Origin of the sequence: Pseudomonas sp. RAC1, assembly GCF_030658255.1 — a bacterium.
Taxonomy (GTDB): domain Bacteria; phylum Pseudomonadota; class Gammaproteobacteria; order Pseudomonadales; family Pseudomonadaceae; genus Aquipseudomonas; species Aquipseudomonas boreofloridensis.
Genome location: NZ_JAUTXS020000024.1, coordinates 1 through 53197 on the forward strand (window position 1 = coordinate 1; position 53197 = coordinate 53197).

The 53197-nt window shown below is 62.4% G+C and carries 63 protein-coding genes, 2 pseudogenes and 1 riboswitch; of the genes and pseudogenes, 27 read left to right on the top strand and 38 right to left on the bottom strand.

What is annotated here, in order from left to right:
* The 10 genes and pseudogenes from Q7C30_RS06335 to Q7C30_RS06380 all read left to right on the top strand — a co-directional run.
* Positions 1–451: DUF1983 domain-containing protein (locus tag Q7C30_RS06335; RefSeq protein ID WP_317871020.1), on the top strand; the 451-nt coding region annotated here is incomplete at its 5' end.
* Between the two features lie 2 nt (positions 452–453).
* On the top strand, positions 454–849 hold the full coding sequence (locus tag Q7C30_RS06340; RefSeq protein WP_029614772.1) for a hypothetical protein: 396 nt from the start codon (positions 454–456) through the stop codon (positions 847–849).
* Complete coding sequence (locus tag Q7C30_RS06345) at positions 849–1577, top strand: hypothetical protein (protein ID WP_317871021.1); 729 nt, start codon at positions 849–851, stop codon at positions 1575–1577. The genes Q7C30_RS06340 and Q7C30_RS06345 overlap by 1 nt, the downstream gene beginning before the upstream one ends.
* Before the next feature lie 13 nt (positions 1578–1590).
* Positions 1591–1890: pseudogene (locus Q7C30_RS06350) on the top strand (phage tail protein); the annotation flags it as partial.
* A 473-nt stretch (positions 1891–2363) separates the two neighbouring features.
* Positions 2364–2906, top strand: a complete 543-nt coding sequence (locus tag Q7C30_RS06355) for a tail fiber assembly protein (RefSeq protein ID WP_317871022.1) — start codon at positions 2364–2366, stop codon at positions 2904–2906.
* 334 nt (positions 2907–3240) lie between these two features.
* On the top strand, positions 3241–3867 hold the full coding sequence (locus Q7C30_RS06360; protein WP_317871023.1) for a glycoside hydrolase family 19 protein: 627 nt from the start codon (positions 3241–3243) through the stop codon (positions 3865–3867).
* Positions 3864–4364: pseudogene (locus tag Q7C30_RS06365) on the top strand (DUF2514 domain-containing protein). Before Q7C30_RS06360 ends, Q7C30_RS06365 begins: the two are co-directional and overlap by 4 nt.
* Positions 4365–4412: 48 nt before the next feature.
* A complete protein-coding gene (locus Q7C30_RS06370; protein WP_317871099.1) occupies positions 4413–4886 on the top strand; it encodes a hypothetical protein in 474 nt (157 codons plus the stop codon).
* Positions 4887–5136: 250 nt separating this feature from the next.
* The gene (locus tag Q7C30_RS06375) at positions 5137–5937 is read left to right on the top strand and encodes a class I SAM-dependent methyltransferase (protein WP_317871024.1); all 801 of its coding nucleotides are present in this window, start codon (positions 5137–5139) and stop codon (positions 5935–5937) included.
* A gap of 19 nt (positions 5938–5956) precedes the next feature.
* Positions 5957–6160: a hypothetical protein gene (locus Q7C30_RS06380; protein WP_317871025.1), complete on the top strand. Its 204-nt coding sequence runs from the start codon at positions 5957–5959 to the stop codon at positions 6158–6160.
* A 25-nt stretch (positions 6161–6185) separates the two neighbouring features.
* Here Q7C30_RS06380 and Q7C30_RS06385 read toward each other — a convergent pair whose 3' ends face one another.
* Entirely contained in the window at positions 6186–6905 is a 720-nt protein-coding gene (locus tag Q7C30_RS06385) for an SOS response-associated peptidase family protein (RefSeq protein WP_317871026.1), read from the bottom strand.
* Positions 6906–6993: 88 nt separating this feature from the next.
* Between Q7C30_RS06385 and Q7C30_RS06390 the strand changes: the two genes are divergently transcribed.
* From Q7C30_RS06390 to Q7C30_RS06400, 3 genes are read left to right on the top strand one after another with little or no spacing between them, the layout of a single operon-like run.
* The gene (locus Q7C30_RS06390; protein WP_029614130.1) at positions 6994–7422 is read left to right on the top strand and encodes a S24 family peptidase; all 429 of its coding nucleotides are present in this window, start codon (positions 6994–6996) and stop codon (positions 7420–7422) included.
* Positions 7412–8683 (top strand): translesion error-prone DNA polymerase V subunit UmuC, encoded by a 1272-nt coding sequence (umuC, locus tag Q7C30_RS06395; protein ID WP_317871027.1) that lies wholly within the window; start codon positions 7412–7414, stop codon positions 8681–8683. The genes Q7C30_RS06390 and umuC overlap by 11 nt, the downstream gene beginning before the upstream one ends.
* Positions 8680–8994, top strand: coding sequence for a hypothetical protein (locus Q7C30_RS06400; protein ID WP_317871028.1), 315 nt, complete (start codon positions 8680–8682; stop codon positions 8992–8994). Before umuC ends, Q7C30_RS06400 begins: the two co-directional genes overlap by 4 nt.
* 145 nt (positions 8995–9139) lie before the next feature.
* Here Q7C30_RS06400 and Q7C30_RS06405 read toward each other — a convergent pair whose 3' ends face one another.
* The 5 genes from Q7C30_RS06405 to Q7C30_RS06425 form a co-directional block, all read right to left on the bottom strand.
* The gene (locus tag Q7C30_RS06405) at positions 9140–9586 is read right to left on the bottom strand and encodes a hypothetical protein (protein ID WP_317871029.1); all 447 of its coding nucleotides are present in this window, start codon (positions 9584–9586) and stop codon (positions 9140–9142) included.
* A gap of 355 nt (positions 9587–9941) precedes the next feature.
* Complete coding sequence (locus tag Q7C30_RS06410) at positions 9942–10301, bottom strand: integrase (protein ID WP_304484901.1); 360 nt, start codon at positions 10299–10301, stop codon at positions 9942–9944.
* Between the two features lie 30 nt (positions 10302–10331).
* A complete protein-coding gene (locus Q7C30_RS06415; protein WP_317871030.1) occupies positions 10332–11099 on the bottom strand; it encodes an SDR family oxidoreductase in 768 nt (255 codons plus the stop codon).
* Positions 11100–11157: 58 nt separating this feature from the next.
* Positions 11158–11832: a polysaccharide lyase family 7 protein gene (locus tag Q7C30_RS06420; protein ID WP_317871031.1), complete on the bottom strand. Its 675-nt coding sequence runs from the start codon at positions 11830–11832 to the stop codon at positions 11158–11160.
* Between the two features lie 63 nt (positions 11833–11895).
* Positions 11896–12228 carry a hypothetical protein gene (locus tag Q7C30_RS06425; RefSeq protein ID WP_317871032.1) on the bottom strand — a complete coding sequence of 111 codons (333 nt, stop codon included), beginning with the start codon at positions 12226–12228 and terminating at the stop codon, positions 11896–11898.
* Positions 12229–12448: 220 nt separating this feature from the next.
* Between Q7C30_RS06425 and Q7C30_RS06430 the strand changes: the two genes are divergently transcribed.
* Positions 12449–12706 (top strand): hypothetical protein, encoded by a 258-nt coding sequence (locus tag Q7C30_RS06430; protein WP_295487031.1) that lies wholly within the window; start codon positions 12449–12451, stop codon positions 12704–12706.
* An 8-nt stretch (positions 12707–12714) separates the two neighbouring features.
* On the opposite strand, the gene Q7C30_RS06435 is transcribed toward Q7C30_RS06430, so the two are convergent.
* Positions 12715–13848, bottom strand: a complete 1134-nt coding sequence (locus Q7C30_RS06435) for an HWE histidine kinase domain-containing protein (protein ID WP_317871033.1) — start codon at positions 13846–13848, stop codon at positions 12715–12717.
* Positions 13849–14215: 367 nt separating this feature from the next.
* On the opposite strand from Q7C30_RS06435, the gene Q7C30_RS06440 reads away from it, so the two are divergent.
* Entirely contained in the window at positions 14216–14713 is a 498-nt protein-coding gene (locus Q7C30_RS06440; RefSeq protein ID WP_317871034.1) for a methylated-DNA--[protein]-cysteine S-methyltransferase, read from the top strand.
* Between the two features lie 4 nt (positions 14714–14717).
* Here the strand turns inward: Q7C30_RS06440 and Q7C30_RS06445 are convergent, their stop codons facing one another.
* On the bottom strand, positions 14718–14963 hold the full coding sequence (locus Q7C30_RS06445) for a hypothetical protein (RefSeq protein WP_317871035.1): 246 nt from the start codon (positions 14961–14963) through the stop codon (positions 14718–14720).
* 173 nt (positions 14964–15136) lie between these two features.
* On the opposite strand from Q7C30_RS06445, the gene Q7C30_RS06450 reads away from it, so the two are divergent.
* The 3 genes from Q7C30_RS06450 (at position 15137) to Q7C30_RS06460 (ending at position 17252) form a co-directional block, all read left to right on the top strand.
* The gene (locus Q7C30_RS06450) at positions 15137–15826 is read left to right on the top strand and encodes a metallophosphoesterase (RefSeq protein ID WP_317871036.1); all 690 of its coding nucleotides are present in this window, start codon (positions 15137–15139) and stop codon (positions 15824–15826) included.
* A 207-nt stretch (positions 15827–16033) separates the two neighbouring features.
* Positions 16034–17038 carry a DNA-binding protein gene (locus Q7C30_RS06455; RefSeq protein WP_317871037.1) on the top strand — a complete coding sequence of 335 codons (1005 nt, stop codon included), beginning with the start codon at positions 16034–16036 and terminating at the stop codon, positions 17036–17038.
* A gap of 37 nt (positions 17039–17075) precedes the next feature.
* A complete protein-coding gene (locus Q7C30_RS06460; RefSeq protein ID WP_162889529.1) occupies positions 17076–17252 on the top strand; it encodes a DUF6021 family protein in 177 nt (58 codons plus the stop codon).
* 48 nt (positions 17253–17300) lie between these two features.
* On the opposite strand, the gene Q7C30_RS06465 is transcribed toward Q7C30_RS06460, so the two are convergent.
* Complete coding sequence (locus tag Q7C30_RS06465) at positions 17301–17552, bottom strand: hypothetical protein (protein ID WP_029612627.1); 252 nt, start codon at positions 17550–17552, stop codon at positions 17301–17303.
* Between the two features lie 26 nt (positions 17553–17578).
* Entirely contained in the window at positions 17579–18079 is a 501-nt protein-coding gene (locus tag Q7C30_RS06470) for a DUF4142 domain-containing protein (RefSeq protein ID WP_317871038.1), read from the bottom strand.
* 302 nt (positions 18080–18381) lie between these two features.
* On the opposite strand from Q7C30_RS06470, the gene Q7C30_RS06475 reads away from it, so the two are divergent.
* Both Q7C30_RS06475 and dksA read left to right on the top strand, forming a co-directional pair.
* Positions 18382–19719, top strand: a complete 1338-nt coding sequence (locus tag Q7C30_RS06475; protein ID WP_317871039.1) for a dihydroorotase — start codon at positions 18382–18384, stop codon at positions 19717–19719.
* Between the two features lie 25 nt (positions 19720–19744).
* A complete protein-coding gene (dksA, locus tag Q7C30_RS06480; protein ID WP_295487014.1) occupies positions 19745–20152 on the top strand; it encodes an RNA polymerase-binding protein DksA in 408 nt (135 codons plus the stop codon).
* A 6-nt stretch (positions 20153–20158) separates the two neighbouring features.
* Here the strand turns inward: dksA and Q7C30_RS06485 are convergent, their stop codons facing one another.
* Complete coding sequence (locus Q7C30_RS06485) at positions 20159–20872, bottom strand: MgtC/SapB family protein (protein WP_317871040.1); 714 nt, start codon at positions 20870–20872, stop codon at positions 20159–20161.
* Positions 20873–21293: 421 nt separating this feature from the next.
* Between Q7C30_RS06485 and Q7C30_RS06490 the strand changes: the two genes are divergently transcribed.
* From Q7C30_RS06490 to Q7C30_RS06505, 4 genes are all read left to right on the top strand, one after another.
* Entirely contained in the window at positions 21294–21758 is a 465-nt protein-coding gene (locus Q7C30_RS06490; protein ID WP_116888284.1) for a sterol desaturase family protein, read from the top strand.
* 93 nt (positions 21759–21851) lie between these two features.
* Positions 21852–22730: a Dyp-type peroxidase gene (locus Q7C30_RS06495; protein WP_039577751.1), complete on the top strand. Its 879-nt coding sequence runs from the start codon at positions 21852–21854 to the stop codon at positions 22728–22730.
* A gap of 211 nt (positions 22731–22941) precedes the next feature.
* Positions 22942–23112 carry a KGG domain-containing protein gene (locus tag Q7C30_RS06500; protein WP_317871041.1) on the top strand — a complete coding sequence of 57 codons (171 nt, stop codon included), beginning with the start codon at positions 22942–22944 and terminating at the stop codon, positions 23110–23112.
* 101 nt (positions 23113–23213) lie between these two features.
* Positions 23214–24062 (top strand): Ku protein, encoded by an 849-nt coding sequence (locus tag Q7C30_RS06505; RefSeq protein WP_317871042.1) that lies wholly within the window; start codon positions 23214–23216, stop codon positions 24060–24062.
* 45 nt (positions 24063–24107) lie between these two features.
* On the opposite strand, the gene Q7C30_RS06510 is transcribed toward Q7C30_RS06505, so the two are convergent.
* Entirely contained in the window at positions 24108–26108 is a 2001-nt protein-coding gene (locus tag Q7C30_RS06510; protein WP_317871043.1) for a U32 family peptidase, read from the bottom strand.
* 124 nt (positions 26109–26232) lie between these two features.
* Positions 26233–26613, bottom strand: a complete 381-nt coding sequence (locus Q7C30_RS06515; protein WP_029612638.1) for a RidA family protein — start codon at positions 26611–26613, stop codon at positions 26233–26235.
* Positions 26614–26759: 146 nt separating this feature from the next.
* Here Q7C30_RS06515 and Q7C30_RS06520 point away from each other — a divergent pair, with 146 nt between their 5' ends.
* Together Q7C30_RS06520 and Q7C30_RS06525 are read left to right on the top strand one after the other, a co-directional pair.
* On the top strand, positions 26760–27470 hold the full coding sequence (locus Q7C30_RS06520) for a tRNA (adenine(22)-N(1))-methyltransferase TrmK (RefSeq protein WP_317871044.1): 711 nt from the start codon (positions 26760–26762) through the stop codon (positions 27468–27470).
* A 74-nt stretch (positions 27471–27544) separates the two neighbouring features.
* Complete coding sequence (locus tag Q7C30_RS06525; protein ID WP_029612641.1) at positions 27545–28477, top strand: LysR family transcriptional regulator; 933 nt, start codon at positions 27545–27547, stop codon at positions 28475–28477.
* Positions 28478–28496: 19 nt separating this feature from the next.
* Here the strand turns inward: Q7C30_RS06525 and Q7C30_RS06530 are convergent, their stop codons facing one another.
* The 22 genes from Q7C30_RS06530 to cobO all read right to left on the bottom strand — a co-directional run bounded on the left by Q7C30_RS06530 (position 28497) and on the right by cobO (position 49936).
* Positions 28497–28808 (bottom strand): hypothetical protein, encoded by a 312-nt coding sequence (locus Q7C30_RS06530; protein ID WP_029612643.1) that lies wholly within the window; start codon positions 28806–28808, stop codon positions 28497–28499.
* A gap of 104 nt (positions 28809–28912) precedes the next feature.
* On the bottom strand, positions 28913–30217 hold the full coding sequence (locus tag Q7C30_RS06535; protein WP_317871045.1) for an MFS transporter: 1305 nt from the start codon (positions 30215–30217) through the stop codon (positions 28913–28915).
* A gap of 323 nt (positions 30218–30540) precedes the next feature.
* Positions 30541–30759, bottom strand: a complete 219-nt coding sequence (locus Q7C30_RS06540; RefSeq protein ID WP_317871046.1) for a hypothetical protein — start codon at positions 30757–30759, stop codon at positions 30541–30543.
* A 375-nt stretch (positions 30760–31134) separates the two neighbouring features.
* Positions 31135–31917: a hypothetical protein gene (locus tag Q7C30_RS06545; protein WP_317871047.1), complete on the bottom strand. Its 783-nt coding sequence runs from the start codon at positions 31915–31917 to the stop codon at positions 31135–31137.
* A 107-nt stretch (positions 31918–32024) separates the two neighbouring features.
* Positions 32025–32873 carry a DUF1989 domain-containing protein gene (locus Q7C30_RS06550; RefSeq protein ID WP_317871048.1) on the bottom strand — a complete coding sequence of 283 codons (849 nt, stop codon included), beginning with the start codon at positions 32871–32873 and terminating at the stop codon, positions 32025–32027.
* 16 nt (positions 32874–32889) lie between these two features.
* A complete protein-coding gene (locus Q7C30_RS06555; RefSeq protein ID WP_029615162.1) occupies positions 32890–33567 on the bottom strand; it encodes a GntR family transcriptional regulator in 678 nt (225 codons plus the stop codon).
* A complete protein-coding gene (locus Q7C30_RS06560; RefSeq protein WP_317871049.1) occupies positions 33564–35069 on the bottom strand; it encodes an amino acid ABC transporter permease/ATP-binding protein in 1506 nt (501 codons plus the stop codon). The genes Q7C30_RS06555 and Q7C30_RS06560 overlap by 4 nt, the downstream gene beginning before the upstream one ends.
* A 15-nt stretch (positions 35070–35084) precedes the next feature.
* Complete coding sequence (locus Q7C30_RS06565; RefSeq protein ID WP_317871050.1) at positions 35085–35915, bottom strand: ABC transporter substrate-binding protein; 831 nt, start codon at positions 35913–35915, stop codon at positions 35085–35087.
* A gap of 211 nt (positions 35916–36126) precedes the next feature.
* Positions 36127–37284, bottom strand: a complete 1158-nt coding sequence (gene cprA, locus Q7C30_RS06570) for a cationic peptide resistance protein CprA (protein ID WP_317871051.1) — start codon at positions 37282–37284, stop codon at positions 36127–36129.
* 512 nt (positions 37285–37796) lie between these two features.
* Positions 37797–38345 (bottom strand): glutathione peroxidase, encoded by a 549-nt coding sequence (locus tag Q7C30_RS06575; RefSeq protein WP_317871052.1) that lies wholly within the window; start codon positions 38343–38345, stop codon positions 37797–37799.
* A gap of 166 nt (positions 38346–38511) precedes the next feature.
* Positions 38512–39714, bottom strand: coding sequence for an MFS transporter (locus tag Q7C30_RS06580; RefSeq protein WP_317871053.1), 1203 nt, complete (start codon positions 39712–39714; stop codon positions 38512–38514).
* A gap of 159 nt (positions 39715–39873) precedes the next feature.
* A complete protein-coding gene (locus Q7C30_RS06585; protein ID WP_317871054.1) occupies positions 39874–41061 on the bottom strand; it encodes a cellulase family glycosylhydrolase in 1188 nt (395 codons plus the stop codon).
* Between the two features lie 105 nt (positions 41062–41166).
* Positions 41167–41901: an adenosylcobinamide-GDP ribazoletransferase gene (locus Q7C30_RS06590; protein WP_317871055.1), complete on the bottom strand. Its 735-nt coding sequence runs from the start codon at positions 41899–41901 to the stop codon at positions 41167–41169.
* Positions 41901–42470: an alpha-ribazole phosphatase family protein gene (gene cobC, locus Q7C30_RS06595; protein ID WP_317871056.1), complete on the bottom strand. Its 570-nt coding sequence runs from the start codon at positions 42468–42470 to the stop codon at positions 41901–41903. The genes Q7C30_RS06590 and cobC overlap by 1 nt, the downstream gene beginning before the upstream one ends.
* Positions 42467–43522, bottom strand: coding sequence for a nicotinate-nucleotide--dimethylbenzimidazole phosphoribosyltransferase (cobT, locus tag Q7C30_RS06600; protein WP_317871057.1), 1056 nt, complete (start codon positions 43520–43522; stop codon positions 42467–42469). The genes cobC and cobT overlap by 4 nt, the downstream gene beginning before the upstream one ends.
* Complete coding sequence (gene cobU / locus Q7C30_RS06605; RefSeq protein WP_029611855.1) at positions 43519–44040, bottom strand: bifunctional adenosylcobinamide kinase/adenosylcobinamide-phosphate guanylyltransferase; 522 nt, start codon at positions 44038–44040, stop codon at positions 43519–43521. The genes cobT and cobU overlap by 4 nt, the downstream gene beginning before the upstream one ends.
* Position 44041: 1 nt before the next feature.
* Positions 44042–45496 (bottom strand): cobyric acid synthase, encoded by a 1455-nt coding sequence (locus Q7C30_RS06610; RefSeq protein ID WP_317871058.1) that lies wholly within the window; start codon positions 45494–45496, stop codon positions 44042–44044.
* Positions 45493–46485 carry a threonine-phosphate decarboxylase CobD gene (cobD, locus tag Q7C30_RS06615; protein ID WP_317871059.1) on the bottom strand — a complete coding sequence of 331 codons (993 nt, stop codon included), beginning with the start codon at positions 46483–46485 and terminating at the stop codon, positions 45493–45495. Before cobD ends, Q7C30_RS06610 begins: the two co-directional genes overlap by 4 nt.
* Complete coding sequence (gene cbiB / locus Q7C30_RS06620) at positions 46478–47386, bottom strand: adenosylcobinamide-phosphate synthase CbiB (RefSeq protein ID WP_295485933.1); 909 nt, start codon at positions 47384–47386, stop codon at positions 46478–46480. The genes cobD and cbiB overlap by 8 nt, the downstream gene beginning before the upstream one ends.
* Positions 47383–48033, bottom strand: coding sequence for a 5,6-dimethylbenzimidazole synthase (bluB, locus tag Q7C30_RS06625; RefSeq protein ID WP_317871060.1), 651 nt, complete (start codon positions 48031–48033; stop codon positions 47383–47385). Before bluB ends, cbiB begins: the two co-directional genes overlap by 4 nt.
* Positions 48030–49328 carry a cobyrinate a,c-diamide synthase gene (locus tag Q7C30_RS06630; protein ID WP_317871061.1) on the bottom strand — a complete coding sequence of 433 codons (1299 nt, stop codon included), beginning with the start codon at positions 49326–49328 and terminating at the stop codon, positions 48030–48032. Before Q7C30_RS06630 ends, bluB begins: the two co-directional genes overlap by 4 nt.
* Positions 49325–49936 carry a cob(I)yrinic acid a,c-diamide adenosyltransferase gene (cobO, locus tag Q7C30_RS06635; protein WP_029611860.1) on the bottom strand — a complete coding sequence of 204 codons (612 nt, stop codon included), beginning with the start codon at positions 49934–49936 and terminating at the stop codon, positions 49325–49327. The genes Q7C30_RS06630 and cobO overlap by 4 nt, the downstream gene beginning before the upstream one ends.
* Before the next feature lie 146 nt (positions 49937–50082).
* A riboswitch (cobalamin riboswitch) is annotated at positions 50083–50299 on the bottom strand.
* Positions 50300–50437: 138 nt separating this feature from the next.
* Here cobO and Q7C30_RS06640 point away from each other — a divergent pair.
* Entirely contained in the window at positions 50438–51016 is a 579-nt protein-coding gene (locus Q7C30_RS06640; RefSeq protein ID WP_029611861.1) for a hypothetical protein, read from the top strand.
* 37 nt (positions 51017–51053) lie between these two features.
* Here Q7C30_RS06640 and Q7C30_RS06645 read toward each other — a convergent pair whose 3' ends face one another.
* The 3 genes from Q7C30_RS06645 to hda form a co-directional block, all read right to left on the bottom strand.
* Positions 51054–51593, bottom strand: a complete 540-nt coding sequence (locus Q7C30_RS06645) for a C40 family peptidase (protein ID WP_304483537.1) — start codon at positions 51591–51593, stop codon at positions 51054–51056.
* A 135-nt stretch (positions 51594–51728) separates the two neighbouring features.
* Positions 51729–52370 carry a C40 family peptidase gene (locus Q7C30_RS06650; RefSeq protein WP_317871062.1) on the bottom strand — a complete coding sequence of 214 codons (642 nt, stop codon included), beginning with the start codon at positions 52368–52370 and terminating at the stop codon, positions 51729–51731.
* Positions 52371–52491: 121 nt separating this feature from the next.
* Positions 52492–53196: a DnaA regulatory inactivator Hda gene (hda, locus tag Q7C30_RS06655; protein WP_029611863.1), complete on the bottom strand. Its 705-nt coding sequence runs from the start codon at positions 53194–53196 to the stop codon at positions 52492–52494.
* Position 53197: the final 1 nt, after the last annotated feature.

The window sequence follows — 53197 nt, forward strand, 5'->3', positions numbered from 1 at the left end:
GTCGGTCGTCGGTCTGGATGGCCGCGTCCGCGCACAAACCACGATCAAGGCCCAGACCGTCGCCAATGGCCGCAAGGTCATGGCTGGTCTATCCGTTGGTACGGATGGTGACACGTCCGAAATCCTGGCCTTCGCCCAGCGTTTCGCGATTGTCGACGAGGTCAGCGGACAACTGATCCTGCCGTTCGTGGTGCAGAACGGGCAGGTGTTCATCAATCAGGCTGTGATCAATACCGCGTTCATCCGCGAGATTGTTGCAGGTATGACGCTGCGTTCGCAGGCTGTCGATTCTCAAGGGAATCCGCTGATTGAACTGAACATGGTCACCGGCTCGGCATCCTTCCGTGGCCAGAGCGAGGACGGACGAACTCTGATTAATAACTACGGCGTTTATGTCTACGACAGAAACGAAGTTCGCCGAACTGCCCAGGGTAATCTTTCGAAGGGGTAGCAATGGATATCTTCGGATTTGAAAATCGTGATGCTACTAACAGAGTGACCCTATCAATGGATGATTTCACCCTGTTCAAGCTTGCCCAAATGCAAGTCCCCGCATACAACACCAGGGGCTATGGGTACCGCACTGACTATCTGCTGATGGATGTGCCTGGCTATGATCCCTCCAACTGTTTTGTGCTCATCACTCCGAGTGTGTACGCACCCTACGAGCAAAAGGGCTACAGTGACAGTTGGGGAATGATCCCTACCTACAAGGAGCTAGGTGGAACTAAGATCGCTATCTATACCTATGTCAATAGGAGGGAGCCTACCGGGGTTAGCGGCAACTATAGAGACGCGTGGGTTCAAAATACGTGTCCTTCCACCATCGAAGCGGTGAGGTTTAGATAGTGGATGAATACGGATTTTCCGCAATCAATACACAAAACTCTGTAGTTATCTCGAACATCTACAAGGTCATGGTGTTTTCAGAAAGATCTACCTTTCAGATTAGGTCCTCCCACACCGACGCCAACGGCTACGGACTTGTCACATTCGCCAAGACCATCAGAACGCAGGAGGCGCCTCAAATCTTTGTGCGAGTAATTTCAGCAAGTCATGCCAATCTAGGTCTGTATGTGACGATCCAGGGTAGTGCGGGAGCCTGGACAGGATTCAAAGTCACATCTGCCGCCCGAGGTGGATCAACTCTACAGAACTACACATTAGAATGTGTAGTTTGCAAATTCACCGACAGCTTAAATGCAGAAACCTACGGGCAAGAGGTACGCGGACCTAATAACGAACCTGTATTTTCATCATCAGACAAGGTCGTCAGGTTCAGTCGCTTCACAAAATCTTGGGTGAAGGTCGCTGGTAATCTAGTTGATGAATACAAAAGCAATATGACATTGGATGCTGACGATTTTGTCAGCGTTTCATCTTTTGATCGTGGTGTCTCCTGGTTCATGGGTGGAGCTGACTATGCCGGCCTGACCATTCTGGATGGTAATGTCAGGACTATAATTATATTTGTCACAAAGGCCTCGGGCGGCAACTGGTATTGGGAGGGTGTAAACGGCAATAACCTCTCAATACCTATCTGTAAGTTTCCTGAGTCACGATACGTCAATTCCTAAAGGGGAAAATTAGATGCCATGGTACAGAACAGGCACCGTAGCAATTAACGCAGGCCAAAACACGGTAACCGGCACCGGCACCAACTTCTCCGCGAACTCGCGTGTCGGCGATGCATTCCAAGGCCCTGATGGTCGCTGGTATGAGGTGACCAACATCGCCAGCGCCACCGTGCTGAGCATCCTCCCTGCCTATCAAGGCGGCACTGTGAACGGCGGGGCATACGGGCTGGCGCCTATGCAGGGCTACGTCAAAGAGTCCGCCGACCGGCTCCGGCAGATCGTCGAGCAGTGGGGTAGCACGCTGGCGAGCCTCGGCGCGGTGGCGACGGAGAACGTCGTCCCGGTCGCGAAGGGCGGCACGGGTAGCACCACAGCCTCAGCGGCCCGCGCTGCGCTTGGCTTGGGCACTGGTGCGACTCGCAACGTGGGCACTGGCACCGACGAGCTGATGACACGCGGAGCATACGGGCTTGGGCAGCCGTACTCGCCAGGCTTGAAGCGCGTCGCAAGCATGAACGGCTATGAAGTGGAGTCTACTGGCTTCTATCGGTATGACGTCGATACGACAGGCAGGCCACCGTTCGGCGCCGGATATGGATCTCTCATCCAGCTTTCCGCGAGCTTCTCAGCCAACTCGAACTATGGCAGCCAGATCTTCGTGGACTATGTCTCGAATGAGATCGGAATCCGGTCTCTGAATGCGAACGGCTTCACTAGCTTCCGGAAAATCTACACAGACGGCAACACCACCCGTGCCTCCGACGGCACCCTCAAGGCGATCTGATCATGACTCGAGCGGCAATCAACATCCTCGGTGATGGCTCCATCATCGACATCACATCCCTGGGCCGAGCTGATCTGGCCGTCGAGCACCCTGGCCCTGGCCAATATCTGGTTCGCAACACGCTCGGCATGTGCCCGCCGCCAGAGGGCTGGGGCTACGTGCTGAATCAAATAGACGCTGGCGCAGCCGTTACTATCGACTTCGCCGATGGCGTGCTGGCTGTCCAAGTGGCGAAGGATGGCGAGCCCGCAGACCTGCTGCACAGCATCACGCTTCACGTTTCCGTCGAGGCGCTGCCCGCGCAGGCGATGCCTGAGCCGGGACCGGTCGACCCGCTGGCCGTGGCCCAGGCTGAGGCCGCTCGCCGTCGGGCAGATGCTGACTCGGCGATCGCACCGCTGCAGGATGCCGTCGATTTGGATGACGCGACCGATGGCGAAGCCTCGCTGCTCAAACAATGGAAGCGGTACCGCGTGGCGCTCAACCGGCTGCCGGAGCAGCCTGGGTACCCCGACGCGATCGACTGGCCAGCGTCGCCGGCCTGATCACCAACCAGCCAAGATTTCACATGCGGCTACTCAGCGTTTGTCCATGACGTCCTGATAGATCTGACCCAGAGGCTTTTCGTTACGGTCGTAGCAGCCTGGCTGGTTAGGTGGGTCGCCGTCACACGCTATGCTGTGTGCCTGGTTTCGACCGCCATAAGGGCTGTTGAAGTAATGCGAGCACCCTGACGCTAGACATGCAGCGATCACGATCGAGCAAATTCCTTTTCTCATCACACCCTTCCTCATTGGTTACCGATTTGACGACCAAGCCGCCTGGAAGACACATCGGGTCTACTGGTGCCCGGTCGTCTCGACATCTGGAGATGCAACCATGCAGATTACCGAGCAGCAACTGCTGCTGATCCTCCCGAAAGCCCGCCCTGTTGCGGGCTTTTTTTTGCCCGCACTGAACCGCGCAATGCTGCGCTGGAAGATCGATAGCCGATTGCGCACTGCCGCGTTTCTCGCCCAGGTCGGCCATGAGTCCGGTCAGATGCGTAACCTGATCGAGAACCTGAACTACAGCGCCGAGGCGCTGGTGCGTACTTGGCCCACCAGATTCACCGCCGAGACCGCGCCGGCATACGCCCGCCAGCCCGAGCGCATCGCCAATCGCGTGTACGGCGGCCGCATGGGCAACGGCCCCGAGGCCTCCGGCGACGGTTGGCGCTTCCGTGGGCGCGGACTCATCCAGCTCACCGGCCGGGCGAACTACCGCGCCGCTGGCCAGGCCCTGGGCCTGCCGCTGGAGGAACAGCCGGAACTGCTCGAGCAGCCAGAGCATGCCGCCATGTCGGCGGCTTGGTGGTGGGCGCAGCACGGGTTGAACGAACTGGCCGATGCCGGCCGATTCAAGGACATCGGCAGCATCATCAACACCGGTCAGCCCGGGCGCACGCCGAACGGCGCCGCAGAGCGCCAGGCCCTGTACGACATCGCGCTGCGGGTGCTGGCATGAACGGCTGGGGTGTGCGCGTGCTGGTGCTGCTGGCGATCGTCGGCTCGTACTGGCTCGCGTATCAGCATGGCCGGGCAGTAGAGCGGCAAGTCGCGGCCACGGCGTCGGCTACACATGATCGCGACGAACGCCAAGCTGAAGTGCAGGGCGAGCGCGCGGCGCGGGCTGAAGAACAACGACGCGCCGAGGCGCAGGAAGAGGTGAGGGCACATGCTCAAGAACAAAGAACGACTGCTGATGCCGCTGGCGCTAGCGCTGACGCTGCTGGCCAGCGGCTGCACAACGACGCGGGTCAGTTCGCTGCCGCCATCAGTTGCACCGGCACGGATACCTCCGCTGTCGCCCGAGGCTAGGCAGCCACTCGCGCCGCAATGGTGCTATCCGACCTGCTCAGGCGGGCTGATGATAGAGCGGGAGAACTGGCGAAAGCTTATGACCAAGCCCGAATAGCGGGGCTTGCCTGCGAGGCATCATACGAAGCAATTAGGGGCAGGTAGCGACTTAAAGCCTTCAGCAGTTATGCTCGAAGCATTTGAGGAGGATTTATGAAAGAGTTTCTGGATAGGCTCCTGCAGATGGCGCAGATTTTGTCCCTATTGGCTATACCAGTCCTCGTGGCCGTGTATGGGTACTTATTCCAAAGCGAGGCCAAAGAGAAAGAGATCAACAGAGATTTTGTGCAGATGGCTGTCTCAATTCTCTCTACGCCTTCGCCAAAGTCCGGCGATGAAGCACCTCTTCGCGATTGGGCATCAAGAATGCTCGCACATGCTTCGCCAGTACCGTTTAAAGCGAAAGAACTAGACGATCTGCGAAACAATATGCGCGCTATCTCTGATCTTGTTAGAAGGGCTGAGTGTCGACATGGCTTGGATAGCATTCAAAAGCCAGAATGGGCGGCATCTAGCATAAGGGAGGACGACAGCCTTGAAGTGAAGGTGCGGGCGCTGCTAGCCGAGCGGCGCCAGCGGATCGGTTACGAGAGGGAGCTGGAGGCAGCGGTAGGCGCCTGCCGCTGAACGGTACTTCCGCCGAGAGCAGGGTAGGTGCTGAAATACTGTATCCATGTACAGTATTGGTGCGCCATGTACTTCCTCATTGTCCGGCGTCGTGAGCACGGCGTCGCGATCCCTGCTGAGAAACTGCGTAAGGCCCAGACCCTGCGCGGACAGATCCAGATCAAAGAAAGCCACTGCGCGGCGCTTGGAAGACCTTTGGGCCATGCTAGGATTTGGCACTAATAGCAGCTACTGCAGGTAAAGTACGCAAATGGTTTCTTTCAAGGATGTGATAGCTAAAAATCGTGAAGCTTGGAATGCATCCGCAGACCAACATCGCAAAAGTGCTACTTGGAGCACGCTCGTTGAAGATGTGAGACGACGTGAGTTTTCCTGCTTGGACCCTACCCTCACCATGACTTTGGAGCAGATTGGCGTATCCAAAAAAGAGGTTGTTCAGCTTGGGTGCAACAATGGCCGAGAAGCCCTCTCCCTGTTTGCACTTGGAGCAGCTCATGTTGTTGGAGTGGATCAGTCCAGCGAGTTCCTTAAGCAGGCTCTCGAACTGACAACCCTTTCTCCATACGCTCCAGAATTCATTGAGGCTGATATCCATAATCTTCCCAGAACTTTGGACGGTCAATTCGATGTTGCCCTCATAACTATCGGCGTCCTTAATTGGATGCCAGACATGGATTTATTCTTCAGTCACGTCGCTCGGCTACTCAAGCCTGGAGGGGTCCTAGTAGTCTATGAAACCCACCCGTTTCTGGAAATGTTAGAGCCAGAGGCGGTTGATCCGTGGCGAATCAAGAACTCATATTTTCAGACAGAACCACTGGTAGATACAGGCGAAATTGTTTACGAGGGTAATGGACTGGAGAATGGCTACGAGTCTTTCTGGCATGTTCATAGTCTAGGTGACGTGCTTACCGGAGTAGCCAGAGCCGGTTTGAATCTGAATCAGTTCACCGAATACCCTCATTCGAATCGTGAGGACGTCTACGATGTCTATGAGGGCAAAGGGGTTCAAGTACCAATGTGTTTCATTTTGGTTGCGGAAATGGCATAACCGGGCTAAGAGGTAGTGTATGGGTGATTCTAAAGTCCCAATGCCAGATCACCAGGTCTACAAGGATGCTACCGAAGCGATGCGGGAGTATCTGCTGGCCAGGGAAGCAGGCGCTCCAGCGCATGAATTGGAGCGTCTGCGCCTGATAGCGGACGCGCAGATCAAAGCCGCCTCGGCGTATCAACCCGACTCGATAGGGTACCAGCCGATTGACAGACAGTGATTGGACTATCGACCTTCGATGCCTATCAAAAACTCAGTTGATCCTGAGGATGAGTGCCACCAACAGCCTCAATAAGTTGGGCGCCCTGGTTCCGCACGTTACCGACAGCTTTGCTGACAGGATGCCACACAAAGTCTGATGCCGGCCGGCACCCTCGGCTGACAATCTCCTCGGCACGACCGGGCGCAGTACCAGGGTCTATCCACTCCCTGGCGACTTCCGGGAGCAGTACCAGTGGCTTGCGGTCGTGGATGTCCAACAACCCCTCGTCCGCTGCAGCGGTAATGATCACGAAACCGTCGCGCTCGTCTGGCTGGATTCCTTCGTGGACTTCGGCGAGCGCGGCGAAATACAGCGGCTCACCGTCGGCGCTGGTAATGTAATAGGGCTGCTTGCGTTTCGGATCATCAGCATCCGGCAGCCACTCAAACCACCCATTGGCCGGGGCCAGTGCTCTGCCGTTCAGCCATAGCGCCTTGAAAAACTTGCCCGTCACCACCGTCTCAGCTCTGGCATTGATTGGATCTGGACGCTTCCCCTTCGCCCAAAACGGCGCCCAACCCCACTTCACGCGATCGATCCGCAATCCATCCTCGACCTGACGAATCACTTCCACCCGGGTCGAGGGCGCCACGTTGTAGCGGTTGATCGGTTCGTGGTCGTAACCATTGATCACGACCAGGTCCAGCGAGAGCTGCTTGAGGTAGTGATCCATCGACTCGTAAATCGAATATCTTCCACACATGGGCAAACCTCGCGTTTGTCGGCTCACAATTGACCGGGCGCACGGCACAACGTTAACTGTATAAAAATACAGTACCGAGCAGCGCACCATGACAATCTCTATTCTTGGGACCGCCTTTGGCGGAGCCGAGTTGCTTCCTCTCTACTCCTTCAGCGTCCCGGCTGGCTTCCCATCGCCAGCGGCCGATCACCTCGAGGGACACATCTCTCTGGATGAGCTGTTCGACATCCGCGCGCCGCACGTTTACCTGGTGCGCATCGAGGGCGACAGCATGCAGGGCGCCGGCATCTACTCGGGTGATCTCGTGCTAGTGGATCGGGGTCGAGAGGCAGAACACGGTGACATCGTGATTGCTGCGATCAATACCGAGCCGGTGTGCAAGCGCCTCCACCGCCGCGACGGCGTCGTGATCCTGAAATCGGAGAACCCGGCGTATGCCCCGCGCTACGTTCTGGAAAGCGACGAACTGACGATCTGGGGCGTGGTGCGCTACAGCGTGCGTGATCATGCGCAGTGATCGGGTGTTCGCGTTGATCGACTGCAACTCGTTCTATGCGAGTTGTGAGCGTGTCTTTCGGCCGGATCTGGCCAAGACGCCGATTGTCGTGCTGAGCAACAACGATGGCTGCGTGATTGCCCGAAGCTACGACGCGAAACCGTTCGTAAAAATGGGTGAGCCCTATTTCCAGGCCAAAGAGAAGCTGCGGAAGCACGGCGTTGTTGCCTTCAGCAGCAACTACGCGCTCTACGGCGATATGAGCGAGCGCGTCATGTCGCTGATCGAGGCGATGGTGCCCGCCGCAGAGGTGTACAGCATCGATGAGTGCTTTGCCGACCTCACGGGTATCTCCGGCAACCTCACAGAGTTCGGCCGGCGCATTCGCAGTCGGGTGCTGCAGTGCACTGGCATCCCAGTCGGCGTGGGAATCGCGCCTACGAAAACGCTGGCCAAGCTGGCGAACCACACCGCGAAGCGCCTGCTGGGACAGACCGGGGGTGTTGTCGATATCTGCGACCCGTTCAAGCGTAACTGGGTGCTGCGCAATACCGAGGTCAAGGAAGTTTGGGGCATCGGCCGAAAAATGACGGCTCACCTCCAGGCGCTGGGCGTCCACACAGCAATGGACTTGGCCAAGGCCGACGCGAGAACACTGCGAGACAAGTTCAGCGTGGTGGTGGAGAAGACGGCGCGCGAGTTGGGAGGCACCCCCTGTCTTGAACTGGACGAGGCGGAACTGCCAAAGCAGGAGATCTGTTGCAGCCGGATGTTCGGCAGGCGCTTGAGTGAGCTGGCGCCGATCAAGCAGGCGGTGGCCACCTACGTTGGGCGGGCGGCAGAGAAGCTGCGCGCGCAGGGTTCTGTGTGCAAGCGCATGCGGGTCAGCATCCGCACTGGGATGTTCAACCCCGATGAGCTGCATCACGCCCAGGGCGCTCTTGTGGAACTGCCATATCCGACCAATGACACGCTGCTACTGACGCGGCTTGCCACCGAAGCGGTGTGCCGGATCTACCGGTCTGGGTACCGCTACAGCAAGGCTGAGGTGTTGCTGGTGGATCTGAGGCAGCCGGGAGAGTTTTCGGAGGATTTGTTCGCCGCCAGGCAGTCAGTCTCAAGCGATCGCTTGATGCATGTCCTGGACGAGATCAACGGAAGGTGGGGAAGGGGGACGATGCGCACCGGCAGCGCGCCGCTGGCGCCGGAGTGGGCAATGAGGCGGGACATGATGAGCCAGTCCTACACGACGCGGATTGACCAGCTGTGGACTGTCAGGTGAGTGGCCTTCCAGTGCTGTGGCTGGCGGAGCTAGACGACAGCGTCGCGCTGCTGGCTGACCCTGATGGACGTGCGGCCGTTTTGGTGGAGATGGCATATGCGGCTCGCCGGCGACAGGATGTGGATGCTGCGACGTTCGCTGACATGCTCGAACTAGCCGAGGCGGGCAGGGCCTGGGCGCTTTCCGAGCATGAAGAGGTATCGGTGCTCGGCGTCGTGGTCAGTGAAACGAAAGAGGGGTGGGCGGATGATGAGCCAGGACAAATCACAGTTGGCCGGAATGGCCTGAAAGGAAGCTCCAAAGCTGTCTAAAACTAAGCCATGAAACCCTGCGTTTGCTGGTCGAAAATGACGCTAACTCGACAATCACTTTTAGACAGCCAGAGAGTAAAGGCCGCTATTGATGCGGCCTTGAACGGAGCCCTAACCATACTGCTGCATTACTAGTGGGTAGTTGCTAAGGCAAGGAGGGCGCCAGAAAAATGGACACGTGACCAAGATAGTTCCAAGCTGCAATGGCGAAGGCGATCATCCCCGACCAGAAGGCGGCCAAGCCTACCAGTCCAAAAGCCCAGGCGGAATTGTCCCACCAGGGTGAGATAGCCCAATCTTCATCCTCCTCGATCTTTTTTCGCCAGCGCTCGCCGGTTATGTAGTCACGTGCGAGAACCAACAACAAGGCGATGGAGAATAGGATGATCGCGATCGTCAGGCTGACCCATGCCCACCTCGCAGAATGCAGAATTGTGGTTGGTAGTCCAATCTTGTCGGAGAAAAACGCGGAGCATGTAGCTAAAGCGCCGCCGCTGAGTACAAATAGAAGCTTGATCACCTCAAGGGCATAACCGATGGTTGCCTTCTGGTGTTTGTCATGACGCCCTACCTCTTCGCTATCCCATGCCACGGCTTTCGCTCCATTATTCGATTCACACCAATGGCCGGGAATTCTAACGATCTATCTCATCACTGGTAGGCAAAATCGATTCAAAAACTGAAATTAAGCCGCATGGATTGGGCGCTTGTACAACGCCCTTGAAAACCGTCGATGGCCATCCAGGATGGCTTGTCGACAAGCGATCGGGCGGCAACGGCATGCGATACCAATTTTGATACCAATGGCAGGGTAGAGAGGGGTGGTGGAGGGGCGTTTGAACCAGGAAAACCAACCGTCAGCCCCCGCCAAACACCCCATAAATACTGCATGGTGATGTTGGCTGTGGAGATCAAGTGCTTGTCCTGCGGGGGTTCCAGAGGTGTATTTAGGCTATCCCGGCGCTGTCGGGCCATTTTTCGGCCCGTTCGACTCGGGGCGGCAGCTTCTCCAGCTCCCTCCAGTCCGAGGAGGAGCTGATCCATTTCGCGTAGGTAGAGAGCAACAGCTCTACGCTATGGCCGAGCTGATTGGCGATGAACGCGGGGTTCATCCCAGGCATCAGGCACAGAGTTGCGTAGGCGTGGCGGGTGTCGTACTGACTGCGTTCACGGATGTTCAGCGCCTTGAACGCTGATTTGAAGTGGCGGATTGTAACACTTGGCTCGTCGATCCACAGCCCACCTTTGCCCGGCTGGAGCAGAAAGGGCTTTGCGGGTATGCCGGTTTGAATACCAAACGTCAACATTTCGCCAGCCGCCAAGCCTGATGTACGGCGTTATTCTCCCTCCCTCGCCGCCGCCATCTGATCATTGAATCGCCTGAAGAATCCCGTGTAATACTCGCCGCGCTCGGCGAAGCGCAATGGCTTCACTCGTTCCACCAGAATCTCGTCCGCATCCGGTGAGTGCTCGAAGATCGCCATCACCTCGTCGATGAACTCACGCAACGGCATGGCGTTGGGATCGTTCGCCTGACGTTGGCCCATCAACTCGGTTTGTACGTAGGGCGGAGCGATTTCATGCACGCGCACACAGGTGCCTTTCAATTGATAGCGCAGTGACTGCGTGTAGGAATGAATCGCCGCTTTGCTGGCGCTGTAGCTGGGCGTGAGGGCTAATGGCAGAAACGCCAGCCCTGAAGACACGGTAATGATCGTCGCGTGAGGTTGTTGCAAAAAGTGCGGCAGCAGCCAGCCGTCAAGACGCATGGGGCCTAACAGGTTGGTGGCGATGGTGGCATCCAGTTCGGTGGGGCCTGCTCTGAGTGATTCGCCGCGCATGATGCCCGCGGCATGCAGCACGCCGTTCAAAGTCGGGTAGTCGCGGATCAACGCCTGTGCCACGCGCTGCAGATCTTCGGCATCGCTGACGTCCAGCACTTTGTACTGCAGGCCGGGGTTATCCGCCACCTGCTGACGCAACACCGACTCGCGCCGCCCGGCGATGATCACCTCGTTGCCCAGGGCCGAGAACGCCTTGGCCAATTCCAGGCCGATACCGCTGCCGCCGCCGGTGACCAGAAGAGTATTACCTGTCGTTTGCATGATCGTTCCTTACTACGGATGTAGTGTGAGGTGAACACGGGGTGGGCATTGCTGGTTATCAGCGATGGGTGAGCAAAAGCGTGGAGATGATGCAAATCGAACCATCGTCAGCCGGCGTCGTTTCAGTTTGATCGACCTGATTGTAGACGCCGCCATGGAATTCGAAGCGCTGTGAACTCCACGTCTTATCGAATTGAAGAGGACCGGAGGATCCGGAAGCGCCGTTGCATTTCGCAGTCACTGTTATCTGGCCCTGGGCGGTGGCCTGCAGGGTCACGGTGAACTCGGCACCCAGCGGCACATTTTCCAGCACTGTCATGTTAGTTGGCGTGGCTTGGTTATAGGTCCGGCGAAAACCCAGGGTGAGGCTGCCCTTGTTCCAGAACACCTTGACGGGCGGTCCATCATCACCTCTCACATGCATCTGCGAAACCACCACCTTTTGTGCTGAGTTGACTTTGGTAAGTCGCATCGTTTGCCGGTTCTGGTGTTCAGTTGCACTCGCCAGCGTCCAATTTGTGGATTCAGACCACTCGCAACGGGTTCGCCGTGTGCTTTTGCTCGACGCGCCTTTTGTGGGTGCCGAGAGCTGGACAGACCCGTCGCCCAGCACCTTTATGATGCTGGGGTAGTTGGCGATCGCCTCCGAGCCTTTCATCTCAAGCGCCACCGGGTTCTTCGCCGATGTCGGTAGGGGTGTAGTGATGGTGAGGTTATTGATGTTTACAGTCATGTCGCCTTCCTTGTGCGGCCGGGTTAGTAGGTGACGATTGCACGCCATGTTGAATCAACCGTCTCACCCATTCATCTTCGCAGCCAATAGCGCACGTTCCTTGCTCAATGACTTGAGTACGCCGGGCTGTCCTCCGACTTTCATGAACAGGAAGTAGCGTTCGTGTTCATCGTGGAGGAGGCGATAGACGTTGGCTGAACGTTCAGCATTTGGCGGAGTGAGTTTGTCCACGATCAATGTGTAGGCGTCCACTCCGAGGTCGTTCAAGGCGCTCTGCAACTCAGCATCAACTTTCAAGCGCCATCTTTTCGAGTTGTATCGATACGCCCAAATCGCGAACGCGATAGCCAGTATTGGCATTACCCCTGAGGCGAAGACCGTCAGAACGTTATCCATGAAGCCTCTTCAAGACGTGGGAAAACCCTTTATCAATACCGGCGGGCGTCCAGAACTGCAAGAGAGGTCTACAAGCACTGCCCGCTGCCTGTCCATCCAGCCTGGATGCAAAGCCAGTGGCACCGTCAGGCACGCCATAGTAGGTTGCGCCTTCAACACAACCTGTCCGGTTCGTTGCCTGTATGCCCATGGACCGGGCACTCACCATTGGGGAGGTCAGATGGACACTGTTCAATCAATCAGTCAGCGAGAAATGGATGCCGCCCTCGTGGCGTTTGCCCGCTTCAAGATCGGCGAGATCAAACTCTTCGATCTGGAGCAGGCAATGAGCTTCGATGCAGGGGCCGCGCTGTCCAGAAGCGGGCTGGTGAGGTTCTCGATCAGCAAAATGGCGTCGGGCCGTTATCGCATCAGCGATGAAGGCGAGAATGCGATCACCCAGGCAGGGCGGGAACGTCTGGAGGCGCTTCGCGGATAAGCGCCGGGCTACGGTAGCTGTTCAGGCGAGGCCCCGGCAATGCCCAGCCTCGTCGTGAACGGCGCACTGATGCTGCAACTGAAACCCTGTGGGTCGTAAGTCAGGCTCGCACTGCCATCGAACGCATTGCGCAGGCTGCCGTTGATCATCAACGTGCCGTAGCCCTTGTGGGTGGGCGCTGCTACCGGTGGGCCGTTTCCTTCCTGCCAGGTCAGGTCGAAATAGGGGCCGCTCTCTTCGCAGGTGCGCAACGACCAGGCGACATTGAGTCTCCCGCCAGGTTCGGAGAATGCGCCGTACTTGGCGGCATTGGTCGACAGCTCATGCAGTACCAGGGCGATGGAGGACGCAGCTTCCGGTGCCAGGGTGATCGCAGGACCGTCGAAAAGCGTCTGGTGCGTGCAACTGTAGGGCGCCAAGGTGTCCTGCAGCAGTTCGAGCAAGCCGGTTTGCTGGTGAGTGACGGCCAGCGCGTGGGCTTTTTGCATCATCACCAAACGTCCCTCGAACGCCTTGCGAAAGTTCGCGGGGTCGGGGTAGTTGCGTGAGGTGAAGACGGCCATGGCGCCGATGGTGGTAAACAGGTTGCGCATGCGGTGGTCGAGCTCCTCGACCAGAATCTTCGCCGCCTCTTGCGTTCTGCTATAGGCGAACAGGTGCGCGCACAGTTCGGTGGCATGACCAAGCAGCTCACGCTGGTCCCCGGTCAAAGGCACATCGAGTGGATGGATGACGGCGATGCTACCTTGCACCACGCCTTCATTGCTCAGTGCGGGGAATGACACCAGCGATTGCAGACCATGGGCGTGGAACAGCGCTTTCCATTCGGCAGAAAATCGCGAGTCGCAGGCGACGTTCGGTACTTCGACCGGACGTCCTGTCATCACCGCCATGCCGCATGAGCCACGTTTGCCCGTGATCAGATTGCCTACCAACTGGGCGCCGAACTGTTCCGGCAACGCTGGAAAAATGGCGTGGCGAAAGGTTTTCCCGGGTTTGTCCAGGACGGTGACGCCTACCGTAGTGCCAGGCATTTCAGCCTGAAGGGCGTTCACGAAGGCTTCCAGCAGTGGAATCACTGGACCACCAACGGCCATGACGCCAAGCGCTTTTTGGCGAAATGCATCAATCAGCTGGAGCATGGTCAGGTCACTCGAAACGATAGGCTGGACGGCAGCGTCTTAGGGTGGGGGCTGGAGGATGCTCGGCGCCTAGGGTAGCGCTGCGCGAGGCACATGATGCGTCAAAAGACTGCAGTCGCCAAGCAAACACACTCTTGGGGGAGAGGGGCTAGTGTCGCGATCGGGTAGCCATTGCTGAATGGCGGACAAAGAAAAGCCCGCTGGGGAGGGCGGGCGAAGTATTTCACGGATGTGGCTTAACCTTGCCACCCGCCAGGTGAAAATGTCGTGAAGATAGTGTCGCAAAGACCTGTAGTTGGAAAAAACTGGATCCTCCCGATGACCCCGATTAGTGTGCCGGGTGTCGCATCCCCTCCAGGAGTCATCCGTGTCCAACGCCTATACCTTGATGCCATCACCCGTAGGCACGTTGACACTGGTCGCGCGTGGCGAGTGTCTGGCTGCCGTACTTTGGGAAGAAGAGCGTGAGAATCGGGTGCGGCTCGGTGAGCTGCACCGCGAGGACCGCTTGCCAGTGTTGCGTGAAACCGCTCGCCAACTGGGTGAATACTTCGCGGGCCAGCGTGAGTGCTTCGAGCTTCCATTGGATTTTGCCGGCACCGACTTCCAGCGTCAGGTCTGGGCGGCGTTGCTGACCATCCCCTTCGGGCAGACCCGCACCTACGGCGATATCGCCCGTCAGATCGGCAACCCCTCGGCGGTGCGGGCGGTCGGGGCGGCCAATGGTCGTAATCCCATCTCGATCATCGCGCCATGTCACCGGGTGATCGGCGCGTCGGGCAGCCTGACGGGCTTTGCCGGTGGGCTGGCGGCCAAGCACTTCCTGCTGGCGCTCGAAGGACGCCAGAGCTTATCTCTGTTCTGAGTGCTCAGCGGCTGAACGCCCATGCCAAGACACAGGCCACGAGGCTGACCAACGTTCCCGCAAACACTGTGTAGTGGCGATGAGACTGGCGGGCATGCGCCTCGACGTTGCGCAGGTATTCGCCCGGGGTCGGAGCGTCAGGCCGATGACGCAGACCTTCGGCGATGTCGGCCAGCCTGCCGTGAATCAGCAAACCGACCAGGTAATAGCAAATGGCATAGCTGGCGATGATCAGCAGCAGGTATTTCACGCGGATCCGTCCTTGGTCGAGACAAGTGTCAAAGATAACCGCGTGCGCAGACTTTTACCCAGTGAAACTGAGATTTCCACGTTCATCGCGTGACCCAACCTTATGCCATGCTATCCGCTACAGCCTAAGCAGTACCCTACGAATGCGGGCGGTCTGTCGAGAGGTTATAGAGAATGCTGCGCTTTCAGAGCATGACGGCCAACACCGCAGGCCGCGACTTGGCGGTAGGTGATATTCATGGTCATTTCCAGCGCCTGCAGGCGGCGCTGGAGCTCATCGCCTTCGATCCCTCGGTGGACCGACTCTTCAGCGTCGGCGATCTGGTGGATCGCGGTCCTGCCAGCGCGGATGTTCTGCATTGGCTGGCGCAGCCCTGGTTTCATGCGGTGCAAGGCAATCACGAAGCGTTGGCAATCACGCACGTGCGCGGTGGTCAACTCGATCTGGACATGTACCGTGCGGCGGGTGGCAGCTGGTTTCTGGACTTGGCGCCGAGCGAGCAGTTGCATTTGGTCGAACACTTCGAAGCGCTGCCCATCGCTATGCAAATACCCACGCCGCTGGGCCTGATCGGGTTGTTGCACGCCGACAGCCCGTTTCCGGACTGGCAGCAACTGCGCGCCGGCCTGGAGGCTGGCGATCCGAATGTGCAGGAGGTCTGCCAATGGTCCCGGCGGCGTCTGAAAACACACGATGTCAGACCGGTGGAAGGCCTGCGCGCGCTGCTGGTTGGTCACACCCCGGTGCCCGAGCACAGAGTCCTGGGTAATGTCTGGCACTTGGATACGGGAGGGTGGAGCAACGGATTCTTCAGCCTTCTGGACATCGCGACCCTGAAGATCGCTACGCCCACATTCCGCTGATTCCCCTGCGCTGATGCACTCTGCACCCTCGACCCATCTCCCGTTAATCCGTACGCCTGCCGCGCCTGGCAGTGCGTCCGCACACCCTGACATTCGATAACCCGTGATTATTGAATGTGTTCAGATCAGAAATTGTGGTGGAATATTTCTGATTGCTGGTATGTAATTACATGGTACGTACTACATTACGAAATCGTAGGAGTGATCATGGCCCGTGGAGGCATCAATAAGGCGGTGGTGCAGCAGGCGCGTCAGGCTCTCATCGCCAGGGGCGAGCATCCCAGCATTGATGCCGTCCGTATCGAGCTCGGCAATACCGGGTCGAAGACCACCATTCATCGTTATCTGAAAGAACTGGATGCGCAGTTGCCCGCGCAAAGTGCCCCCGTGCTGGGTGAGACATTGGGCCGCTATGTGCAGCAGCTTGCAGACCAACTCAATGAGGAGGCCGAGGCCCGCGTTGTCTTGGCTCAGGCTGCATTCGATGCCCAGATCGAACAGGTGCGCACGCAACTGAGTTTGGCCGAGCAAGCGCTTGTAGCCGCCGATCAGCAACGGCAGATCCAGGCCAGCGCATTGCAGAGTCAGTCCGAGCAGCTCGAGACGGCCCTGGCCAGCCTTCAGAGCGAGCAACTGCGCAGCGCCAGCCTCAACCAGTCTCTGGGCGAGCTCCAGGTACGCCTCGACGACAAGATCGAACAGATTCGCTCACTCGAAGACAAGCACCGCAATGCCCGCGATGCCTTGGAGCATTACCGCAGCGCCAGCCGTGAGCAGCGCGAGCAGGATCAACGTCGCCATGAAGCGCAGGTGCAACAATTGCAGGTGGAATTGCGCCAGATGCAGCAGGGAATGGTGGTACGCCAGGAAGAACTGACCCGGCTGCACCGCGACAATGAGCGGTTGTCGGTCGAGAATCGACAGCAACAGGCGCAGCGCAAGCAGCTCGATGAACAACTGGAGCATCGCGACGCCCAGGTCCAGGGACTGCGCTCGATCCTGGCTCAGGCCCAGGGCGCCAGCGAAGAATTGCGCCGGCAGTGGGATATTGATCGTCAGGCCTTGGAAAGCCAGCGTGAGCTGAGTTTTGAGCAGGCACGCCTGGTCGAACGGCTACAAGATCGGCTGACGCTCAGCGAAGCTCGATCCGCGCAACTCGCCCAGGCCGCCGAGGCGCGTGAGAAGCAGATAAATCAAACTTCCCCGCCGTGACAGGCTCTTTCATAGACACGTTCGAGGAGAGTAGAAGATGAGTACACACAAAACTCCTTCACATCACAATGAAGGGCCGCATTCTTCGGAAGAGAGTTCTGGAGAAAAAGATCTTGGATTCGATCCGGATTCGCCGGATCTGGAAGATCCTCAGGTTGACCCGCAAGGTCCGGCCATTGCGCCCAAGGATCACGAAAAGAAAGACCACCACTGACGCGACGAGCCTCGGCGCTGCGCAGGCAGCCACCGAGGCTCTAGGCCTTCAGCCTTCCAGTTTCTTCGCCGCCTCTACGCCGGCGCTGGATAGCTTGATGGGGTAGCTGACATCCAGTTGCTGATCAGCATCGACGCTGACGCAGCCGTCATGGATCAACCCCTCTTCTTGCAACGACTTGAGCATCCCGGCGACAGCCATCTCGCCGCGGTAGTTGTCCAGGATCTCCTTACCCAAGCCGTGAGGGTGGGCGTGTCGCAACCGGGTCAGCACCTCGGCGCGCAGGTCATCGTCACTCATATCAAACCTCTTTGATTACCGGTGAATCACTTGCCGTGCTTGGTTTGCAGTTGCTTGGCATCCTGCAGGTGCTTTTCCAGCGCAGGCAAGGTCTGAACGGCAAAGGCCTTCAGCTCGGCCTTGTCGGAGGACTGAGCCTCCTTCTTGTACAACTCCACGGCTTTTTCGTGTGCAGCGACCTGATTGTTGACGTAGGACTTGTCGAACGACTCATCACGCCATTCCAGGATCACTTTCTTGATCTTGTCGGTCAGCGCAGCGTCATCCGGCACCTTGATGTCCAGCCTGCCCGCCAACTCGGTCAACTGCTGATTCACTTTACGGTGATCGGTGACCATCTGGTGAGCGAAGGTCTTGATTTCGGCGTCCTTGCTCTTTTCCAGCGCCAGGTTGCCGGTGACCACTTCCGCGATACCTGCCTCGACAGCAGCATCGACGAAATCGTCCGAGGTGGCGGCCATCGCTTGTACCGAGGCCAGTCCCATGGCCATGCACAGTCCGGCTCGCTTGAGGAAGAGATTGCTCATGTGTCACTCCTTATCCGTGGGCGCGACGTCAGTGTCGCGTTCGGTTGAGCCACGGCCGGTGGAGAAAGTTTGATTTATCTCGCTTTTTTTCAGGCGCCATTGGGGTGGAGAGGGGCGGGCTGCTTTCGGTGCCGTCAAGACGGACACCGAGAATGCAGTTGCAATTTAAGTGTTATAACGTAACATTTTATCCCGATTCTTCTTTCAGGATTTCCGCGTGCGCTCTTTGCCTTTCATTCCTGCCTCACCCAATTCCTGCACCTACCATCCAGGCGCAGCATTTGTCCTGATCGGGTGCTGACATGGTCGATCTATTGATACGCAACGCTCGCTTGATCAACGAGGGCCGCGTCTTCGAAGCCGACGTGCAGGTGAACCATGGACGCATCGAAAAGATCGCCACGAGCATCGACGGCGCTTGTGCCAACCAGGAAATCGACGCCCAGGGTCAGTGGTTGATGCCTGGGATGATCGACGACCAAGTCCATTTTCGCGAGCCCGGAGCCGCGCACAAAGGCACGATGGCCAGCGAATCGCGGGCGGCAGTGGCGGGCGGCATCACCAGCTTCATGGACATGCCCAACACCCTTCCGGCCACATTGAGCCTTGCGGCGTTGGCCGACAAAAAGCGCCGCGCCGCCGCCACTGCCCAGGCCAACTATGGATTTCATTTCGGTGTCAGCTGCGACAACTTGGACACCGTCGCTGCGCTCGACCCCCGAGAAGTCGCCGGGGTCAAGGTGTTCATGGGCGCCTCCACCGGCAATATGCTGGTCGACGATCCGCGGGTGCTCGAGCGCTTGTTCCGCGACTGTCCGACCATCCTGCTGGCGCACTGCGAGCACACGCCCAGCATCCTCGCCAATGAAGCGCGCTGGCGTGCCAGCCATGGTGAGGCGATCCCTGCGGCGGCGCATCCATTGATCCGCGACGCCGAGGCATGCTACCGCTCATCTTCGCTGGCCGTGGCGATGGCGCGCCGACTGGGGACACGCCTGCATGTACTGCACCTGACCAGCGCGCGCGAGTTGGCACTGTTCAGCACAGGCGCGCTGAGCGACAAACGCATCACTGCTGAGGTCTGCCTGCATCATCTGCTGTTCTATGACCGCGACTATGACCGACTGGGCCATCTGATCAAATGCAACCCCTCGATCAAGACCCGGGCAGACCGCGACGCGCTGCGCCAGGCACTGGCCAGCGATGTAGTCGACGTCATCGGTACCGATCATGCGCCCCATACCCTGGAGGACAAACAACGCCCTTACAGCCAGGCGCCTTCAGGACTGCCGCTGGTGCAGCACGCATTGCCGGCAGCGCTGGAGCTGGTGGCCGATGGTGTGTTGAGCTTGCCAAAGCTGGTGGAGAAGACCAGTCACGCGGTGGCCAGGCTATTCGGTATTCGTGACCGCGGTTTCCTGCGCGAGGGGTATTGGGCGGATCTGGTATTGGTCGAGAAACTGGCCACGCCGCGTCCGGCCATTGATGACCCGGTGCTGGCCCACTGCGGCTGGACCCCGTTCCAGCACCACGCCTTCCGCCATGTGGTGCGCAGCACGGTGGTGTCGGGGCAACTCGCCTGGCACCAGGGTCAGGTGCAGCCGGGCTGCCAAGGGCTGCCATTGATGTTTGATCGATGATTCATTTCTTCCACGAGCGTGTCCCATGACTGAAGAAGAGTTGCTTGCACAGGCACCAGAAGCCTACATGAATGAACCCCAGCGTCAGTTCTTCCGCAACCTGCTGCTGGCGCAGCGTACCGATCTGCAGGCACGCATCGAGCAGGAGTTTCGCGCGTTGCGCGAGCAGGAGGTGCACAGCGATCCAGCTGACCTGGGCAGCGCCGAAGAGGAAAGGCAGTGGCAACTGCGCTCTCTGGAACGGGAAAAACGCCTGTTGGACAAGATCGACCAGGCGCTTGAGCGCCTGGCGCGCGGCGACTATGGCTGGTGCGACGAAACCGGCGAGCCGATTGGATTGCGCCGTCTGCTGCTACGCCCCACGGCCACCTTGTGCATCGAAGCCAAGGAGCGTCAGGAGCTGCGCGAGCGGCACCTGCGCGACGACACCTGATACGCCCTAGTCGGTCAGCACCGGCTGCACGTGGCGCTGCCACCGCACCGCGCTGACGCCTTTCTCCAGGCTCACCCGGCTGACCAGGCGCTCCAGTTGGGCGGGCGCCTGGGGCGTGCCGAGCCACTCGGCGCGGACCTCAAGACGTTGTGCGTCGGGCAAATCTTCGCTGTGCAGCGACTGCAGACGCAGCCCAGGGTCGTTCAGGCTGTGCAGCATCAGGCTGCGCACTTGAATCTCGTCTTCGGTGCGGCAGACGATGCGCACTTCGAAGTGTTGCTCGACTTCGCTGGCCGGGACCATATCCTGACGGTCGAGGCGTTGGGCGATCTCACGCAGCAGGATGTTCGCGCACAGCACCGTCAGGCTGCCCAAGGTGGCTTCCAGCAGCAGACCAAGGCTGCACAGCACACCGATGGCGGCGGTGCACCAGAGCGTGGCAGCGGTGTTCAGGCCGCGCACGTTGAAGCCGTCGCGCATGATCACGCCGCCGCCGAGAAAACCGATGCCCGACACCACATAGGCGGCAATGCGCGACGCGTCGCTGGGCGCCATGCCCGGCACTGCCTGGGTCATCAGCACGAACAGGCAGGCGCCGGTGCTGACCAGCGCATTGGTGCGCAGGCCGGTCAGACGCTGGCGCAGTTGACGTTCGGCGCCGATCAGTGCCCCCAGAGCGAGTGCTACGCCGACGCGCAGCAGAAAAACTTTCCAATCCATAGCAAACCTCTTTCCACGGGACAATGCCCGCACGCGCGTCACTGGCTTCAGTGACGCCGATGAAATGAATGAGTGCGCAGGACCACAGTGCTCGCCAGCAGCAGCCGGCTGAGTGGAAGGAGAAGGGGATGAGCCTGTACAGGCATCAGGGGCCGCTATCTACCGTGTTCGGCAAGACAGCGGCAGGAATACTGCCGGACTAGCTTGCCGTGTGGACCTGTCGCAATCGACTGGGGCTACTGTCCAATGCAGGACTCCTGTTGGGGATGCGAAATTGCGCGGCGGACATTACCCCGCGCCAAGCGATCGATCAAGGGCAGATCGATGACAATTGCTTCATCGCTGAACTCTCCTACCGATTTCGAAGGCCTGTCCGGCGGTGGTAATCTTGCGCCATTCGTTTTTCACGCCGGACCGTCACATGCTGTTCAACATCGCCGTGCTGCTCGCCACCCTTGTGGCCATGGAGGGTGTCGGTACCTTGGCCCACAAATACATCATGCACGGCTGGGGCTGGTGGTTGCATCGATCGCATCATCGACCGCACCTGGGGATGCTCGAGACCAACGACTTCTATCTGCTTGCCCTGGCGTTGGTTGCGACCGCCCTGGTGGCTTTAGGCAAGGCCGGCTATCCACCGTTGCAATGGGTGGGTGGCGGTGTCGCAGGCTACGGCCTGCTCTACGTGGTGGCTCACGACGGCCTGTTCCACCGGCATTGGCCACGCCATCCCCGGCTTCTGCAGCCCTACCTGAAGCGGCTGTACCGCGCCCATCGCCTGCACCATGCGATCAAGGAGCGCACAGGCAGCGTGTCGTTCGGTTTCTTCTATGCACCGCCTTTCGAGGCGCTCAAGCGCCAGTTGCGCGAGCGTCGGCGTGACTGAACGGTGCACCTGTGTCCGGGCGGCGACACGTCGCGTTGCGGGCGCCCGCCAGGCGCAGTAGGATTCGCGCTTTTGCCGAAGGATTAGCTCGTCATGCCGTTCCAGCAAGGTCTGCTCGCCACCCCGGTACCGGTCCACGCCCGTCACTTGTTCTTCGCCCTGCAACAGATCGATGCCGCTGCGGCGGCACTGGAAGCGCTGCTGGGCGAGGTCGATGGGCGCAGCCTGATCCTCGGCATTGGCCTGCCGTTGAGCAAAGCCCTGGGCCGCGACATACCGGGCCTGCGCAGCTTCCCACAATTGGACGCGGTGGTGGAAAACCCCTCCACTCAGCATGCCCTGTGGCTGTGGTTGCGCAGCGACGAGCGTGGCGACCTGTTCCTGCGCGCTCAAGCACTGGAACAGACCCTGGCGCCGGCCTTCACCTTGGTGGACAGCGTCGACGGCTTCCTGCACCGCGGCGGACGCGACCTGACCGGTTACGAAGATGGCACCGAGAACCCGCGTGACGAAGAAGCCGTGGAGGCGGCAATCGTGGCATCGGAGGCCGGCGATATGGCCGGGTCCAGTTTCGCGGCGTTCCAGTTGTGGAAGCATGATCTGACCTACTTCAAATCGCTGCCGCAGCCCGAGCAGGACGACATCATTGGTCGACGCCTGAGCGATAACGAGGAACTGGACGAGGCGCCGGAATCGGCCCACGTCAAGCGCACGGCGCAGGAAAGCTATGCGCCGCAAGCGTTCATGGTGCGTCGCTCGGTGTCCTGGGCCGACACCCGCGGCGCAGGGCTGGCCTTCGTTGCCCTGGGGCGTTCCTTCGAGGCGTTCGAGGCTCAGCTGCGGCGTATGAGTGGTCTGGAAGATGGCGTCGTCGATGCCTTGTACCGCTTCAGTCGACCGCTGACGGGTGGCTATTACTGGTGCCCACCCATGGGCCGTGCCGGACTGGACCTGCATCGGCTGATCGGCTGAGCGCCCCCCACAAGGCGCCGCACTCACGCGGTGCCTTCTACACGACGTCATCTCCAGGCACAAAGCTGCCGCACCAAATACCCCGCCTTGCGCCTTTAGCGCCGCCGGTCCGCTGGCCTGTCAATAAAACGAATCGCCCGTTTTCGGCGCACTCCGAACCTATGTACGGCGCACGACCGTGCACATCCCACAGCCCAAGAGGTGCAAGACCATGGCCAATAACCAGAGCAAGACTGGCAGTCAGGGTGGTACCAAGAACCCTGGAAACTTCGCCAATGACCGGGAGAAAGCGTCTGAGGCCGGACGCAAGGGTGGACGGCACTCCGGTGGCAGTTCCGGTGGTATGAAAGACGACCTGAGCCACAAGGGCGGTCGTTCCTGAGGTGCTGGGCAGTGCCGGTGCCTCCGGCACTGCCGCAGTTCATCGTCGTGTGTTTGGCTCACTGGCAGGTGCTACTGCCGGTTTGGCGACAGGAGCCGTAGATGGCCCGTGCAATCTGGAAAGGCGCGATCAGTTTTGGCTTGGTGCACATTCCCGTGTCTCTGAAGACCGCCGTACGCAGCGAGCGCATCGACTTCGACTGGCTAGACAAGCGCAGCATGGAGCGGGTCGGCTATAAGCGGATCAACAAAGTTACCGGCAAGGACATCGACAAGGCAGAGGTGGTCAAGGGCGTCGAGTACGAGAAAGGTCGCTACGTAGTGATCAGCGAAGAAGAAATCCGCAAGGCGCGGCCAGAGGCGACCCAGACCATCGATATTTTTTCGTTCGTCGAAGCGAGCGAGATTCCTCTACAGCATCTCGATACCCCGTATTACCTGAGCCCCGATAAACGCGGCGGTAAGGTTTACGCGCTGCTGCGCGAGACGCTGGCCAGCACCGCGAAGGTTGCGCTGGCGACTGTGGTGCTGCACACCCGACAGCATCTGGCCTTGATTCGACCGCTGGACGGGGCGCTGGTGTTGATGACCTTACGCTGGCCAGACGAGGTTCGTGGCGTCGATAGCTTGGAGCTTGGTACCGAGGTCAAGGACGTCAAGCTGGACAAGAAAGAACGAGACATGGCCAAACGCCTAGTGGAAGACATGAGCGGCCCTTGGTCTCCCGATCAGTATCACGATGCGTTCCGCGACACGATCATGGAATTGGTGGCAGAGAAGGCCAAGAGAGGCAAGATTGCCAAGGTCCGCAAGGGCGATGGCGGCAAAGGCGAGAAGGGTGCCGACATTCTTGACCTGACCGAATTGCTCAAGCGCAGTCTTGCCGGCAAGGGTAAAGGCGCTCAGCCTTCCAAGAAACCGGCGGCGAAGAAAACCCGCAAGGCGTCCTAGATCGCTTTCAGGCGCAGATGTGCTCCGCGCCGGAGATCTTACGGGTCAGTGAGGCGCGCGGACGATGGTCTTGAGCAGATCCTCAGGACTGATGTGCCCGACTACGGCGCCCACGGCACTGCCGGGTGAGGGCAGGTCGATGATATGGCCCTTCATGCGGCCGACGACATGCATTTCGCAGGGCTTGCAGTCGAACTTCAAGGTCAGCACCTCGTCGCCGTGCACCAGTTGCATCGGCGCCACCTTGGTGCGCACTCCGGTCACGCCTTTAGCCTGCTTGGGGCACAGGTTGAACGAAAAACGCAGGCAGTGCTTGGTGATCATCACCGGCACGTCACCGTGCTCCTCGTGCGCCTCGAATGCCGCATCGATCAGTTTCACCCCGTGGCGATGGTAGAAGTCGCGCGCCTTCTGGTTATAAACGTTCGCCAGGAACGACAGGTGCGCCTCGGGATAGACCGGCGGCGGAGTGGTTTCGGCCTTGCGATAGCCGCGCGGATGCGCGTTGACGCGTGCGTCGGTCAGCGCCTCGATGGCCTCGCGGCGCAGGGCCTTGAGTTGCGAATTTGGAATGAAATAGGCCTGCGGCGCATCCAGTTCGACGGCCTCGGCGTGGTACTGGGTGGTGCCCAGTTGGCCCAGCAGATCATGCAACTGATCCAGTGCCTGTTGAGGCTTGTTGGCCGTACCGAAGGGGCCATCCAGGGCCACTTGCGCGGTGATGCCTTCTTCGCTGGTGACACTCAGTGCCAGGCGCTGCTCAGTGAGTACGGCCTGCCAGCGCACCGCGACTCGCCGTTCGGAGGACGTGCGCTGCAGGGCCTGCTGCCAGTTATGGTCCAGGTTGCGCGACAACGGGTGGTTGGGCCGCAGCTTGTGCAGGCCTTCAGGCATTTCGTTGGGCTCTACGCGATAGCGGTAGCGGGCCTGGCCGTCCACTTCGAACTCGCCACGGGGTTCGGCGATATTGGCGCGGAACCCCACCACCTCGCGCTTGACCAGCACGTTCAGGCCATCGCCATTGGTCAGCGGCACCTCAGTCACGACCATCAGGTCGCGCTTGCCGACTTTCTCCACCACCCCCACCGGCAGGCCGGTAAAGGTCGGCGAGTCGAAGGCGCCGATGTCGATCTTGCGGTCGCTGACGAAATAGTCGGTGCTGCCGCGGTGGAAGGTCTTGTCCGGGTCGGGCACGAAGAAGTGCTGGGTCCGACCGCTGGACGCGCGGGCCAGGTCGGTGCGGTCTTCGAGGATCGCGTCCAGTTCGCGGCGGTAGTGGGCCGTGATGTTCTTCACATAACCCATGTCCTTGTAGCGCCCCTCGATCTTGAACGAGCGCACGCCGGCGTCCACCAGGTCGCGCAGGTTGGCGGTCTGGTTGTTGTCCTTCATCGACAGCAGGTGTTTTTCGAACGCGACCACCCGGCCTTGGTCGTCCTTGAGCGTATACGGCAGGCGGCAGGCCTGGGAGCAGTCGCCACGGTTGGCGCTGCGCCCGGTCTGGGCGTGGGAGATGTTGCACTGTCCCGAGAACGCCACGCACAGCGCGCCATGGATGAAGAATTCGATCGCCGCATCGGTTTCGGCAGCAATGGCGCGGATCTGTTGCAGGTTCAGCTCACGGGCCAGGACCAGTTGCGAGAAGCCGGCCTGGTCGAGGAACTTGGCCCGCTCCAGGGTGCGGATGTCGGTCTGGGTGCTGGCATGCAGCTCGATCGGCGGAATGTCCAGTTCCATGACGCCCAGGTCCTGCACGATCAGCGCATCGACGCCGGCGTCGTACAACTGGTGGATCAGCGCACGGGCCGGCTCCAGTTCGTTGTCGTGAAGAATGGTGTTGATCGTGGTGAACACCCGCGCATGGTAGCGCCGGGCGAACTCGACCAATTCGGCGATATCGGCGACCTCGTTGCACGCATTGTGCCGCGCGCCGAAGCTCGGGCCGCCGATGTAGATGGCATCGGCGCCATGCAGGATCGCCTCGCGGGCAATGGCCACGTCGCGGGCAGGGCTGAGCAGTTCCAGGTGGTTCTTCGGAAGGGACATATCGTTATGAATTCGGGCTGGCACGGTTTGGCCGGCATTGTAGCGGCGAAACGGGCCGCTGGCACCCTTGGCTGCCGGAAGGCAGGCGCCTGGGGCGTGGCACCTGCGCGGCTGGAGTGCGGTGTCAGCCCTTGGCCGCCATCGCAGTGACTTCCACCTTCATCCCTTCGAACGCCAGCGCCGCCACGCCGACAGCGGCGCGCACGGGCCAGGGCTTGGCGAAGAAACGCTGGTAGACCTGGTTGAAGACCGCGCGATCGGCCATGTCGGTCAGGTAGATGGTCAGGTGCAGCACGCGGTCCATCGAGCTGCCGGCGCCCTCGAGCGCATCCTTGAGTGCCTGCAGTGTGCACTCGCATTGGGTGACGATGTCGCCCAGTTCCAGCTCGCCGTCGGCGCGCACGGGAATTTGCGTGGTGACCAGCACGCCGTTGAACTCGGCGACGTCGGAGGAAATGGACTCGGCGTCCGCATCGGGGGTGAAGGTGATACCTGTCTGAGCCATGGATGAATCTACCTTGCGCTGGACTGAAACGGGCAAGCCTACGCGAGCGTCACGAAAGGGTCGAGTCGGCTGCGTGCTACGAATGGCATTGAAATGACGAGGCTGGCACCGCAGAATCGCTGCGGATTTCAGGCAAGGGGTTGGCGTTGAACGAACTGACACTGTCGCAGCGGCTGGAACGCGTGGCGGCCTACATTGCACCGGGTACGCGCCTGGCCGATATCGGCTCAGATCACGGGTATCTGCCGGTGGCCCTGGCGCTGCGCGGCGTACTCGAAGCGGCGGTAGCCGGTGAGGCTGCGGTCACGCCGTTCGAGTCGGCGCAGCGCAACGTCAAACGTAACGGCCTTGAGCACCGCGTCACGGTACGTCTGGCCGATGGCCTGGAGGCCATCGACGTCCATGACCGTATCGACACCGTCAGCCTGTGTGGCATGGGCGGCGAGACCATGGTCGAGATCCTGCAACGGGGCAAGGCGCGACTGCACGGGCGCGAGCGCCTGGTGCTGCAGCCCAACGGTGGCGAGCAACCGTTGCGGCAGTGGCTGATGGACAACCGCTACCGCATCGTGGCTGAAGAGGTGCTGCGGGAAAACCGCTTCGATTACGAGATCATCGTTGCCGAACCGGCCGAACCGGCCGAACCGGCCGACCCGGTGAGCTACAGCGCCCAGGAGTTGCTGTTCGGGCCACTGCTGATGCGTGAGAAGAGCGCAGCGTTCATCGACAAGTGGCAGCGCATGCGCCGTCAGCGGCAGATGACCCTGGCCAATGTTGCCCGGGCCCGGGATGTGCCGCAGGACAAGGCGCGTCTATTCGCCTTGCACATCGAGTGGATCGAGCAACTGCTTGGCTGAATACCCTGGCCTGCGGCATCTCATGATAGATTCTCGCCCCCTGGGTAACGTTCGACCTCAAAGGATTGCCGACCATGGATATGCTGCATGCGATGCGCACCTTCGCCCGCGTGGTGGAGTGCGGCAGCTTCGCCGGTGCCGCCAATGCGCTGGACATCTCGGCGGCGCAAGTGTCACGGATCGTCGCGGAGCTGGAGAAGCAGTTGCAGACCCGCTTGCTGCACCGCACCACCCGGCGCCTGCGCATGAGTGAGGCCGGGGAGCGCTTCCTCGAGCGTTGCCGGCAAATCATGTTGCTGACCGAAGAGGCCGTCGACGAAGCCCGTGGCGCCCACCTCACGCCGCGCGGACGGCTGCGGGTGCATTGCAGCCATGGTCTGGGCCTGCTGATGATGCCGCTGGTGGCGCGCTACAACGCCAGTTGCGCAGAAGTGGTGATGGAGCTGACGCTGTCCCAGCGCAACCCCGACCTGCTCGCCGAGGGGCACGATGTGGTGATCGCCATCGGCCAGGGCCTGCCGGATTCGCAACTGATCGCCATCCCGTTGGGCAGCATCTACAGCGTGCTCTGCGCCTCGCCCGACTATCTGGCTCGCCAAGGGATACCCAAGCAGCCCGAAGACCTGCACCAGCACATCTGCCTGCGCACGGTGGATCCGCTGTTCGAAGAAGACTGGCCCTTCGGTGAAGGGCCGGACGCGTGCGTGATCCATCCGCAGGACACCTTTCTGACCAACGTTGCAGACGCCATGGTCAAGGCCACTGAGCTGGGAATGGGGATTGGCTTGCTGCCTTATTACTCGGCCAGTCAGGCGTTGCAAGATGGCAAGTTGTTGCGACTGTTGGCGCCATATCGTCTGCGCCAGCGGGAGATCTACGCGATCTACCCTTCGCGGCACTATCTGGATGCCAAGGTACGAACCTGGCTGGACTTTCTCAAGGAACAACTGCCGCTATTGTTCCAGGCCCATGAACAGCGAGTGGACGATCGCACGTGCTGGCGTTGATCGTCCACCGCCAGGTCGCTTATTTGCTGTCCTGGTCCTCGGCGGCGCCACCGGTCACACCAGCGCCACTGCCGGTGGCTTCACCGGTGCTGCTGGAGCCCCCGGTGCTACCGTCAGCTGCACCCGCGCTGCTGGTATCGCTGCTGTCGTTATCGCGCGTGCCACCTGGATTGTTGACGCTGGTGCCGTTGCCAGGGGTCTTGCTTTTCTGGATTTCGGCGTTGGAGGCTGGGGCCTTGTGATCGGTGCTGTTCATCTCGCCGGCGGCGAAGGCAGCACTGGAGGTCAGGCCGATGGCCAGGGCGAGTAGAAGCGGACGCGTGCGAACCATGGTGAATCTCCTGTGGGTGATCGTCTTTCGTTCGGCTACCGAGCCGGGGCAGGGTGCCCGGTAGCCGACGAGCGGTCGTGGTACGGGTCCACGACCTGACGCCCTCACGCCCGTTCGGTACGCGTGGATGTAGCGCTCTCGCCGGTTACCGCGTCGACGATCGGCGGGTGGTCCTGGGCGGCGTGGATCAGCTCTTCGGTCATGCGCAGTTCTGCACCCGTCGGCGAGAACGTGGCCGTTGGTGCGAAAGGCGCCGGATGCTCCGGCGCCGGCCGCTTGCCACGACGCCACATGAAGAAGCTGACCATGGCCAGGTTGATCACGGCGAAGGCCCAGAACAGACCATCCGCACCGTAGGAGGTCATCACCGGCGAGATGGCCAGCGGACTCATCGCCGAGCCCAACGAGTTGATCAGCAGCAGCCCCTGGATCATCGGCACCAGCGCGTCCATCGGCGCGCGGTCGGCGGCGTGGCTGACCGCCACCGGATACACCGCGAACACGCCGCCGCCGAACAGGAACAATACCGCCGGTAGCCAGGGCGAGGACGAAGGCAGCAGCAAGATCACCACCGAGAGCACCACGCACAGCGCGCCCAGGGCGATCAGCACGTCCTGGCGGTCCTTGCGGTCCGACCAGCGTCCGACCGGATATTGCAGCAACATGGCGCCGAGGATCACCCAGGCCATCATGTGGCCGACTTCCCCCACATCCATGCCAATGCGTTGCAGGTACAGCGGCAGCAGGGCATACACCGCCGCGATGGCCACGCCCGAGCCGAAGCAGCCGACCAGCCCGCTGGGCGTCACGCCCAGCAGTTGCCGTGGCTTGAGCGGCTCGACCTGTTCGAGCAGCGGTGAGACCCGTGGCAGGATCACGATCGGCAGCACCGACAGCGCCGCGAGCATGCCGGCCACGGTGAAGGGTGCACTGTCGCCAAGACTGACCAGATCGCCGAGCAAGGCCTGGCCCAGCACGCCGGCGCCATACAGGGCGATCATGTACAAGGCCAGCAGGCGGCCACGGATCTTCGCATCGCCGGCTAGCAGCAGCCAGCTTTCGATCACCAGGAACACCCCGACCGTGGCCCAGCCGTTGAGCAGGCGCAGGGCGAACCAGCCCCAGGTGTCGACGAACAGACCTTGCAGCAGGATGGTGGCAGCGATCAGCGAGGCGAAGCTGCTGTAGGCGCGGATATGGCCGATGCGCAGGATCAGCCGGTCGTTGAAGACGGCGCCGAGGGTCAGGCCGATGAAGAAGCCGGAGGAGACGATACCGATCATCGTCGCCGATTCGCCGGCCTCGCCCAGGCGCAGGGTGGTCAGGGAGTAGAGCAGGCCATTGCCCAAGGCAATGATGAACAGTCCAAGCAGGGGTGCCAGCGCCATGGCCAGCAAACGCGGTGACATACATACCTCAAGTGATCGATCAGCGGATGAGCCTTTTCGATCACACAGGCCAAGCCGGCCGTTGGAGGGGCGGGGCTGTGCGACGGTGCCAGGGCGGGGTGCGACCAGGGCAAGACTCAACCGCAGACTCGCGCAGGCGAGGTCGGGCGGGGTCGGTTGAGCCTGTGGCACATGGGCGATGTGGGTTAGGCGCAGACGTGGTCATTGCTGCCGGTGGCCACCGTACGAGGCGACTGGGCGAAAAGGGCGCGGCATTCTACGTCCTGGGCCGCGCGCTTGCCAAAGGCCGGCTGGTGCGACAGGACGCCGCACCTTATCCCGACTCAGGATGAGGGTTTGGCGGCCTTTTCTGGATGTTCGGTGCTGGAGGAGGATTCACGGGTGGCCAAAGCCTGGGTGGATTCTTGGGTTTGTTGCTGTTGCTGTTGCTGCTGGGCCCAGCGGGCATGGTGTTCCTGCAGGCGTTCGGCGCCGCCTTCGGCCAGGGCGGTGGTCATAGTTGTGGCGGTCAGTAGGGCCAGGAGGTAGGGCAGGGTTTTCATTTGGGTGGATCTCCGTCATCGATTTGAGTTTCAGGCCGGGTTTGGGGCCGATGGAGGGGATGATGGAGGGGTTGGATTTTCTCAGGATTAACAGGGGGTTGGATTTTGTGGCTGGTTTGGTTTTGGGTGATTATCCGGTGGCTTTGGTGGGGCTTAGTCACCTTTTCGCCCTTACGGCGACCCCCTTTTTTTCTTGGAAAAAAGGGGGTCGCCGTAAAGGCGAAAAGGTGAATCAGCCTCACCAAAGCCAACGGATAATCACCCAGAGCCCAGAGCCCAGAGCCCATGTAGCGCACCACCAGCAGATCGCAGGTGCGTCGCTGGCGCAGACGCCCAGGTCCGCCACGCCACCGAACAGACCTGCATGTCTGCCCCTTAGCCACGCCGGGTCGCCGCGCGGCCACGCAGCACGGCTGCCAGCCCCAGGGTCAGCGCCACTGCCAAGCCGATGGCCAGCAGGAAGGTGAGGGCGATCCCCACAGACGTGAGCAGCGCGCCGAGGCTGAGGTAAAAGGCGATCACGCCGACACCGCCGATGGCATTACCGCGGATCATGCCGGCCATGGTGAAGCGTCCGCCTTGAACATGCGAGAACACCACCAGCGGCCAGGCGATCACCGGAATCGGCGCGAGCATGCCGCTGACCGCCGGGCCCAGCCAGTGGGCCGCGCCCGTGGTGAGCATCAGCAGCGCTGTCGCGGCGACCATGCGCAGGGGAATCTCCCACCAGCGATGCCGAATCTGCGCCAACTCCGCCGGCCGCGGTTCCCGGGCCGTGGCCCAGACCAACAGCGCGATCAGTCCCAGCGCCAGCCCGATGGACAGCGGCAAGCCACCCCAGTGGGTGAGGACATAGGACGCCACCGCATACAAGGCCAATGCCAGCAGCGCCGAATGCGCGATTGCGAAACGGCGGCTGGCGAACAGGTAGCAGGCGTAGCTGCCTTGCACCGCCGCCAACCCGCCCAAGGCGCCGGGTACTGCATTCAGGGAAAAGGCCGTGCCCTGTTCCAGGCACAGGAACAGCATGACCAGCGCCGAGGTGATCGGCATGCCGGACAGCAAACCACCGAGCAGGCCGCCCCATCGCCGTGAGGCAAGGGAGACGGCCCACATCAGCAGCGGGGTGACGATGAGTTTGAGATAGAAGAGGGTCATGGCGCGCGGCGATCCGGTTGTTCTCGTTCGACCGCAGGTCAGCGCCTGCGGCGGCGCCATTGTCGGTCATCCGTTGCGCCAGGGACACCGCTTTCACGCGGCGCGCGTCATTCCCACTCCGCTTTGCCGATGGCCAGACCATGCAGCCCGTTGTAGCTGGCGCGCTTGGGCGACTCCCAGCCTTCGAGCAGGCTGTCGTCGAGGCTGTAGATTTCTACCCCCAGCGGCCGGCAGACCGACAGCGGATCCTGGGCCTCGGGTCCCCACATCGGCAGCGACAGGTCGCCGCCCGGGCAGGTCGACAACGCGCACAGCACATCGATTTCGGCGAAGAACTCCAGATAGTCGCCTTGCTTGGCCGGGCAGGCTTTCATGAAGTACATGTCGTCATGGTTCAGGCCCGTGCACTGGAAGATGTTCAGTACATCGTGCACGTCGAACTCGGTCAGGCCATGGGGCAGCACGGCGCGGGTCAGGTTGGAATGGCAGTGATGGTGGAAATCCTCGCCGGTGAGCATCTTGTTCACGTAGGGGTCGCAGCGGGTGCCGAGCAGGTCGTGGACGCGCCCGCCGTGTTCGTCGATGCCGTAGTCGGCCAGGCTGTCGTCGGTGATGGTCACCAGCGGACGCAGGAACGGCAGGTTCGACCACAGGCGGTCGTAGGTGGTGACGTGGGCGCCTTGCAACTGGCGGGTGCGCGCTGCCCACAGGCGCTCGCGCGGATCGTGGGCGTTCCAGATGTTGAAGTCGCCGACCTGCGGGCCGACGGGGGTGGTGACGCGGAACACGTGACCGGCTGGCACTTTCCAGGACCGGCCGGTGCGAATCGGCACGTCGAACTGTTCGATCAAGGTGCGTGCATCCTGACGCTCGCGCACGCGGTCGTAGAAGGCCTTGTCCACTTGCAGGGCGGCGCCTTTGCTGACTTGGTAGGCTGCGGGGTAATCCTTGTACATGGGTAAGTCTCCGGTTTCAGGAACGGGGTGGGTGACTGAACAGGTCGAGCAGGGCGTGCTCGGAGTCGTCCAGGTAACGGGTCATGGCTTCGGCAGCGTCCAGGCGCAGGCCGTCGGCGAGCAGGTCGTGGATCTGCCGGTCACGCTCTAGCCAAGGGCTCTGGAAGTTCTTTTCATCCGGGGCCACGGCGAACACCAGGCGCATCTGCGCTGCGATGTTGGTGAAGAAGGCGTCGAGCAGCGGACTGCGCAGCAGGCCGACGATGTGCTGGTGAAAGCGCAGGCTGTGGGTGCCGAAGGCCTGCCAGTCTTCGCGCTCGCGGGCCAGCTCCGCGGCCTCGATGGCATCGAGCATGCGGTCGGACTGGTACTCGCGCAGCGGCTTGCTGCCGTGGATCGCCTGCACCTCCAAGGTGCGCCGCACCAGGAAGATGTCGCGCACCTCGGCCACCCCCAGGCGACGGACCATCACGCCTTTGTTGCGCACGTAGGTGGTCAGGCCCTCGTGGCCCAACTGGTGCAGGGCTTCGCGCACGGTATTGCGCGAGGCGTTGTAGCGACCGGTGAGGTCCGCCTCGACCAGCGCCATGCCCGACACCAGGCGCCCACCGATGATGTCCTCACGGATTTCGCAGGCCACCTGATCGGCCAGGGACAGGCGCTCGTCGGTCTTTTCCGCGGTTCGATTGCTCATGCCAGTTGCACGTCCTTGAGGAAGCGGCCCATGCGCTCGCTGCGGTTGTCGAGCAATTCGCGCGGCGCGCCGGCCTGGATGATTTCACCGCGTTCCATGAACACCACGCGGTCGGACACCTGGAAGGCGAACTTCATTTCGTGGGTGACGATGACCATGGTCATGCCTTCGCGGGCCAGGTCTTCGATGACCTTGAGCACATCGCCTACCAGTTCCGGGTCCAGCGCCGACGTTGGCTCGTCGAACAGCATCACTTGCGGGCGCATGGCCAGCGCCCGGGCGATCGCCACCCGTTGCTGCTGACCGCCGGAAAGCTGGTGCGGATATTTGCCAGCGTGCTCGCGCAGCCCCACCTTGCTCAGCAGTGACAAGCCGAAGGCGCGCAGTTCGGCGGCACTGGCGTGGCCGTGATGCTGCGGGGCGAGCATCACGTTCTCCAGCACGGTCTTGTGCGGGAACAGGTTGAAGCCTTGGAACACCATGCCGACCTGGACGATGCCTTCCATGTGCAGGCGACTGCCGAGGCTGCCACCTTCCTCATCATGGCCGCGCAGGAACGGTGCGCCGCACAGTTCGACCTGGCCGCGATCCAGGCCTTCGAGCCCGTTGAGGGTGCGGATGAGCGTCGTCTTGCCCGACCCCGACGGCCCGATGATCGATACCACTTCGCCAAAGCGGATATCCAGGTCGATGCCCTTGAGCACCTCCAGTGGCCCGTAGTGCTTGCGCGCACCGAGCACACGCATGGCGAACTCACCGCGCCGCGCGGGGCTGGCACGGGGCGCCGGTGCGGCCTGCGCCGTGTCGTCGGCGACGACCTTGGGCAAGCGCTGGGTAACGTCCAGGTAGCGCTCCAGGCGGCGCAGCAGGTAGCTGAACACCGTCACGATCAGCACGTAGTAGAAGGCCACCGCGAGCATGGTTTCCATGACCAGGAAGTTCTGCGTGTACAACTGCTGGCCGACCAGCAGGATCTCCGATAGAGAAATCACCGACACCAGCGAGGTCAGCTTGACGATGGTGATGTACTCGTTGGCCAAGGTCGGCAGCGCCACGCGCAAGGCCTGCGGAATCACGATCAGCCGTTGCACGCCGGTATAGCGGATGCCCAGCGCCTTGCCCGCTTCCAGTTGACCCTTGGCCACCGCCAGCAGGCCGCCGCGATGGATCTCGGCGATGTACGCGGCTTCGCTCAATACCAGGGCGATCAGGCCGGCAGCATAGGGGTTGGACAGCAGTACGCTGGTGCTGGGAAATACCTGGGGCAGGTTATAGACGAAGATCAGCAGCACCAGCAGCGGCAGGCTGCGGAAGAACCAGATGTACAGCGCCGCACCACGGTTCAGCGCGCGGTGGCGAGATTGCCGTGCCAGCGCCAGGACGAAACCGAACACGATGCCCAGCAACCAGGTCTCGACGCTCAACTCCACCACAGTGCCGACCGCTTTCCAGAAGTCGCCGTTGACCAGCAGGCCTGCGGCGTAATCCCAATCGAATCGCATGCTTGACGCTCCCGCTTACTGGGCTGCCGCTTGAGGGTTCTGGCCCAGGGCCTGGGCCACTTCGGCCGCGCTCGGTTCAGCGAGGTTGTAGCGGCTGAGCAAGGTCTGGTATTCGCCGCTGGCCTTCATGTCGGCGAAGCCTTGGCGCAGTTCGCCGAGCAGCGCCTCGTTGCCCTTGCGCACGGCCAGGCCGATGACCACGGGGTAGATGAGTTCGTTGGAGCTGATCAGCACGCGGCCCTTGAGCTTGTCGGCGGTAATGGCGGCCACGGCGGCGTCTTCGAACTGCACGTCCACGGCCTTGGCCAGCAGCGCCTGCGCCGCTTCCGGCGAGGTGGGGAATTCACGCGAATCGATGGCTGGCTGACCATTGGCTTCGCAGTGGCTCTTGGAAAGCGCCATCAGCTTGGGAATCCACGAGCCGCCCTTGATCGAACCAATGCGCTTGCCGCACAGGTCTTCTGGCCGCTGGGGGCGGAAGCTGTCGCTGGCACGCACCATCAGCGAAGCGCCGCTCTTGAGATACGGCAGGAAATCGACCTGGGCCGCGCGCTCGGGGGTGACGTACAGCGCCGACGCCACCACATCGAAGCGCCGCGCGTTGACCCCCATCACCAGGTTGGCGAAGCGGGTGTCCTGGAACTGGGTGGTCAGCTTGAGGTGCGCGCCGAGCAGATTCATGAACTGCGGGTCGAAGCCAGCAGGTTTGCCTTGATCGAGGTAGGTATAGGGCGGGTAGGTGAGGTCCGAACCCACGGACAGGCGATCAGGTTGCAGGGTGCCGTCGGCGGCCTGGGCGGCAGCGCTGAGGGTCAGGGCGAGGGTGAGGACGGTAGCTCGGGACATGAGGGCTGCTCCACGTGTGATTGTTCAACAATCGTTGCGGAGTAGCTAATCAATAGCCGTGCCAACTATTAAGTTACGCGCGTTGACAAGGATGATTTCGGCAGCGTGGTTGGAAGATCGCGGGCGGACGTGCACGCTTTTCGCGCATCCGTGTCACCTCGTGACACACCTGAGTGCCGGGGCCGAAGGTCAGCCCCGGTCTAATCAAGGCTTACTTGAAGTCCCACTGCATCTGCGTGGCGATACTGACGCCGCTGGAGGAGCGCACGCACACGTCCAGGTAGTCGGTGAAGCGCGGCGCAGCGGCAATGCCCTCGTCGAGCAGGCGCTGATTGTCGAACAGGTAGTTCAGGTCGGCGAAGCCGCTGTACAGGCGCAAGGCGCGCAGTACCAGCCGTGGGTTGGCCGGGCCGATGCGCGACTCGAAGCTCACCGCCAGCTCCTTGAGGTTGTCGACGTCGATCTTGCGGTAGCGCTCGCCCACCGGGTCCGCACCATTGGCCAGGGCGAAGGCACGGTCGATCTCGGCGAAGGTACAGGCCGAGTCATGGCCGGCCGAGATGTGGTACAGGTCGTGATTAAGGCGCGGCTTGAGGGTCAGGCCGATCAGTGCTTCGGCGCAGTAGTCCACCGGGATCACGTCGATCTGTTCGTCCAGCCCGCAAGTGAAGCTCTCCAGGGCGAAGCCCATGCGGAACACCCAGAAGATACTGCCAGAGGCCTGGCAGCCCAGGCTGCGGTGGCCGACCACGATCGAAGGGCGCGCCACCACCAGGGGCAGGCTGGGCAGGTCTTCGCGCATGCGTCGCTCGATCTCGGCCTTGGAGGCGGTGTAGTCCACCAATTGCTGCTCGGCCTCGGGGAATTCCCACGACTCGCTGATCGGCGACTCGCGCTCTGGCCCGCAACACATGGCGGTACCGACATGCAGGAAGCGTTTGAGGCGCCGCGAGCGGCTCATGACCTCGGCGAAGGCGAAGGTGCCTTCGACGTTGACCGGCCAGATGGTCGGGTTCTTCGAGAAGGAAGCGACGGCGGCGCAGTTGATCACGCGGTCCACCGTCATCAGACGCGGCGTTTCGCGCGCCAGCCAGGTGGTGTCGAGGAAGTCCCCGCAGATGATCTGCTCGGCGCGCAGCGCCATGCGCTCGGCCAGGCCGACGCCGTGCTGTTGCAGGTTGGCGCGCAGACGCTCCAGACCCTGTTCGGCCTCATCGGCACGCACCAGGAACATGAGCTGCGCAGCCTGGCCGCTGGCGATCAGTTGAGCGACGACCGACCCGCCCAGAAAACCGGTAGCGCCGGTGATCAGGATGCATTCGGGCAGCGTGGTAAAGGTGATGGGTTCACCGGTGGCGAGCATGTTCATAATTATCCTCAAGGGCGAGTAGGCCGCCGTTGAATGATAAGTGTGCCGTTCGGAACACGTAATGAACTAAAAGTCATCCGTACGTTCAGTAAAAAGTTACGCCCCAAGTGGAGGACAGCGTAACTGCGGCCTTCAATCCGCACTGAATACACCGCGCGGATTAACTTCAGATGAAAGAAAGTTTACAACTCACCACCCACGCTCTCGCCTGCAAGCACAATCGTGCAGACGCCACCCATCGCGACTTCAGGAGGCCGAGCAGAGGTGGCACGGAGGGGGTTGACGGGCAGGGATGCCCGTCAAGCGCTTGGGGCCATGGATGGCCCCTAAGCGCGGTACCCCCGGAGTGCCACCGGCGCGAGGGAACCCCGAAGGGGCCGTATGCGGGAGCAAGCGGTTTTTGCCCCCCTTTTTTCCAAGAAAAAAAGGGGGTCGCCGTAAAGGCGAAAAGGTGACTAAGCCTCACCACCGCCAACGGATATTCACCCAAAACCCAAAACCCAAAACCCAAACTAAGGCCTAGACCCAATCGCCTTCTCAATAGCCCCAACAAACGCCGGATCATCCGGTTTAGTCAGACTGGAAAACTGCCCAATCACCTTCCCCCGACGATCCACCACATACTTATAGAAATTCCACTTCGGCGCACTACTCTGCCTGGCCAACTCAGCAAATAACGGAATGGCATCATCCCCCCGCACCGCCTGAGTCTTGGTCATGGTAAAGGTCACGCCATAGTTGGCATAACACACCTTGGCCGTTTTCTCGCTATCAGCGTCTTCCTGTTTGAAATCATTGGAGGGCACTCCCAGCATTTCCAAACCCTGGTCATGATAGGCCTTATAGGTCGCCTCCAATCCTTCGAACTGCGGAGCGAACCCGCAATAGCTGGCCGTATTGATCACCACCAGCGGTTTGCCCGCATAGCGCTGGCAAAGATCCACCTGCCCCTTACCCCGCAATTCCGGCAGGCTACCCTGCAACAACGCTGGACAGTCGGCCGCCCAACTGGAGGCGACAGCCGCAAAAACCAGAGGCACTGTAAGCCAGCGAAGGCGCATAGTCTGTTACTCCTGCAAGACGTTTCGTTAACCTAGCAGGTTAGCGCCTAACAGACTCCCATGCCCAATTGCATGAGCGCCAGTCCCCCGCGCTGCCAGCCCCACCACGCCAACGCCAGTAACAACAGGGCTCCCGCTGCTAGCCAGCCACGCAAGCCACAGCGCCTCACGCCGCAGCCTCCTGCAGACGCGCGACCGGCCGCTCGCGCACCGGCCAATTGAGCGCCGCCGCCAGCACACTGAGCAGGATGGAAATCTGCCAGACCACGTCGTAGCTGCCCATGCGGTCGTACACCACACCCCCCATCCAGCCTCCCAGGAATGCCCCTAGTTGATGGAGCAGGAACACGATGCCACCGAGCATGGACAAGTTGCGCACCCCAAACACAGTCGCCACGGTGCCATTGGTCAGCGGCACCGTCGACAGCCACAGCAATCCCATGGCAATACCGAACAGGTAAGCGCTTAACGTAGTCACCGGCGCCAACAGGAACAACCCGATGACCACGGCCCTGAGCAGATAAAGACTGGTCAGCAGACGCGGCTTGGACAGCCGCCCGCCGAGCCAACCGGCCGTGTAGGTGCCGACGATATTGAACAGCCCGACCAGCGCCAGCACCGTAGTCCCGGTACTTGCCGGCAGATGCTGGTCGACCAGATAGGCCGGCAGATGAACGCCGATGAACACCACCTGGAACCCGCAGACGAAGAAGCCCAGCGCCAGTAGCCAGAAGCCCGAATGCGAGCAGGCCTCGCGCAGTGCCTGACCCAAGGTCTGTTCGCCATCCAGGCGAGGCAGCGGACGGTCACGCAGCATACTGACCAAGGGGACGATCAATGCCACCAGCAAACCCAGCACCAGCAGCGCCGCCGACCAGCCCAACCATTGGATCAGGCCAAGCGTGCCGGGCAGCATGACGAACTGACCGAACGATCCCGCCGCGCTGGCGATGCCCATGGCCAGGCTGCGCTGCTGAGGGGCTACCGCGCGGCCCACCACGCCGAGGATCACCGAGAACGAGGTGCCCGAAAGACCGATACCGATCAGCAGCCCAGCGCTGAGCGACAACGACCACAGCGAGTCGGCCATACCCATCAGTACCAGCCCCAGGGCATAGAGAATGCCACCGATGATCACCACGCGCGCCGCGCCCAGGCGGTCGGCCAAGGCACCGGCGAAAGGCTGGGCCAAGCCCCAGATCAGGTTCTGCAAGGCGATGGCGAAGGCAAAGACTTCACGGCCCCAGCCGAAGTCGGTGCTCATCGGCGCCAGGAACAAACCGAAACCGTGGCGTACGCCAAGCGACAGCGCCAGGATCAACGCAGCGCCAAGCAGCACCCAGCCACTGGTTCGCCAGAGGGAAGTCATTGTTGTTATCTCCAGGCATCACGAAAGGCGGGCGCCCAGGTCTAGTGCCGATTCGTCGAGGTCGTCGTGCGCCGCGCTGTGCAGCCCAACGACACAACGTGAGCGCCCTGTGTCAGCCTCAAGCGTTTATACCGACTGATCGGGGCGTGCAAGCGTTTTCTATTGGGGGTCTGGGCTCAGGCGCTGCAGGATCGGCTGGAACAATGGCCCCGGGTGTCGCGATAACGGGTCCGGCTTACCCTCCTCGACTGCCTGCCAGTAACGCCACGAAACCTTGTCGGTGCCCAGCTCGTAGTCCATTCCATCCCAGGCATCTTCGCGAAAGGCATAAAACGCCCAATGCAGGCGATAGCGATCGAGCGCCGCCAGCACGTCCTCCAGGTAAGCGCCACAGCCCGCCAAGCGGCGCATGCAGCCAAACTCGCCCACCACCAGTCGTGATACCGGCAACTCATGCTGCTGCGCCCAGCGTACGGGCTGCTGAAGGTAGTCGGCTACGCGTTGCTTGTCCCAGCGTTCGGTCCCCGCAGCGAAGGGTACGGTGCCGGGATACGCGTATGCACGATCGCCTGTGATACTCGGCGCGTACGTGGCCACGTAAGGTTCGTACATGTGCACGCTGTACAGCACCCGGCTATCTGCCAACGGCGTGGGCCAGTAGCCAAAAGCGTCGGCCGCCGCGTACCAGCCAGCGTCGACCATCACCGGCGTCTTGTCGTCCACGGTGCGGATAGCCTCCAGTAGCGTGGCCGACAACGCTGGCAGATCCCTGGCACTGCCTTGGACTTGGTCATACCAGCGCTGCATGTCAGCCAGCGGCGCATGCTCGGCCAGACCGCCGCGCTTTTCAGGGGCCGGCTCATTGACCAGATTGAATGCAGCCACCGCTGGATGATCCTTCAGCGCCTTGGCCAGATCGCGCCAAAAAGCGGCGGATTGCTCCCAGTAGCGCTTGTCCTGCCATAGACGATCGTCAAATTGGTTCTGGTTGTTCTGCGCCCAGCGCATGCCCGGCAACGACAGGGGCGCGATGACCACCTTCAGGCCCGAGCGATGCGCACGATCCAGCACCGCCACCAAGGTCTGCAGATCGGCCTGAGCCAAGCCCGCGTACTCATCAGCATCTCCCAGCAGGAAATCCCTTCCTGCGGGCTGCCACTTGTCATAGGACAATCGCACCCAGGACGCACCGTAGCCTTTCAAGGCGTCGAAATAGGCTTGATCCGGCGGCAGTCGATTGAAGCTGTTGGCGCCGTGGCGCGGTTCGTCCCAGAACGCGATCAGATCGGCGGCCAACGCCGGAAGCGGGGTCAGGGCCAGCAAGCTGGCGAGCAGTCGGTCACGCATGGCGGGTGTCCTGATGAGTCGAAGAGCACCGAGCCTAGCCTCGCTAATCACGGGAAGTATCTGCTATGCATGAAGGGCGATTCCGAACTGACGCCTCCAGACCGATCAGCCCGCCAGCGCCAAACCGACTACGACGGCCAACTCGATCAACTCCAGCAGAGCCCCAGCGGTATCGCCCGTGGTGCCGCCCAGACGCCGGCACATCTGCCGACGCAGCCCGACGAACACCAGCAGCGCCAGCAGGGCCACCCCTATCGCCGTCCAGCCACCGAGCACTACACAGACGGCCACGCTTCCCGCTAGCACTCCGCGCGCCGCACGCCTAGGCAGGTGTTCCGCCAAGGCCGCCCCCAGACCGCCAGCCCGCACATAAGGCGTGCACAGGAACAGCCCGAGCAAGGCCGTGCGCCCCAGGATCGGCGCCAGCATCAGCCAGGCACCCGCTCCCCGCTCGACCAGCACCCACAGGGCACAGAACTTGAGCAGCAGCACCAGCATCAGCGTGACCACAGCGATCGGCCCGCTGCGCGGATCCTTCATGATCTGCAAGGTGCGCTCGCGATCGCCGAAGCCGCCCAGCCAGGCGTCGGCGCTGTCGGCCAGACCATCGAGGTGCAGCGCGCCGCTGAGCAGCACCCAGAGCGCTAGCAGCAAGGCAGCCTGCAGCGGCGCCGGCGTGCTGTGCAACAACGCGCTGGCCGCCCACAGCAACACGCCGAACAACGCCCCGACTGCAGGGTAGAACAGCAGCGAACGTCCCATCTGCCGCGGCTCGGGCATGCCCGCCAGCGTCACCGGCAGGCTGCTCAAAAACTGCAAGGCAATCCAGAACGGCAGCATCACGCCCGCTCCGTCAACTGGCCGTCGGCCGCCACGTCCAGACGCCGCAACGCTCCGTGCCCGACCTCGACCTGCAGCAGCTGCTCGCGTGGCAAGCCACGCGCGCGCGCCAACAACAGGCGCATGACGCCGCCATGGGTCACCAGCAGCACCCGCTGACCCGCATATCGACGCACCAACTGCTCGACGCTGCGCTGCACGCGCTCGGCGAAATGGCTGACCGGCTCACCGCCGGGCGGGGTGCAGCCGTAGGGATCGGCCCAGAAACGCCCGAGCAGATCGGCTTCGGTCTGCATGATCTGCGCCGCGCTGCGCCCCTCCCACTCGCCGAAATGCAATTCGCGCACCCCCGCCTCCACCTGCACCGGCAGCGCCAGGCGCTCGCCCAGTTCCTCGGCGAAGCGTGCGCAGCGCTGCAAGGGCGAGCTGACCAGCACGTCCCAGGGACCACCCTGGCTCACCGCAGCACGCATCTGCGCCCAGCCCTGGGCGGTCAGGGCATCGTCCAGGCTGCCACGCAGCCCACCACCGCATTCGGTTTCGCCATGGCGCAGCAGGTCGAGGATCATGCCGGGCGATCCGCCACGGCCGCTTCGGCGAAAGTCGCCATCTGCCCGTGCAGCGCGCATGCCAGGCGCATCAGCGGCACCGCCAGCGCCGCACCGCTGCCTTCCCCCAGGCGTAGACCGAGGGCCAGCAGCGGCTGGGCCTGCAGTGCTTCGAGCACGGCGCGGTGACCTGGCTCCGCGCCCTGGTGGGCGAACAGCAGCCATGGCTGGCATTGCGGGTTGAGGCGCACGGCCAGCAGCGCGGCGACACTGCAGATGAAGCCGTCCACCAGCACCGCCACGCCCTGCTGGGCACAAGCCAGATAGGCCCCAGTCAATGCCGCGATCTCGAAGCCGCCGACGCAGGCCAAGACACGCAACGGCTCATCGCCAGACAGCGCATGCAGCGCCAGCGCGCGCTGGATCACCTCGGCTTTGTGGTGCACGCCTGCGCTGTCCAAGCCTGTACCCGGCCCGCTCAACAGGTTGGCCGCGCAGCCCAGCAAGGCGCTGGCCACGGCTGCCGCGGCCGTGGTGTTGCCGATGCCCATCTCACCACCGATGAACAACTGGGCGCCCTGCTTGGCGGCGCGCAGGGCGCTGTCGCGGCCAGCGCCTAATGCCGCCTGCAATTGCGCCTCGCTCATCGCCGGCTGGCGGGCGAAGTTGGCCGTGCCAGCGCCCAGGCGCAGGTGATGCACGCCCGGTAGGTGCAGGGTAGGATCGACAGTACCCAGGTCGATCACCTCCAGCGTCGCGCGCAGTTCGCGCGCCAGTACGCTGATCGCCGCGCCTCCCCCGACGAAGTTTCGCAGCATCTGCCCGGTCACGGCTTGTGGATAGGCGGAGATGCCCTCCTCCACCACACCATGGTCACCGGCGAAGAGGCTGATTGCCACGTGTTCCAGGCTCGGCCGCTCGCAGCCTTGCAGACCGGCCAGGGTGACCGCCAAGGTTTCCAGTTGGCCCAGCGAGCCGGCCGGCTTGGTCAATTGCTGCTGACGGGCGCGCGCCTGCTCCATGGCGTCAGGGTCGAGGGGTTGGCAGGCTTCGAGCCACCAGGAGGAAGTCATAGGGCAGGTCCTTTAAGCGTGAGAGGAAGGCCAGCGACCGTGAGCACGACACGCTCGCAGCGCTCGGCCACAGCCTGGTGCAGCCAGCCGGCCAGGTCGACGTAACGACGAGTCAGCTCGCCCATGGGCACTACGCCCAGGCCGCTTTCGTTGCTGACCAGAATCAACGTGCCCGGCAGACTGGCAAGGCCATCGAGCAGGGCGTCACGCTCCTGGGCCAGGCGCTGGGCATCGTCGAGCATCAGCAGATTGGTCAACCACAGGGTCAGGCAGTCCACCAGCAGACAGCGCCCTTCGGCCGCCTCGGCGCGCAACACCTGCGCCAGCGCCAAAGGCTCCTCGATCAGCCCCCAGTCGGCCGGGCGACGCTCGCGGTGCAGGCGCACGCGCTCGTTCATCTCGCCGTCCAGCGGCTCGCTGGTGGCGATGTAGGTGACCGGCAGGCCGCTGGCCACGGCCAGTTGTTCGGCCAGGCGACTCTTGCCCGAGCGGGCACCGCCGAGAATCAGGTTGCGCATGTCAGGCGACTCCACACAGTGCACGCAGATGCGCGGTATCCAAATGCTGTTCGACCAGGTCGGCCAAACGCTCGATGTCGCGCTCGCGCAAGGCGTGGTAGTCGACGCGCTCGACCGCCTCGAGCCCGGCCCAGCGCAGCAACGCCGCGCACGAATCGCTGCCCTCGAACAGGCCATGCAAGTAGGTCGCCATGATCTGCCCGTCGGCACTCAGGGCACCGTCGGCGCGGCCATCGGCCAGCCGTAGTGCAGGCTGCTCCAGCGCCGGGCCCTGGGTGACGCCGGCATGGATCTCGTAGCCGCTCACCGCCGCCTGTTCCAGGCTCAGCACGCCGCTGACGTTGCGCAACTGCTTGTCGGCTTCCAGCACCGTCGCGTAGTCGAACAGCCCCAGGCCCTCGCTGCTCCCGGCCGGACCTTCCAGGCCCAGCGGATCGTGCACGTGCCGGCCGAGCATCTGCAAGCCGCCACAGATGCCGATCAGCTTGCCGCCGTAGCGCAAATGACGGGCGATGGCGCGCTCCCAGCCACGCGCGCGCAACTGGGCGAGGTCGCCACGTACGCTCTTGGAGCCGGGCAGGATGATCAGGTCGGCCGGCGGAATCGGTTGGCCGGGGCCGATGAACTGCACGTCCACCTGCGGGTGCAGGCGCAACGGGTCGAAGTCGGTGTGATTGCTGATGCGCGGCAGCACCGGCACGATCACCTTGAGCAGCCGATCGCCCTTGGTCGACTGGCGTCGATCGATGCCGTCCTCGGCTTCCAAGTGCAGGTCGGTGACGTAGGGCAACACCCCCAGTACCGGCTTGCCGGTGCGCTGCTCCAACCAGTCCAGCCCCGGCTGCAACAAGGCGATGTCACCGCGAAAGCGGTTGATGACGAACCCTTTCACCCGCGCCTGCTCGCTCGGCGAAAGCAGTTCCAAGGTGCCGACCAAATGGGCGAAGACCCCGCCGCGGTTGATGTCGGCGACCAGAATCACCGGGCAGTCCACCGCCTCGGCGAAGCCCATGTTGGCGATGTCGCCGGCCCGCAGGTTGATCTCGGCCGGCGAGCCGGCACCTTCGACCATCACCACGGGATAAGCCGCGCTCAGGCGCTGGTGCGAAGCCAGTACCGCTTGCAGGGCGATGGCTTTGTAGTCGTGGTAGGCGACCGCGTTCATGCTGGTCACCGCGCGGCCATGGACGATCACCTGCGCGCCGGTATCGCTGTTGGGCTTGAGCAGCACCGGGTTCATGTCGGTGTGCGGAGCCAGGTTGCAGGCCTGGGCCTGCACCGCCTGGGCCCGGCCGATCTCGCCGCCGTCGGCGGTCACGGCGCTGTTGAGGGCCATGTTCTGTGGCTTGAAGGGCACCACGGCGACGCCCTGGCGCAGCAGCCAGCGGCACAGCGCGGTGACTAACGTGCTCTTGCCAGCATCGGAAGTGGTGCCTTGCACCATGAGGGTCGTCATGCCGATTCCTTGTGATAAGCCTGCAAGGCCTGACGCAGGCGCTGTTCGTCCGCCGCATCGGCAGGCAAGCCGAAGCGCAGCGCCGAGGGCGTCTCGAACAGGCGCACGAGAATACCGCGACGGGCGAGGAAGTCCTGCAACTGCGCGGCGCATGGATGGCGCAGGTACTGGAACAGGTCGCAACCGCCGCTGACCGGCAACGCGCAGCCCTCGAGCAGCGTGGCGAGTCGCGCGCTGGCCTGAGCACAGCGCTCGATCTGCGCCCGTTGCTGCTCGACGTCGTCCAGGCAGGCCTGGCCGACGATACGGGCCGGGCCACTGACCGTCCAAGGCCCCAACGCGTGGGCCAGTGCTTGCAGCAGCGGTGCTTCGGCCATCACGAAACCCAGCCGCACACCGGCCAGGCCGAAGAATTTGCCGAACGAGCGCAACACAATCAGCCCGGCGCGCCCGGCCTGATCGACCACGCTGAGGGCCGGCGTGTTGTCCATGAACGCTTCGTCCACCACCAGCCAACCGCCGCGCCGGGCCAGACGCGCATGCCAGTCGAGCAACTGTTCGCGCGACACGCAGCGTCCGGTCGGGTTGTTGGGGTTGACCAGCACCAGCACATCGAGGCTGTCCAGGGCGTCCTCGACCTGGGTTTCGTCGAGCTCCAGCAGGCGATGTCCGGCCTGGCGCCAGGCCTGCGGATGCTCGGCGTAACAGGGCCAGAGCACGCCGACCCGACCTCGCGGGCGCAGTGGCGGCAGCGCCTGGATCGCTGCCTGCGAACCGGCCACGGCAAGCAGTTGCGCCACGCCGTAGTAGCTGCGCGCCGCCTGCTCCAAGCCGTCCTCGACTTCAGGCAGCCGCGCCCAGGCCTGCGCCGGTACTTCAGGAATGGGGAATGACCATGGCGCGATGCCGCTGGACAGGTCGAGCCAGTCCTGACGCGCAATGCCGTATTCGCGCACCGCGCGCAACAAACGTCCACCGTGTTCAAGCATACAGCCAGGCTCCCAGGCAGATTACCAGCAACCACAGCCAGACACCGCGCTGCACCAAGCTCCAGCCACGCTCGATGGCGTCGGCGTCGGCCGCCAGCCCTTCACCCAGCCGCGCACGGTCGTGCAGCTCGCCGTGATACACCGCCGGGCCACCCAGCTCGACACCCAGGGCACCGGCGCCGGCGGCCATCACCGGGCCGGCATTGGGGCTGTCCCAGTGCGGCGCCTGGTTGCGCCAGCAGCGCAGCGCCAGACGGGTCTTGCCGAGCAGCGCGTAGGTCAGCGCCACCAGACGAGCGGGCACATAGTTCAGGGCATCGTCGATGCGCGCCGCCGCCCAGCCGAAGCGCTCGAAGCGCGCCGTGCGGTAGCCCCACATGGCATCCAAGGTATTGCTCAGGCGATACAGCACCACACCGGGCGCACCGGCCACGACGAACCAGAACAGCGCGGCGAACACCGCATCACTGCCATTTTCCAGCACCGATTCGGTGGCGGCGCGGGCCACGGCGGGAGCATCCAGTTCGGCGGTTTCACGGCTGACCAGGTAGCCCACGCGCCGCCGCGCTTCGTCCAGGTCACCCTGGCGCAGGGCCTGGGCCACTGGCAGCACGTGCTCGCCCAGGCTGCGCATGCCCAGCGCGCAGTACAATGCCAAGGCTTCCACCAGCCAGCCGATGACCGGCAGCCAGGACAGGATCAGCGCCAGCAGGGTCAGCGGCACCACCGCCAGGAACCAGGCGCTGACCCCATGGCTGCGCCACCCCCGTCCGCCGGCGTTCAGGCGCTGCTCCAAACGGGCGGCGAAGTTGCCGAAGGCCACCAATGGATGGCGTCGCTGCGGCTCGCCCAGCAGCGCGTCCAGCGCGACGCCCGCCACGGTCAGCAAGGCGATGCTCATGCCGGGGTCCCCCACTGGTTCTCGTAGAGCATCTCGCTCAGCGGGCGTTCGCGGGTCCAGTCCTCCAGTACCAGCATCGGCGCCTCGTAGAACTGCGCCACCGGGCCCAGGCACAGCACGGCCACCGGCTGGGCACCGGCCGGCATGCCCAGCAGTTCGGCCAGCGCCTGCGGGTCGAACAGCGACACCCAGCCCATGCCCAGCCCCTCGGCGCGGGCGGCCAGCCACAGGTTCTGGATGGCGCAGGCGATCGAGGCCAAGTCCATTTCCGGCAGCGTGCGACGGCCAAAGATGTGCGGCTCACGCTGATCCATCAAGGCCGCGACCAGCACTTCAGCGCACTCGCCGATGCCCTCGACCTTGAGTTTCATGAAGTCGTCGGAGCGCTCGCCGAGCGCCTCGGCGGTGAGCACTCGCTCCTGCTCGACCAGTGCCTGGATGCGCGCGCGCAGCGCGGGCTGGCTGATGCGGAGGAAACGCCACGGCTGCATCAGACCGACACTGGGTGCCTGATGCGCGGCCGCCAATAGCCGGGCGAGCAGCGTCGGCGCCACCTCGCCGCCGATGAAGTGACGCATGTCGCGACGCTCGCCAATGACGCGATAGACCGCCGCGCGCTCGGCCGCACTGAAGGCATGTGGGTTCATGGTCGCAACAGCGCCGCCGCCGCCTCTGGATTGGAAGGGAAATAGAAGTGCACGTAAGAGGCCGTCAGCCGGCCCTGTCGATAGACTGCTTCGTTGCCGCGTCCGCCGTTGGGACTCTGGCCCCGGGCGATGGGAACCAGGTCGGTGCTGGTCAGCGAGTGATGGTAGGTGTGGCCACGCAGCGCACCCTCGGGCAACTCGACCGTCTGCAGCGCCAGTGCGGCCAGGCGCTTCTGCATCACCGCTTCGCCGGGCAGCAGGCCGAGCAGCTCGGCGCGCTCGCCGGAGACGTCGGTCAAGGTCTCGAGTAGATAAAGCATGCCACCACATTCGGCGAGCAACGGCTTGCCCTGCGCATGATGGGCACGGATCGCCTGGCACATCGGCGTGTTGACCGCCAGGGCAAGGTGATGGAGCTCGGGGTAGCCACCTGGCAGATACAGACTGTCGACCATCGGCAACTGGCTATCATGCAGCGGCGAAAAGAACACCAGTTCGGCGCCCTGGTCGCGCAGTAAATCGAGGTTGGCGCCATAGAGGAAGGCGAAAGCCTCGTCGCGGGCCACGCCGATGCGCACGCCGGCCAAGCTGGCCTGCCGCCGCTGGGCTGGCGGTTCGACGAAACTCACCGGTGGTGGCAGGGCTGCATCGCAACTGGCGCCCAACGCCTCGGCAGCGGCATCCAGGCGTGCGTCCAGGTCGTTCAGCTCGCTGGCCTGGACCAGCCCCAGATGACGACTGGGCAGCTCGATGCCGCGCTCGCGGGAAAGCCCACCGTACCACCGCAGGCCTTCGGTCAGGCTGCCTTCGAGCAGCTGCGCGTGGCGCAGGCTGCCTACGCGGTTGGCCAACACGCCGGCAAACGGCAGGTCGGGCTGATAGCGCGCCAGACCCAAGGCCAGGGCGCCAAAGGTCTGGGCCATGGCAGTGCCGTCGATCACCGCCAGCACCGGCACGCCGAAATGCCGCGCCAGATCGGCGCTCGAGGGCGTGCCGTCGAACAGGCCCATCACACCTTCGATCAGGATCAGGTCGGCATCGGCAGCCGCCTCCCACAACAGGCGACGGCTTTCGGCCTCGCCGATCATCCACATGTCCAACTGGTACACCGGCGCGCCGCTGGCCCGCTCGTGGATCATAGGATCAAGAAAGTCGGGCCCGCACTTGAACACTCGAACCCGGCGTCCAAGGTTGCGATGCAGACGCGCCAGGGCGGCGGTGACGGTGGTCTTGCCCTGGCCGGAGGCAGGGGCTGCGATCAGCACCGCCGGGCATTGCCGAGTGCCTGGGGTCACAGCTCGACGCCTTTTTGCGCGCGGATTCCGGCCTGGAAGGCGTGCTTGAGCATACCCATCTCGGTGACGGTATCGGCCAGTTCGATCATTTCCGGCTTGGCGCCGCGGCCGGTGACGATGACATGCTGCATCGGTGGCCGTGCTTGAATATCGGACAGGACCTGATCCAGCTCCAGATAGCCATGCTTGAGAGCGATGTTGAGTTCATCGAGCACCACGAACTGCACGCCAGGGTCTTGCAGCAGCGCGCGTGACACCTCCCAAGCGGCTTCGGCGGCAGCGATGTCACGCTGACGGTCCTGGGTTTCCCAAGTGAAGCCCTCACCCATCACGTGATAACGCACCTGCTCGGGGAACCGCCGGAAGAACAGCTCTTCGCCGGTGCTGTTACGGCCCTTGATGAACTGCACCACACCGCACTGCATGCCGTGGCCCATGGCGCGGGCGAGCATACCGAACGCCGAGCTGCTCTTGCCCTTGCCGTTGCCGGTGAGCACCAACAGCAGGCCGCATTCGTTGGGGGAGTTGGCGATGCGTTCGTCGATCACCGCCTTCTTGCGCTGCATGCGCGCCAGGTGGCGTTCGTCGCGTTCGGGGGATTCGCTCATGTGGGTACTCCGCAAGCTGTCGACGCGCCGGTCGGGCACTCGCGGGTGGGCACCAGGCAGCGACAGGTAATCAAGGCAGGCAGGCGCAGACGGGAGCACGCAATGGCCGCGGACAGACCACGGGACCGCGCGCATCACCCTCCGTGATGCCGTTGGCAGTGACAGGCCGGTCTCCGGGCTCGTGAGTTGGGCTCTGGCCCGAAACCGCGCGCCTTCCCGGACTCTGCCCAGTGGCCATGCGCGGCCTTGACTCACCTACCGTTGCGGGGGCAGCGCCGGATTCGCGCCCTGCGGCGCCCACCGGCTTCCCAGTTTCACTCTGCCGGAGGCTGTCCGCAGAGCACCTGAAACACGCGGCGAAGGTTAGAGGGTTGCACCGGGAGCGTCAATTGAACACGGATGACGAACGAGTCTTCGGGGTGCTTGTCTCAAGGATAAGGCAGTGATATCACGTAGCCATCAATCAGCTGAACGCGATCATAAATAAAAGGAGAACGCGTCATGCAAGGCTTGATCATCCACAACCCACACCTGGAGTTCCTACGACCGGTATTCGAGCGCTGGGTCGAATGCATCGACCGCTTCAATCAGATCCACGGTGAAAGCGACGCCCCCTACTGGCATGGCGCCCAGGCCAATGCCGGACTGCTGGCCGCTGCCGCCTGGCAGGCCGAGCGTGTCGCGCTGCAGCAGTATCAGGGCAAGAAACAACGTGACGAAGGTGACCGCGAGGGACGTTGCGACCTGTGCATCGCCGATGCCGAACAATCCCTGCATTTGATAACCGCGCAGCGTTGGCCAAAGATCGCCCGACTGGACCTCGCCACCGCCTTGCAAGAAACCGCCGCACTGGCGCGCCTGTCGGTCTACCCCAGCCAGTTCAAGGCGGGGGCGCTGTTCGTCAGTCCGTGGAAGGCCGGGCAGCATGCCAGCCCGGAAGAGTTGCAGGACATGGTCGACGACCTGAGCAAGCACACGGCCTGCGCCATCGCCTGGTACTTCCCTTACGCTTATCGCAAGCTGCACAACGAGGCAGGGCAGTATCACCCGGGTGTGGCAGTGTTGATCAAGCAGGCGTGAAGCACTAGGGGCCGGTCAGCGGCCCCACATCCACCCGCTAGGGATTCTGAGCCAGATGGCCCGAGGGATTGAGCACTCGTTTGGCCTGCAGGTAGGCCCTGGACCAGTAGCTGTTGGACAGGTAGTCCAGGCGCACGGTGCCACCGCTGGACGGCGCATGCACGAAACGCCCCTCGCCCACATAGATGCCGGCATGGCTCACCCGCGAACCACCCGCGGTGGCGAAGAACACCAGATCGCCCGACTGCAGCGCGTTGATGTTCACCGTCGGCGCGCGCATGACGATCATCTCGCGGGTCGAACGCGGCAGGCTGATGTTTGCCGCATCGCGATACACATAGCCGATCAGACCACTGCAATCGAAGCCCGAGTCCGGGGTATTGCCGCCCCAGCGGTAGGGCGTGCCCACCAGGCCGATGGCACGGATCAGCACATCGTCGGCCACAGGCGAAGAGGACGGTTGATCGACGAAGACCACCGGCGGCTTGACGGCGGGTGGCGGAGTGGGAGCACGGCTGGAACAGGCGGCGAGCAGGGCCACCATCGAGAGGAATGCGAAGCGCGTCATGATCGCCATGGGTCAGAACCTGTCTGAAACCGATCGGCCGCAGCCGATGAAAGAGTTGAGAATTTAGATTAGACGCTATTCGTAAATGCGCACGGCGACTCGCTTTTCAGCCAGTCGCCGTGTTGAGAGTACAGCAAAGTGCTATTAGTTTCGTGACAACGTGGTGGTCGGTGCCATGGCCAAGGCGCGCTTGGCTTCGAGGAAGGTCTTGCTCCAGTAGCGATCACCGAGGCTGTCGATGCGCACGCCACCGCTGCGGCGGCTGCTGGAGTGGATGAACTGGTTGTCGCCCAGGTAGATGCCGGCGTGACTGACACGGCCACGGCCATTGGTGCTGAAGAACAGCAGGTCGCCTGGCTTGAGCTTGTTGCGCGCCACTTTGGGGGCGTCAACGTTGATCATCTCGCGGGTGGAACGTGGCAGGTTCATGCCCGCCTCTTCGCGGAACAGGTAGCCGATGAAGCCGCTGCAGTCGAAACCGGACTGCTCCGAGGTCCCACCGAAGCGATAGCGGGTGCCGATCAGCGCCATGCCACGCTCGAGAATGCTGTCAGCCAGCACCGGGAGCTCGTAGGGCTTGCTGTTGCGGGAAAAGGCCTGGAGGTCTTCTTCGGTGGCCAGGTCTTCCTCGTCGAACACCGACGAGTGCGAAGCCTTGGCTTTGGCCGCGCTCTGCGCGGTCACCGAGGGGCGATCCTGGGGCTGGGAAGCTGGGCCTTGGGCCGCGCAGCCAAAAAGCAGGGTCACGAGTGCGAGGGGCACGAGGGGTGCGAAGCGCTTCAGCATGGGCACGACCGTGTCTGGGATCCGTTGGAAGGGGGAAACTATGCCTTCTATCGGAATCATTTGCAAATTTTATCGAAGAAAATGTGACTTCTGTGTTCTAAGGCGTCGGCGACCTCCAGAACTACCAGCCAAGCGTCTCTTTAAGGAAGGGGATGGTCAGCTTGCGCTGGGCCTGCAAGGAGGCCTGATCGAGACGTTCGAGTAGATCGAACAACGCACTCATGCTGCGCGTGCCACGGGTCAGAATGAAGTGTCCGACTTCGTCGGTCAGGTGCAGACCGCGCCGCGAGGCACGCAATTGCAAAGCGCGCAGCTTGTCTTCGTCGGACAAGGCGCGCATCTGGAACACCAGCGCCAAGGTGAGTCGCGACTTGAGATCGGGGAGTTTGATCGGCAGCTCACGCGGCGAACTGGAGGCCGCCAGCAACAGGCGCCTGCCGCTGTCGCGCAGGCGATTGAACAGGTGGAACATCGCCTCTTCCCAATCGGCCTTGCCGGCGATCACATGCAGGTCGTCGATGCACACCAGCTCGTACTGTTCCAGGTGATCGAGCAACTCCACGCCACGCTCGAGCAATTGCGCCAGCGGCAGGTACACCGCCGGCTCGCCGAGTTGCTGGAAGCGGTGAGTGGCAGCCTGCAAAAGGTGCGTGCGCCCTGCCCCCTGCTTGCCCCACAAATAGATGAGACTCTCGGTCCAGCCGGCGTCCGCTTCGCACAGCCGCTCGACATAGCCCAATGCTGCGGCATTGGCGCCCGGATAGTAGTTGATGAAGGTGGCGTCATCGCGCAGGCGCACACCCAGGGGCAACTGGATCGGTTTCATG

What these genes read in the sequence shown, in the direction of transcription:
- Q7C30_RS06650 (WP_317871062.1), bottom strand. Translation starts at nt 52,370, where the DNA reads ATGCTGAAGCGCTTCGCACCCCTCGTGCCCCTCGCACTCGTGACCCTG.
- Q7C30_RS06385 (WP_317871026.1), bottom strand. Translation starts at nt 6,905, where the DNA reads ATGTGTGGAAGATATTCGATTTACGAGTCGATGGATCACTACCTCAAG.
- Q7C30_RS06380 (WP_317871025.1), top strand. Translation starts at nt 5,957, where the DNA reads ATGGGTGATTCTAAAGTCCCAATGCCAGATCACCAGGTCTACAAGGAT.
- umuC (WP_317871027.1), top strand. Translation starts at nt 7,412, where the DNA reads ATGCGCAGTGATCGGGTGTTCGCGTTGATCGACTGCAACTCGTTCTAT.
- Q7C30_RS06545 (WP_317871047.1), bottom strand. Translation starts at nt 31,917, where the DNA reads ATGACCCTCTTCTATCTCAAACTCATCGTCACCCCGCTGCTGATGTGG.
- bluB (WP_317871060.1), bottom strand. Translation starts at nt 48,033, where the DNA reads ATGAACCCACATGCCTTCAGTGCGGCCGAGCGCGCGGCGGTCTATCGC.
- Q7C30_RS06575 (WP_317871052.1), bottom strand. Translation starts at nt 38,345, where the DNA reads ATGCGCCTTCGCTGGCTTACAGTGCCTCTGGTTTTTGCGGCTGTCGCC.
- hda (WP_029611863.1), bottom strand. Translation starts at nt 53,196, where the DNA reads ATGAAACCGATCCAGTTGCCCCTGGGTGTGCGCCTGCGCGATGACGCC.
- Q7C30_RS06515 (WP_029612638.1), bottom strand. Translation starts at nt 26,613, where the DNA reads ATGGCTCAGACAGGTATCACCTTCACCCCCGATGCGGACGCCGAGTCC.
- Q7C30_RS06475 (WP_317871039.1), top strand. Translation starts at nt 18,382, where the DNA reads ATGGTCGATCTATTGATACGCAACGCTCGCTTGATCAACGAGGGCCGC.
- Q7C30_RS06550 (WP_317871048.1), bottom strand. Translation starts at nt 32,873, where the DNA reads ATGTACAAGGATTACCCCGCAGCCTACCAAGTCAGCAAAGGCGCCGCC.
- Q7C30_RS06610 (WP_317871058.1), bottom strand. Translation starts at nt 45,496, where the DNA reads ATGACGACCCTCATGGTGCAAGGCACCACTTCCGATGCTGGCAAGAGC.
- Q7C30_RS06510 (WP_317871043.1), bottom strand. Translation starts at nt 26,108, where the DNA reads ATGTCCCTTCCGAAGAACCACCTGGAACTGCTCAGCCCTGCCCGCGAC.
- Q7C30_RS06580 (WP_317871053.1), bottom strand. Translation starts at nt 39,714, where the DNA reads ATGACTTCCCTCTGGCGAACCAGTGGCTGGGTGCTGCTTGGCGCTGCG.
- cobC (WP_317871056.1), bottom strand. Translation starts at nt 42,470, where the DNA reads ATGATCCTCGACCTGCTGCGCCATGGCGAAACCGAATGCGGTGGTGGG.
- cobD (WP_317871059.1), bottom strand. Translation starts at nt 46,485, where the DNA reads ATGCTTGAACACGGTGGACGTTTGTTGCGCGCGGTGCGCGAATACGGC.
- Q7C30_RS06435 (WP_317871033.1), bottom strand. Translation starts at nt 13,848, where the DNA reads ATGCTCCAGCTGATTGATGCATTTCGCCAAAAAGCGCTTGGCGTCATG.
- Q7C30_RS06450 (WP_317871036.1), top strand. Translation starts at nt 15,137, where the DNA reads ATGCTGCGCTTTCAGAGCATGACGGCCAACACCGCAGGCCGCGACTTG.
- Q7C30_RS06375 (WP_317871024.1), top strand. Translation starts at nt 5,137, where the DNA reads ATGGTTTCTTTCAAGGATGTGATAGCTAAAAATCGTGAAGCTTGGAAT.
- Q7C30_RS06540 (WP_317871046.1), bottom strand. Translation starts at nt 30,759, where the DNA reads ATGAAAACCCTGCCCTACCTCCTGGCCCTACTGACCGCCACAACTATG.
- cobT (WP_317871057.1), bottom strand. Translation starts at nt 43,522, where the DNA reads ATGACTTCCTCCTGGTGGCTCGAAGCCTGCCAACCCCTCGACCCTGAC.
- Q7C30_RS06485 (WP_317871040.1), bottom strand. Translation starts at nt 20,872, where the DNA reads ATGGATTGGAAAGTTTTTCTGCTGCGCGTCGGCGTAGCACTCGCTCTG.
- Q7C30_RS06355 (WP_317871022.1), top strand. Translation starts at nt 2,364, where the DNA reads ATGACTCGAGCGGCAATCAACATCCTCGGTGATGGCTCCATCATCGAC.
- Q7C30_RS06525 (WP_029612641.1), top strand. Translation starts at nt 27,545, where the DNA reads ATGGATATGCTGCATGCGATGCGCACCTTCGCCCGCGTGGTGGAGTGC.
- Q7C30_RS06495 (WP_039577751.1), top strand. Translation starts at nt 21,852, where the DNA reads ATGCCGTTCCAGCAAGGTCTGCTCGCCACCCCGGTACCGGTCCACGCC.
- cobU (WP_029611855.1), bottom strand. Translation starts at nt 44,040, where the DNA reads ATGCGCAACCTGATTCTCGGCGGTGCCCGCTCGGGCAAGAGTCGCCTG.
- Q7C30_RS06505 (WP_317871042.1), top strand. Translation starts at nt 23,214, where the DNA reads ATGGCCCGTGCAATCTGGAAAGGCGCGATCAGTTTTGGCTTGGTGCAC.
- Q7C30_RS06560 (WP_317871049.1), bottom strand. Translation starts at nt 35,069, where the DNA reads ATGCGATTCGATTGGGATTACGCCGCAGGCCTGCTGGTCAACGGCGAC.
- Q7C30_RS06455 (WP_317871037.1), top strand. Translation starts at nt 16,034, where the DNA reads ATGGCCCGTGGAGGCATCAATAAGGCGGTGGTGCAGCAGGCGCGTCAG.
- Q7C30_RS06410 (WP_304484901.1), bottom strand. Translation starts at nt 10,301, where the DNA reads ATGTTGACGTTTGGTATTCAAACCGGCATACCCGCAAAGCCCTTTCTG.
- Q7C30_RS06460 (WP_162889529.1), top strand. Translation starts at nt 17,076, where the DNA reads ATGAGTACACACAAAACTCCTTCACATCACAATGAAGGGCCGCATTCT.
- Q7C30_RS06465 (WP_029612627.1), bottom strand. Translation starts at nt 17,552, where the DNA reads ATGAGTGACGATGACCTGCGCGCCGAGGTGCTGACCCGGTTGCGACAC.
- dksA (WP_295487014.1), top strand. Translation starts at nt 19,745, where the DNA reads ATGACTGAAGAAGAGTTGCTTGCACAGGCACCAGAAGCCTACATGAAT.
- Q7C30_RS06490 (WP_116888284.1), top strand. Translation starts at nt 21,294, where the DNA reads ATGCTGTTCAACATCGCCGTGCTGCTCGCCACCCTTGTGGCCATGGAG.
- Q7C30_RS06535 (WP_317871045.1), bottom strand. Translation starts at nt 30,217, where the DNA reads ATGTCACCGCGTTTGCTGGCCATGGCGCTGGCACCCCTGCTTGGACTG.
- Q7C30_RS06340 (WP_029614772.1), top strand. Translation starts at nt 454, where the DNA reads ATGGATATCTTCGGATTTGAAAATCGTGATGCTACTAACAGAGTGACC.
- Q7C30_RS06370 (WP_317871099.1), top strand. Translation starts at nt 4,413, where the DNA reads ATGAAAGAGTTTCTGGATAGGCTCCTGCAGATGGCGCAGATTTTGTCC.
- Q7C30_RS06360 (WP_317871023.1), top strand. Translation starts at nt 3,241, where the DNA reads ATGCAGATTACCGAGCAGCAACTGCTGCTGATCCTCCCGAAAGCCCGC.
- Q7C30_RS06500 (WP_317871041.1), top strand. Translation starts at nt 22,942, where the DNA reads ATGGCCAATAACCAGAGCAAGACTGGCAGTCAGGGTGGTACCAAGAAC.
- Q7C30_RS06590 (WP_317871055.1), bottom strand. Translation starts at nt 41,901, where the DNA reads ATGCTGCCGTTCTGGATTGCCTTGCAGTTTTTGAGCAGCCTGCCGGTG.
- Q7C30_RS06585 (WP_317871054.1), bottom strand. Translation starts at nt 41,061, where the DNA reads ATGCGTGACCGACTGCTCGCCAGCTTGCTGGCCCTGACCCCGCTTCCG.
- cprA (WP_317871051.1), bottom strand. Translation starts at nt 37,284, where the DNA reads ATGAACATGCTCGCCACCGGTGAACCCATCACCTTTACCACGCTGCCC.
- cobO (WP_029611860.1), bottom strand. Translation starts at nt 49,936, where the DNA reads ATGAGCGAATCCCCCGAACGCGACGAACGCCACCTGGCGCGCATGCAG.
- cbiB (WP_295485933.1), bottom strand. Translation starts at nt 47,386, where the DNA reads ATGAGCATCGCCTTGCTGACCGTGGCGGGCGTCGCGCTGGACGCGCTG.
- Q7C30_RS06565 (WP_317871050.1), bottom strand. Translation starts at nt 35,915, where the DNA reads ATGTCCCGAGCTACCGTCCTCACCCTCGCCCTGACCCTCAGCGCTGCC.
- Q7C30_RS06555 (WP_029615162.1), bottom strand. Translation starts at nt 33,567, where the DNA reads ATGAGCAATCGAACCGCGGAAAAGACCGACGAGCGCCTGTCCCTGGCC.
- Q7C30_RS06640 (WP_029611861.1), top strand. Translation starts at nt 50,438, where the DNA reads ATGCAAGGCTTGATCATCCACAACCCACACCTGGAGTTCCTACGACCG.
- Q7C30_RS06420 (WP_317871031.1), bottom strand. Translation starts at nt 11,832, where the DNA reads ATGACTGTAAACATCAATAACCTCACCATCACTACACCCCTACCGACA.
- Q7C30_RS06645 (WP_304483537.1), bottom strand. Translation starts at nt 51,593, where the DNA reads ATGGCGATCATGACGCGCTTCGCATTCCTCTCGATGGTGGCCCTGCTC.
- Q7C30_RS06470 (WP_317871038.1), bottom strand. Translation starts at nt 18,079, where the DNA reads ATGAGCAATCTCTTCCTCAAGCGAGCCGGACTGTGCATGGCCATGGGA.
- Q7C30_RS06390 (WP_029614130.1), top strand. Translation starts at nt 6,994, where the DNA reads ATGACAATCTCTATTCTTGGGACCGCCTTTGGCGGAGCCGAGTTGCTT.
- Q7C30_RS06415 (WP_317871030.1), bottom strand. Translation starts at nt 11,099, where the DNA reads ATGCAAACGACAGGTAATACTCTTCTGGTCACCGGCGGCGGCAGCGGT.
- Q7C30_RS06425 (WP_317871032.1), bottom strand. Translation starts at nt 12,228, where the DNA reads ATGGATAACGTTCTGACGGTCTTCGCCTCAGGGGTAATGCCAATACTG.
- Q7C30_RS06430 (WP_295487031.1), top strand. Translation starts at nt 12,449, where the DNA reads ATGGACACTGTTCAATCAATCAGTCAGCGAGAAATGGATGCCGCCCTC.
- Q7C30_RS06530 (WP_029612643.1), bottom strand. Translation starts at nt 28,808, where the DNA reads ATGGTTCGCACGCGTCCGCTTCTACTCGCCCTGGCCATCGGCCTGACC.